Source organism: Streptomyces sp. NPDC001492, from assembly GCF_053597275.1.
The window spans coordinates 167,356-210,045 of record NZ_JBSFHW010000012.1 but is presented as its reverse complement, the minus strand read 5'-3'; the positions used below and the strand labels follow the sequence as shown (position 1 = coordinate 210,045).

Below are 42,690 nucleotides of genomic sequence, written 5' to 3'. Positions count from 1 at the left end.
TTCCGGGAGCGGGACGGCGCGCTGGAGTGGAGCGGCCGTCAGGAGACGCTCCGTATCGAACCGTGGGGTCCGGACGCGGTCAGGGTGCGGGCCAGCTGAACATGCTCAGCGTGCCGCTTCCTTCGACACCAACGCCACCGCCTCGTCCACGTCGTCCGTGACGTGGAACAGCAGCAGGTCCTTCTCCGACGCCTTGCCCTGGGCGATCAGGGTGTTCTTGAGCCAGTCGACCAGGCCGCCCCAGTACTCGCTCCCGAACAGCACGATCGGGAAGCGGGTCACCTTCTGGGTCTGCACCAGGGTCAGGGCCTCGAAGAGCTCGTCCAGGGTGCCCAGGCCGCCGGGCAGGACCACGAAGCCCTGCGCGTACTTCACGAACATCATCTTGCGGACGAAGAAGTAGCGGAAGTTCAGGCCGATGTCGACGTAGGGGTTGAGGCCCTGTTCGAAGGGCAGCTCGATGCCGAGGCCGACCGAGATGCCCTTCGCCTCGCAGGCGCCCTTGTTGGCCGCCTCCATGGCGCCCGGGCCGCCGCCGGTGATCACCGCCCAGCCCGCCTCCACCAGGCCGCGTCCGAGCCGGACGCCCGCCTCGTACTCCGGGGAGTCGACGGGTGTGCGCGCCGAGCCGAACACGCTGATCGCGGGCGGGAGTTCGGCGAGGGTGCCGAAGCCCTCGATGAACTCCGACTGGATGCGCAGCACCCGCCAGGGGTCCGTGTGGACCCAGTCGGTGGGAGCGCGCTCGTCCAGCAGCCGCTGGTCGGTCGTGCTCTCCGTCACCTGGCCGCGCCTTCGGAGGACCGGTCCGAGACGCTGCTCATCCGGCGGCACCTTCTTGCCCTCGGGGTTCCCGGTAGCCATGTGCGCTCCCTCCGCTTGCAGGTGTTTCCACCTCAGGGTAGATCTACGCGGGTTACGGACGGGGGACGCGGGCATGTCCGCCGTGGAGCGGTGTACGGGCTACGCCGTCAGCCAGGCCCGCAGCCGCTGCTCCCCCGCCAGGATCTTCGCTGTTTCGACCCGTTCGTCCCGCTTGTGCGCCAAGTGCGGGTTGCCGGGGCCGTAGTTGACCGCGGGAATGCCGAGGGAGGAAAAACGCGAGACGTCCGTCCAGCCGTACTTCGGCTGCGGGGTCCCGCCGACCGCCTCGATGAAGGCCGCCGCGGCGGGGTGCGAGAGTCCGGGAAGGGCCGCGCCGCTGTGGTCGTCCACCACGAACTCCTGCACTCCGCAGTCCGCGAAGACCTCCCTGACGTGGGCGATCGCCTCCTCCTCGGTGCGGTCGGGCGCATAGCGGAAGTTGACGGTGACCACGCATTCGTCGGGGATGACATTGCCGGCCACCCCGCCCGAGATGCCCACCGCGTTCAGTCCCTCCCGGTACTCCAGGCCGTCGATCACCGGGTAGCGGGGTTCGTAGGAGGCCAGGCGGGCCAGGATCGGCGCGGCCGCGTGGATGGCGTTGGAGCCCATCCAGCTGCGCGCCGAGTGCGCCCGCTCACCGGTCGTCTTCAGCAGGACCCTGAGGGTGCCCTGGCAGCCGCCCTCGACCTCGCCGTCCGACGGCTCGAGGAGCACCGCGAAGTCGCCCTCCAGCCACTCGGGGTGCGCCTCGGCCACGTGCTTGAGTCCGTTGAGGTCCGCCGCCACCTCTTCGTTGTCGTAGAAGACGAAGGTCAGGTCGCGGTTGGGGGCCGGGACCGTGGCCGCGATGCGCAGCTGCACGGCCACGCCCGACTTCATGTCGCAGGTGCCGCAGCCCCACAGGACGCCGTCCGCGTCCAGCCGGGAGGGGACGTTGCCCGCGATCGGCACGGTGTCGATGTGGCCGGCCAGGATCACGCGCTCCGCCCGGCCCAGGTTCGTCCGCGCGACGACGTTGTTGCCGTACCGCTCGACCGTCAGGTGCGGCAGGGCACGCAGGGCGGACTCGATCGCGTCCGCGAGGGGCTTCTCGGTGCCGCTCTCGGACGGGAAGTCGACGAGCTGCGCGGTGAGCTCGGCGGCGTCCAGGGTGAGGTCAAGTGGGGTGTCGGCCATGCCGTCGACCCTAACCCGCCACCGCCCAGGCCCACCCGTCACATCCGGCACGTGGGCCACAGAGCCCTCCGCTACCTTGTACGACGTGCCAGAGCCGTCATCCGCCCTCAAACGCCGTGGCCGCCTCTTCCGTGTCGCGGCGGCCTTCGTGGTCCTGCTCGCCGTCGCGGGCTATCTCGCGGTGCAGTACATCACCGGCAGAGGCGGATCGGGCTGCAGGGTGGTCTCGGGCGCGGCCGACGGAGCGGCGTACGAGTTCACGCCGGAGCAGGCGGTGAACGCGGCCACGATCGCCGCGGTGGGCACCGGGCGCGGCATGCCCGAGCGGGCGGTGACCATCGCGATCGCGACCGCGCTCCAGGAGTCGCAGCTGCGCAACATCGAGCACGGCGACCGGGACTCGCTCGGATTGTTCCAGCAGCGGCCCTCGCAGGGCTGGGGCACGGAGAAGCAGATCCTGGATCCGACGTACGCGGCCGGCGAGTTCTACCGGCACCTGGCCAAGGTGCACGACTACGCGAAGCTCCCCCTCACGGTCGCCGCGCAGCGTGTGCAGCGCAGCGGATATCCCGAGGCGTACGCCAAGCACGAGCCGGACGCCGCCCTCCTCTCCGCCGCCCTCACCGGGAACTCGGCGGCCACCCTGACCTGCGCCGGCCTCCCCGCCACCACGCAGGCGGCGGGTCCGGACGCCGTGCGGGCCGCTCTCGTACGGGACTTCGGGCGCGACGCGCTGCAGCCGGCCGCCGTGGAAGTGAACGCGGTGTCGACACCGGCACCTTCGCCGACCGGGGGCACGGGGGCGAGCGCCCGCACCGTCACGCTCCCCGTCGCGGCCGGCAAGAGCCCCGCCAAGGGCCGCAGCGTCCGCCAGCGCGGCTGGCAGCTCGCCCACTGGGCGGTGGCCAACTCCTCCGCCCTGCACATCGAGCGAGTCTCCTACGGCGGGCGGGAGTGGACCGCCGGAAATGCCGACAACCCCTGGCACGCGGTCGCCGCGGAAGGCGCCGGCGGAACGGAAAAGGCCGCCGGCGCGGTCCGAATCGTCACTGCGCAGTAGTACGGTCCGTCACCCGCACGGGTTATGCCGGGCATGCTTGATCCACGGTGTGGGCAGGTTTTCGCACCGTCACCCCTGCATCCGTCAAAGCCCTTGACAACAAAGGGATGTAAGGATTCGGCAGGCTTTCCGGCCGGACGCTTTTTGCCCGTTTTTATCCGCAGCCGATAATGCGACGCATTGCCAACTCTTTACGTTGGAACGCCGCAACCTTCGGGGCCTTCGAGCGGTAGTCACGTCGTCCGAGCCCGGACGATCAACATCCATCGAAGGAGCATCATGTCCCTCCCCCTGACCCGTCGGATCGCCCGTGCCGCGCTGCTCGTCGCAGCGGGAGCGGCTGCCGGGGTCGGTGCGGCCGGCTCCGCCAGCGCGGCCCCCGAACTGCCCGCCGCCCCGACCACCGCAGGTCTGACCTCGCTGGACGGGGCGAGCGTCGGCAACACCGTCGACGGTGCGGCGCAGAACGTGACCGGGCTCGCGGGCGAAGCCGGCAGCAACGCGGTCAAGAAGGCCGTGCCGACCGCGGGCAAGACCGGCGGCAGCGTGGCGAAGAAGGCGGCCCCGGCCGCGCAGCGTGCGGCGGGCGCCGCGGCGGGCTCCGTCGGGGAGATCGTCGGCGTCACCACGCAGACCGCGAGCCAGAACGGCGGCGCCCTGCCGGCCGGCTCGCTGGCCAAGGGCGGCCTGCCGAACACCGGCAACCTGCCGGTGAAGGGCCTGCCGATCGGCGGCTGAGCCACCTGAAACGCGGAGGGGGCCCGGGACAGCGTCCCGGGCCCCCTCGTCACGTCCACGACGGCTACAGCCGCTCCACGGCCGCCCGCACCCGCTCGTCCGTCGCCGTCAGCGCCACACGCACGAACGTCTCGCCCGCCGTGCCGTAGAAGTCGCCCGGCGCGACCAGGATGCCGAGCTCGGCCAGGTGGGCCACCGTGTCCCAGCAGGACTCGTCCCGCGTCGCCCACAGGTAGAGGCTGGCCTCGCTGTGCTCGATGCGGAAGCCGTGGCCGAGGAGCGCAGCGCGCAGGGCCTGGCGCCTGGCCGCGTACCGCTCGCGCTGCTCCCGGACATGGGCGTCGTCGCCGAGGGCCGCCACCACGGCCGCCTGGGTGGGCGCCGGCGTCATCATGCCGCCGTGCTTGCGGATCTCCAGGAGCGGGCCGAGCACGGCCGGGTCGCCGGCCAGGAAGGCCGCGCGGTAGCCCGCCAGGTTGGAGCGCTTGGAGAGGGAGTGGACGGACACGATGCCCTCGTACGAGCCGCCGTTCACATCGGGGTGCAGGACCGAGACCGGGTCCGCCTCCCAGCCCAGCTCCAGGTAGCACTCGTCGGAGAAGAGCAGGATCCCGTGCTCGCGCGCCCAGGCGACGATCCGGGTCAGCTCCTCCTTGCCCAGCACCCTGCCGGTCGGGTTCGACGGCGAGTTGAGCCAGAGCAGCTTCAGGTTCGCCGGGTCGAGGTCGGTCGGATCGTCGTAGACCTCGTACTCCGCACGGGCGAGACGGGCACCCACCTCGTACGTCGGGTAGGCCAGGCGGGGGTACGCCACCCTGTCGCCCGGGCCGAGGCCCAGCTGCGTCGGGAGCCAGGCGACGAGTTCCTTGGAGCCGACGATCGGCAGGACGTGCCGGTGCGTGACCTCACGGGCGCCGAGGCGGCGCTCGACCCAGCCGGTGATCGCGTCGCGCAGGGCCGGGGTGCCCCAGACCGTCGGATAGCCCGGGGAGTCCGCCGCGTCGATGAGGGCCTTCTGAACCAGCTCCGGGACCGGGTCGACCGGGGTGCCGACGGAGAGGTCGACGATGCCGTCCGGATGCGAGGCGGCCGTCTTCTTGTACGGCTCCAGCTTGTCCCAGGGGAAGGTGGGCAGGCGGTCGGAGACTGCGGACACGGGATCTGGCTCACTTTCTGGTACGGCAGACGGCTCAAAGGCCCTGGTACGGCAAACGCCTCGGTCCCGTACGGCGATCACCAGGGCGATCCGGCCGTACGGGACCGAGGCGGCACGGTGTGCGGGCCGCTCAGCTGATTACTCGGCCTGGGGCGGCAGCGCGGCGATGAAGGGGTGGTCCCGCTCGATCAGGCCCAGCTTGCTGGCGCCGCCCGGGGAGCCGAGCTCGTCGAAGAACTCGACGTTCGCCTTGTAGTAGTCCTTCCACTCCTCCGGAGTGTCGTCCTCGTAGAAGATCGCCTCGACCGGGCATACCGGCTCACAGGCACCACAGTCGACGCATTCGTCCGGGTGGATGTACAAGGACCGCTGGCCCTCGTAGATGCAGTCGACCGGGCACTCCTCGATGCACGCCTTGTCCTTGACGTCGACACAAGGCTGCGCGATGACGTAGGTCACGCTGTCGTTCCTCCTCGATAGGGCGCTGGCGGGCCTCCGTAGGCTCCGCCGCCTGGCGCGCGGGAGCGCGGCGTCGTCGATGCCCGCCCCTAGTATCTCCGTTCTTGGGCATGATCCGAACAGGAGGGGTGAACTGACCTGTGGAAATCTCGGCCGGCGGACGTCTTAAGGTTCGTATCACCGCTGCTGACGTGGGGAAACGGGTCTCGGTACGACGCTTGATCGAACCTGCTCGCCCGGAGGAGAAGTTCACCGACACGGTGGGTGTTCTCACATCATGGGACGACGGTGTGCTGCTGATCACACGCAAGGACGGCGAGAGCGTCCGGATTCCGGAATCCGCCCTGGTCGCGGGAAAGGTCGTGCCCACCGCACCGGCCCGTCGGCGGGGTCCCGCCGCCTCCTACGAGGAGCTCGCGCACGTCGCCTCGCGCGCATGGCGGCCGGTGGAGAGCGAGCGGCTCGGCGGGTGGGAGCTGCGGGCCGCGGCCGGGTTCACCCGGCGGGCGAATTCGGTGCTGCCGCTCGGCGACCCGGGTGTGCCGCTCGACGAGGCCCTCGACGTCGTACGACGGTGGTACGGCGAGCGTGGGCTGCCCGCGTACATCCAGACCGCGACCGGTGCCGAAGGCACGCAGGAGCTGCTGTGCGCGGAGCTGGAGCGGCGCGGGTGGGTGCGTGAGGTGACCGCCGAGCTGTGGATTGGGGCGCTGGCGCCGGTCGCCGACCGGGCGGAGGCGGCCGGGGTCGTGCTGTCCCGGGAGGCGGACGAGGCGTGGCTTGCGCGGTACCAGCGCAAGGGGGTGAGCGAGGTGGCGCTCAAGGTGCTCCGGAGCGGGCCCTCGGTGTGGTTCGCGACGGTTGCCGGCTCGTCGGAGGGTGCGGCGCCCGCGGCGATCGGGCGGTGTGTCGTGGACGGGCGGTGGGCGTCCTTCGCGGCCGTCGAGGTGGATCCTGAGCAGCGGCGGCGCGGGCTGGCCACCACCGTCATGGCCGCGCTGGCCCGGCGGGCGCTGGACGAGGGCGCCTCGGCCGCCTGGCTGCAGGTCGAGGAGGACAACGCGGGGGCGCGGGCGCTGTACGCCGGGATGGGTTTCGCCGCGCACCACGCGTACCACCACTACCGGGAGCCGGCGGCTCCCGGCAGCGGCCAGTAGTACCGATCGCCGCGAGAGGGCACGAGGCTGCTATGCGTCCCCCATACCCCCCACCGCCCGAGCGGTCCGCCGAACTGCGGCGGCGGTTCGCCGAGGAGGCGCGCTCCGAGCGGCCCGATCTGTCGACCTTGTGCCTGCTGGTGGGCGCGGAGGCGGACGGGGCGCTGGACGAGGCGGGCCTGGACGCCGCCCAGATGGAGCTGGACCGGCTGGCGGGGCGGGTGCCGTTCCGGCCGGGCGGTCCGATGGCGTGGGCGACGGCGCTGCACCACCTGCTCGGGGTGCAGGACGGCTTCCGCGGCTCCCCCGCCGACTACCAGCGCCTGGAGTCCTCACTGCTGCACGAGGTGCTGCGGCGGCGGCGCGGGCTGCCGATCCTGCTGTCGGTGGTGTGGATGGAGGTCGCACGGCGGGCGGGGGCGCCGGTGTACGGGGTCGCGCTGCCGGGGCACTTCGTGGTCGGGTTCGGGCCTCGGGAGGAGCAGGTGCTGGTGGATCCGTTCGACGGGGGGCGTGTGCTGGGGGTCGGCGACGCCGAGCTCTTGGTGGCCGGGGCCACGGGGGCCGCACTCGATCCCTCGATGCTGACGGCGGCGGATCCGCTGGATGTGGTTCTGCGGATCCTCAACAACATCCGGGCGTGGGCGGCCGCTCGGCCGGAGCGGTCGGACGTGTCCTTGTGGGCGGTGGAGCTGTCGTTGTTGTTGCCTTCGCGTCCTGCGCGGTTGCGGTATGAGCGGGCGCAGGTGCTCGTCCAGCGGGGTGACTTCGTCGAGGGGGCGGTGGAGTTGGAGGAGTACGCGGAGTTGATCAGTGCGGTGGATGAGGTTGCCGCGGAGCGAGTGCGGGGGCAGGCCCGGGCGGCTCGGGCACTTCTCAACTGAGTTCGCCTATTCGCCATAGGGGAACCTGTGATTTCGCGAGTGCAGGTTCGTCGCGGCTTGTCGCGCCCACGCGGCGGAGCCGCATATCAGCACAGCCCCGCGCCCCTAGGAGGGCTACAGCCAGCCCTTTTCTCTAGCGATCCGTACCGCCTCCGCCCTGTTTCTTACCGCCAGTTTCTGGATTGCCGTCGAGAGGTAATTGCGGACCGTGCCCTGGGACAAATGCAGGGTCTTCGCCAGTTCCGCGTTCGTCGAACCGTCCGCCGCCGCGCGCAGGACCTCTCGCTCTCGGTCCGTCAGGGGGTTGGCGCCTTCGGCGAGGGCCGCTGCCGCCAGGGTGGGGTCGATGACCCGCTCCCCCGCCAGCACCTTGCGTACCGCTTCTGCCAGTTGGGCTGCCGGGGCGTCCTTGACCAGGAAGGCGTCGGCGCCCGCTTCCATGGCGCTGCGGAGGTAGCCGGGGCGGCCGAAGGTGGTGAGAACGACCAGTTTCACGCCGGGCAGGGCCTTGTGGACCTGGGCCGCCGCCTCGATGCCGGTGCAGCCCGGCATCTCGATGTCGAGGAGGGCCACGTCCACGGCGTGCTCGCGGGCGGCCGCCAACACCTCGTCGCCGCGGGCCACTTGGGCCACGACCTCGATGTCGTCCTCCAGGCCGAGGAGGGCGGCCAGCGCCTCGCGGACCATGGACTGGTCCTCGGCGAGGAGCACCTTGATCGTAGAGCTCATGCCCCGGATCCTACGGCCGACGGGGTGTCGGCGGGGACGCGGGCGACGAGGCGGAAGCCGTGCTTGATACGGCCGGCTTCCAGGGTGCCGCCGGCCTTCTCCAGGCGTTCCGTCAAGCCCGTCAGACCGTTGCCCGGGCCCTTGCCGGGGCCGCCGGAGCCGTTGTCCTCGACGGCTAGTTCGAGGACCGGGCCGTCCAGGGTCTGGCGGTGCAGCACCTCCACCGTGCAGCGGGTGGCGCCGCTGTGCCGTACGACGTTGGTGACCGCCTCACGCAGCGCCCAGGCGAGGGCGGACTCGCTCTCCGAGGAGACGCCGGTGAGGTCCGGCTGGTCGCGGACCTCGGCGGTGACGCCCGCCGCCGTCAAGGCGACCTGGGTGCCCGCGAGTTCCTCGGACAGGCGCGGGCGGCGATAGCCGCTGACCGCCTCGCGGACGTCCACCAGGGCCCGACGGCTGACCTGTTCGATGTCGGCGACCTGCTGGGCCGCCTTCTCGGGGTGGTCGGGGAGCATACGGCCGGCCAGTTCGCTCTTGAGGGTGATGAGCGAGAGGGAGTGGCCGAGGAGGTCGTGCAGGTCGCGGGCGAGGCGCAGACGCTCCTCGTTGGCGGCCAGTTGGGCGACCGTGGCGCGGGCCTTGCGCAACTCGACGGTCGTGCGCACCAGTTGCTTCACGCCCATCATCGCGAAGCCCAGGAGCAGCACCACCAGGACGAGGCTCCAGTCGTCCGCACGGAAGTGCAGGAGGACCAGGAGCATCGTGAGGGTGTTCAGACCGATCGCCCAGTACGCGATCCGCTGCGGCAGCGTGGCGCCGCAGGTGACGGAGACGTACACGAAGAGGCCGATCCACGCGCTGCCGAGGGTGAGGCACAGGACCAGGGCGAGCGTGCCGAGCACGGCGACGAGGGCACCGACGGCCCGTCCGGAGTACGGGCGGCCCATGTTCCGGAAGACCAGCGCCAGATAGACGCCGGTGAAGGAGGTCAGGGCCACCCAGCCCGCCGCGGTCGCGGCAGGCGTGTGGTGGCCGGAGGTCAGGTCCTGCACCGGCGACCCGAGGAAGATCAGCCAGGGCAGGATCCAGACCAGCTTGCGCGTGGCCTCGCCCCGGTTGCGGGGCGGCTGGCCGACCCGGATCGCGTTCTCGGCCCGCAGTTCCGCGGGCAGCCCGTCGTCCGTCATCGTGCTCACGCCTTCAGCGTGTCCTTCCGGTACAGCCACGCCGCGCCGCCCGCGAACAGGACGAAGTAGACGACGAGGAGGGCGAGGTCCTTGGTCTCGGGGGACCGGCTCTGTTCGATGGCCCGTCCGAGGGCAGCGTACGCGTGCGTGGGCAGCCACTTGGCGATGTCCTGCAGCCACTGCGGGAAGGTCGTGGACGGCATCCACAGACCGCCGAGGATCGACAGGCCGAAGTACGTGATCATCGTGATCGGACGGACCGCGTCCCCGGTGGCCAGGTAGCCGATGGCGACGCCGAGCGCCGCGAAGACCAGACTGCCGGCCCAGATCGCCCCGGTGAGCGCGAACCACTGCCAGGCGTCCAGCCGTACGCCCCGCACGGCCGCGGCGACCAGGAAGACGACCACGATGGACGGCAGGCTGACGACCGCGGCGCCGGCGGTCTTGGCGAGGACATAGCCGCGCCCGGGCAGCGTGGTCAGCCGCAGCTGCCGCACCCAGCCGCCCTCCCGCTCCTTGGCGATGCGCTCGCTGTTGCCCATGAGCACCGCGGTCAGGGCGCCGAAGGAGGCCATGGAGACCATGACGTACGAGGCGACGCTCAGGCCGCTGCCGGCGACCTTCCCCGTCTGGTTGGAGACGAGCAGGAAGATGACCGACGGGTAGATCACCGAGAAGAACAGGAACTTGCGGTTGCGCAGGGCGCGGGTGAGCTCCAGCTTGATCAGACTGTTCACGACTGCTTCGCCTCCTCGGCGGCGGTGATGGCGACGAAGGCCTGCTCCAGACCGAGCCCGGCGACTTCGAGGTTGCGGGGGTAGACGCCGAGGCCGTACAGGGCGTGCACGGTCGCGTCGGCGTCGGAGGACTGGATGCGGACGGTCTGGCCCGATACGTCGATCGAGGTCAGGAAGGGGAGGCCACGCAGGGGCGCCTCGTCGATCGGACCCTCCAGATCGAAGGCCACCCGCCTGGCCCCCGCCTTCGCCTTGATCTCGGCCGCCGTGCCGTCCGCCAGCAGCCGGCCCCGGTGCAGGACCAGCACCCGGTCGGCGATGGCGTCCGCCTCCTCCAGGTAGTGCGTGGCGAACAGGACCGTACGGCCCTGGTCGGCCTGCTCGCGCATGGTGGCCCAGAAGGCCTGGCGGGCCGAGACGTCCATGCCGGTGGTCGGCTCGTCGAGGACGATCAGGTCGCTGTCGCCGGCCGTGGCGAGGGCGAAGCGGACGCGCTGGGCCTGGCCGCCGGAGAGCTTGTTGACCTTGCGGTCGGCGATCTGCGAGATACCGGCGCGGGCGAGCACGTCCTTCGCCCGGTAGGGCTTCGGGTGCAGGTCGCAGGCCAGCTTCACCAGCTCGGCGACCGTGACCTCGTCCATCAGCCCGCCGCTCTGCAGCATGGCGCCCACGCGCCCGGCGACGATGGCCTCGCGCGGGCTGGTGCCGAAGACGCGGACCGTGCCGCTGTCGGGGTTCTTGAGGCCGAGCAGCAGATCGAGCGTGGTCGACTTGCCGGCTCCGTTCGGCCCCAGCAGGGCCACGGTCTCCCCCGGGTGCAGGGCCAGGGTCAGCCCGTCGACGGCCCGTACGGTCCCGTACGTCTTGCTCACCTGGTCGAAGCCGACCACCGGGGTGGTGGTCGCTTTCGCTGTCGTCGTCATGGGACCCATGGTGGCCGCGCAGGCCCAGGTCGCGGCAGTGTCGGCGGTCCTGACCGCCGGATGACAGATGTCATACGGCGGACCGTGACATACGGCGAAGGGGGCACCCGGCGCCTGCCGGGTGCCCCCTTTCCGGGCTGACGTCAGCTCGGGTTGGTCTTGATGATCCCGACCCGGTTGGTCTTGCTCAGCAGCGCCTGACGCAGGGCGACGTAGACGTCCTGCGGGGTGACGGCCGTCTTCTTGCCGGTGCCCCGGGTGATCAGGACGTTGTCGAACTGGCCGCCGTAGAGCTGCTTGAGCGCGGCGAGGTCCGGCTTGTCGACCAGCTTGCCGCCCACGGCCGCGACCCTGAGGAACTTCCACAGGGAGTTCTGCGGGCTGAGCGGCAGCGAGACGCCGGTGTCCGTCTTGACCGTGACGAGCCCCGACATCGCCGGCTCGGCGAAGGCCTTCATCTCCCGGTCGACCTCGGCGTTCGTGACCGTCGGCTGCTGGGTCGTGGTCACGACCGTGACCGGGTCGGTGGCGTTGGTCTCCACCTGGCTGCGGTACGCCTCCTCGACCGCCCGGGCGGACCCGGCGGCGTCGATGCCCTTGCCCGCCTTGCCGTAGACGGCGACGGCCTTGCCGGACTTGAACTCGATCGTGCCCTCGGTCATCGAGCCGGAGCCGCCCGCCGTGGCCTTCAGGGCGGCGGTCAGCTTCTCCTCGTCGACGGGCATGACCGGGTCGACGACCCGGTGGTTGCCGAAGAGGGAGCCGATGACGGAGATCGGGTTGTAGTCGGCCTGCGCGGCCGCCGCGACCGTGGCCTGCTCGTCGAACTGGAGGCCCGCCTGGTCCGGCTTGAGCTCGACCGTCTTGCCGCCGACGGAGAGCTTCAGCGGCTTGTTCACCCGGTCGCCGAAGGCCGCGTCGAGCTTCTTGACGGCCTCGTCGCGGGTGCCGCCGCCGATGTCGACGCCGAGCACGGTGGTGCCCTTGGGCACGTCGGAGTGGTTCATCAGCAGCCCGGCGCCGTAGGCGAGACCGCCGACGATGACCACGCCGGTGCCGAGCAGCACCAGCTTGTTGCGCCCCTTCTTCTGTTTCTTGGGGGCGGAAGCGGCCGGCTTGTTCTGTCCGGCCGGCTCGGGCAGCTTCGGGGGCGTGTGCGGCAGCGGTCCGTCGGTGTGGGAGCCGGGGCCGAACGGCGAGCTCGCGCCGGGCGACCCGACCGGGACGCCACTGGTGACGGTGTGTCCGGAGATGTTGTCGGGCGCCGGGAAGCCCTGCTGGCCCGGCTCGGCGGCCGGCTTCTGCGGGGTGAGGATCGCGGTGTCGTCGCTGAGGCCGCCACCGGGGCCGAGGCCCGCGCCGTGCGTGCCGCCCATGGTTCCGGGGCCACCTGGGCCGCCGATGCCCGCGGGGCCGCCGAGGCCGACGGGTGCGCCGGGGCCGCCGGGTCCCTGGGGGCCGGGTCCCGTACCGAAGGGCGAGGTCACGGGGCCGTCACCGGTGACCGGACCGACGGTCGGGCCCGCGGGGCCCTGGGCTCCGCCGACCTGGCCGCCGCGGCCGTTCGGCGCGTTGAAGCCGCTCGCGCCTGCCGGGCCGCCGTAACCGCCCTGGCCGTTCTGCCGGTTCTGCCCGTTCTGGGTGTCGCGCTCGCCGTCCGAGAAGTACGGGAGCTCGTCACGGCTCGGCTCGCTGCCCCGGCCGCCCGGGCGCGCGCCGTTGCCGAGCGGTCCCGCGGCCAGCGCCTCGGTGACGTCGAAGGAACCGGTGCCGCCGCCGTGCCCGGGGGCCACGGGTCCGCCGGTCGCTCCGGGGAGCCCGGCGCCGTTCGTCCCGCCCGGGCGGCCGCCGCCCGCGCCGCCGGGCCGGGAGCCGCCCGGCACGCTCATGGAGCCGACCACACCGCCGGGACGACCGGCGCCCGGACGCGCGCCGCCGGAAGGGGCACCCGCGCCGAAGGGACCGGCACCCGGGGCGGGCGGCGCACCCGCGCCCGAACCGCCCGGCAGACCGGCGCCGTTGGTGGAGCCGCCGCCCTGACCGCCCTTGGCGGGCGCCGACTTGCGGGGCGCGAACCACCCGCTCGTCCTGTCCTCGGCGGGCTGGGCGGGCTCGGCCGGGGGCTCGACGGTGCCCATGGCCTGGGTGGCACCGGTCGCCGGAGCCTCGGTCTCCCCGGTGTCGTCGGAGCCTTCGGTGCCCGCGACGGGCGTACGCACGACGACCGGCGGAATGGGCCGCGACCCGGGGATGTTGATCCGGATCCGGGTCGTCAGCGTGGTCTCGGTCTTGCGGTCCTCCGGCTGCGTGGCCGAACGGCCCGCATCCGTACCGGCGTCGGAAGCCGTGGGGGTCCCGTACGGCGGCGTGCCCGACGGGTATGCGGCTTGGCCGCGCCCGTTGGGCCCGGAGGACGGAGTGTCAGTTTCACGACTCAAGGCAGGTTCTCCCGGTTGGCTCCGCCGCCCGACACAACCTCACGGGCGGCTCGGCGGCGCGCACCACCATACTGGCCACTTCTGGCGCGTATCCCATGACCGCCGGGGAAACCCACACGGGACTCCCACGCTCGGTTAATGGCGAAGTGGTACGTCACTTGCCAAGTCGGACGTCACGGGCACGTGGTTGCCGCCCCTGTCCAAGGGTGGCGCAGATCACAGCGATGGCCATCCCTCCGAGAAGGAAGAGATAGGAACCACCTCCCGCGCCGAAGAGGAAGTCCCCTTCGGGTCTGCTGGCGGTGAGCAGGATGACGGAGATCATCCATCCGGCGGCAGGTGCGATCGCCCCGCCGCGGCTGCCGGTGGCCCGTCCGCCGCCGAGACAGAGCCCGGCCTCGCCGGCGAGGGCGAGCAGCAGCCCGCCGGGGAACCAGCCGGCCTGCACCAGCGCACCGGCCGCGCCGACGACCGCGCCGAGCACGAAGAGGCCCACGTACAGGAGCGTCCGTCCGGGGGAGGGCCGCCGCAGCGGCTGGGCGAGCAGGGAACCGCGCTCCGTCATGACGCCTCCTCGGCACCGGCGGACTCGGTCCCGGCGAAGAGATCGGTCTCTCTCGGCTCCGCCGCCGCCCCGCGCGCCAGTTCGTAGTACTCGGTGGTGAAGAGGGGCTGCGCCTGTTCGTTGGAGAGCGCGAAGTACGGTTCCGCGACCTCGATCTGGGTGGCGTGGGCCCGCATCGCGGCGGCCTTGGCGGCGGCGTGCGCGGTGCCGTCGATCTCGGCGGTGATCCGGTCGTCGGGCACGACACCCGGTACGTCGTCGATGACGGCGGCCTTGGAGAAGGGAAGACCGGGCAGATCCTCCGCAAGCCGGGCAAAGGCGGCCTCGGCGACGGGCCGCGGCACGCGGTTCCAGTACACCTTGGGGATCTCCCACCCTGCCCGCGCGGCCAGTTCGGTGGCGCGCATGGCCACGCGGTGGGCCTGGATGTGGTCCGGGTGGCCGTATCCGCCGTTGTCGTCATAGGTGACGAGGACCTGGGGGCGTACCTCCAGGATCACCTCGACAAGGTGGGCGGCCGCCTCGTCCACGTCCGCCTGCCAGAAGCAGGCCGGGTCGTCGTTGTCGGGCAGGCCCATCATCCCGGAGTCGCGGTAGCGGCCCGGGCCGCCGAGCTGACGGAAGTCCTCGACGCCGAGCGCGCGCATGGCGGCCGTGAGCTCCCGCAGCCGGTACTCGCCCAGGGCGGCGCCGGTGAGGTGCCCGAGCTCCGGCGGAATGACCTCGCCGAGCTCACCGAGGGTGCAGGTGACCAGGGTCACGCGGGCACCCCCGGCCGCGTAGGCGGCCATGGTCGCGCCGTTGTTGATCGACTCGTCGTCCGGGTGCGCATGCACCAGCAGCAGACGCCGGGAGGGCTGTTCCGTCATGGAGCCAGCCTACGAGGCGGCACCGACAGCGCGGTGCAGCCCGGGCGTCAGAACTTGATGCTGCCGATCATCCCCGCGATGTTCGTCGTCAGCTCGCTGATCGTGGGAGCAACGGTCGAGGAGGCGAGATAGAACCCGAGCAGCATGCAGACGATCGCATGCCCCGCCTTCAGACCTGACTTCTTGATCAGAAGGAAGACGATGATCGCCAGCAGCACCACCGCCGAAATCGAGAGTGCCACGGCGGCTCACCTCCAAAGGTCCCAAGAGCGCGGGGGTCGGACTTAGGGGCCGGACAAAACCACACAACAACCAGCAGGTTGATACCCACTATGCGCTAGTGATCATAACTATCCGACCGCGCGCATCGATCGGCGCACGGCCGCACAAGGGGGCGCATGGCCAATATGGTCAGGGCATGACGACGACGTCCGACTCCTTCCCCCGCAGGCACGCCCGCACCCAGCGGTTCACCCTGGGCGCGCCGCGCGCCTTCACCGTGGCGCCCGACGGCACCCGTGTCGTGTTCCTGCGCTCCACCTCCGGTACGGACAGGGCGAGTTCCCTGTGGGTGCTCGATGTGGGGGACGGCGGGGAGCGCGTGGCGGCCGACCCGCGCGCCCTGCTCGGCGGCGCCTCCGAGGACCTGCCGCCCGAGGAGCGGGCGCGCCGCGAGCGCAGCCGCGAGGGCGGCGCCGGCATCGTCGGCTACGCCACCGACGCGGCCGTGGAGTTGGCGTCCTTTGCCTTGTCAGGGCGGCTTTTCACGGCGGAGCTGCGGGCCGGTACGGCACGTGAACTCCCCACCCCCGGACCGGTGATCGACCCGCGACCCTCCCCCGACGGCCGGCACGTCGCGTACGTCGCGCAGGGTGCGCTGCGGGTGGTGGGCGCCGAGGGCAAGGACGAACGGGCCCTTGCGGAGCCCGAGTCGGCGAACGTCACCTACGGGCTGGCGGAGTTCATCGCGGCCGAGGAGATGCAGCGCCTGCGTGGCTTCTGGTGGTCCCCGGACTCGGACCGGCTGCTGGTCGCGCGCGTGGACGACACGCCGGTACGGCGCTGGTGGATCTCCGACCCGGCCCACCCGGAACGTGAGCCACAGCACGTCGCCTACCCGGCGGCCGGCACCGACAACGCGGACGTACGGCTGTTCGTGATCGGTCTGGACGGGGTGCGCACGGAGGTCGCCTGGGACCGGGCGCGCTATCCGTACCTGGCGCATGTGCACTGGTCAGAAGCGGGCACACCCCTGCTGCTCGTACAAGCGCGCGACCAGCGCAGCCAGTTGTTCCTGGCCGTGACCCCTCAGACCGGCGCGACCCGGCTGGTGCACGCGGACGAAGATCAGATTTGGCTTGATCTTTTCCCCGGGGTGCCCTGCTGGAGCCCGTCCGGACAGCTCGTGCGCATCGTGGACGAGGGCGGTGCGCGGGTCCTGGCGGTGGGTGAACGCCCGCTGACCGGGCCGCAGTTGCACGTCCGCGCGGTGCTGGACGTCTCGGACGACAACGTGCTGATCGCCGCGTCCGCCGGCGAGGAGGCCGAGGCGCCCGAGACCGGCGAGGTGCATGTCTACCGTGTCAACGAACTCGGCCTGGAGCGGGTCTCGCAGGAGCCCGGCGTGCACTCGGCGGTGCGCGCCGGGGGCGTGACCGTACTGGTGTCCGCCGCACCGGACCGGCCGGGCGCCCGCGTGCGCGTGCTTCGCGACGGCGACCGAAGGGAGACGGGGGTCCCCCCGGCCGGAGGCTGGGGGGAGACGGCGACCATCGCCTCGTACGCGGAGGATCCCGGTATGACCCCGCGGGTGACCCTCACCGAGGGGGGCGCACGGCGCATCCCGTGCGCCGTGCTGCTTCCCCGCGATCACGACGGCGAGACCCCGCTCCCGGTCCTCATGGATCCCTACGGCGGTCCGCACGGCCAGCGGGTGGTGGCCGCGCACAATCCGCATCTGACCTCGCAGTGGTTCGCCGACCAGGGGTTCGCGGTCGTGGTCGCGGACGGCCGCGGCACCCCCGGCCGCTCCCCGGCCTGGGAGAAGGCGGTCCGCGACGACCTCGCGGGAGTCACCGTCGAGGACCAGGTGGACGCGCTCCGGGCGCTCGCCGACCGCTTCCCGCTGGACCTGACGCGGGTCGGCATCCGCGGCTGGTCCTTCGGCGGCTATCTGGCGGCGCTCGCGGTGCTGCGCCGCCCGGACGTCTTCCACGCGGCGGTGGTGGGCGCCCCGGTCACCGATCTGCGGCTGTACGACACCCACTACCAGGAGCGCTACCTCGGCCACCCGGACGAGCAGCCGGAGGTCTACCGCCGCAACTCGCTCATCGACGACGCGGGCCTGGTGGACGCGGCCGAGCCGCACCGGCCGATGATGATCATCCATGGTTTCGCCGACGACAACGTGGTGGTCGCCCACTCCCTGCGGCTGTCCTCCGCGCTGCTGGCCGCCGGCCGACCGCACGAGGTGCTGCCGCTGTCCGGCGTCACGCACATGACCCCGCAGGAGTCGGTCGCCGAGAACCTGCTGCGGCTCCAACTCGACTTCCTGAAGCGGTCGCTGGGGCCGGCCTAGGCACGGCAACGGGCCGGGGCTACATGGCGAGCCCCGGCCCGTTTACGGCACCCGCACGGCCGTACGCTCTAGAGACTGACGCGTCCGTATATCGGAACCGGGTCGGCCAAGTTGCCTGCGTGTTACTCCTCGGTCGGCACGACGGCCTTCTCTTCTGCGAAGTGGCAGGCCGAGTCATGGGCGGCCGGACCGCTCACGCCGCGCAACCCGGCAGGCACCGCCAGCAGCGGCACCTCCAGCGCGCACCGCTCCTGCGCCTTCCAGCACCGTGTGCGGAAGCGGCACCCCGAGGGGATGTTCGTCGGTGACGGCACGTCTCCCGAGAGGATGATCCGCTCCCGGCGCTCCCGCGCTGCCGGGTCGGGCACGGGGACGGCGGACAGCAGCGCCTGGGTGTAGGGGTGTGTCGGATGGTCGTAGATCTCGGCGTCCTTGCCTGTCTCCACGATCCGCCCGAGATACATCACCCCGACCCGGTCCGAGATGTGCCGGACGATCGACAGGTCGTGCGCGATGAAGACGTAACTCAGCTCGAACTCGCTCTGCAGCCGGTCCATCAGGTTGATGACCTGGGCCTGCACGGAGACGTCCAGCGCGGAGACCGGCTCGTCGGCGACGATGACCTCGGGACGCAGCGCCAGCCCGCGCGCGATGCCGATGCGTTGGCGCTGGCCGCCGGAGAACTGGTGCGGATAGCGGTTGATGTACTCGGGGTTGAGCCCGACCACGTCCAGCAGCTCCTGGACCTTCGCCCGCCGGTCGCCCTTGGGCGCCACCTCGGGGTGGATCTCGTACGGCTCCCCGATGATGTCGCCCACGGTCATCCGGGGGTTGAGGGAGGTGTACGGGTCCTGGAAGACCATCTGGATGTTGCGCCGGACGGCGCGCAGGGCCTTGCCGGACAGCTTGCCGATGTCCTCGCCCTTGTAGCGGATCTCCCCCGCCGTCGGCTTCTCCAGGTTGACCAGCATCTTGGCGACCGTCGACTTGCCGCAGCCGGACTCCCCGACGATGCCGAGGGTTTCACCGCGGGCGAGTTCGAAGTCCACGCCGTCGACGGCCTTCACCGCGCCGACCTGCTTCTTGAAGAGAATCCCCTGAGTGAGCGGATAGTGCTTGAAAAGCCCTCTGACCTGCAGAATCGGCTCAGCCATTCATGCACTCCCTCCAGAAGTGGCAGGCGCTGCGCCGGGCCGGCTCCTCACCGTTCACCTCGTACAGGGGCGGCTCGTCGGTCCGGCAGACGTCCTGGGCCATCGGGCAGCGGGGGTGGAAGGCGCAGCCCGGCGGGATGTGCATGAGGTTGGGCGGCAGCCCCTTGATGGCGTAGAGCTCCCGGCCCTTCTGGTCGAGCCGCGGGATCGATTCCAGCAGGCCCTTGGTGTACGGGTGCGCGGGCACCTTGTAGATGTCGTGCACCGGGGCCGACTCGACGATCCGGCCCGCGTACATCACGGCGATCCGGTCGGCGACGTCGGCGACCACGCCCAGGTCGTGGGTGATCAGGATGAGCCCCATGTTGTACTCGCGCTGCAACTCGGCGAGCAGGTCCATCACCTGGGCCTGGACGGTGACGTCCAGTGCCGTCGTCGGTTCGTCGGCGATGATCAGCGCGGGCTCCAGTGCCAGCGCCATCGCGATCATGATGCGCTGGCGCATACCGCCGGAGAACTGGTGCGGGTAGTCCTTGACCCGCTCCCTGGCGGCCGGGATGCGCACCCGCTCCATCAGCTCGACGGCCTTCGCCCGCGCGTCCTTCCTCGACATCCCCCGGTGCACGACGAACATCTCGCCGAGCTGGTCGCCCACGGAGAGCACGGGGTTGAGTGAGGACAGCGCGTCCTGGAAGATCATGGCCATCTCGGCGCCGCGGACCTTCCTGCGCTCGTCCTCCTTCAGCTTCAGCAGGTCCGTGCCCTGGAAGAGGATCTCCCCGCCCGTGATCCTGCCGGGCGGCATGTCGAGGATGCCCATGACCGCCTGCGCGGTGACGGACTTCCCCGACCCGGACTCCCCGAGCACGGCGAGGGTCTCCCCCTCGTCCACGGCGTAGTCGACCCCGTTGACGGCCTTGGCGACCCCGTCCCGGGTCCGGAACTCCACGTGCAGGTCCCGCACTTCGAGCAGCATGACGTCGGCTCACCTCAGCTTCGGGTCGAGGGCGTCGCGGACCGCGTCGCCGAGCATGATGAACGCCAGCACGGTGACCGCCAGCGCGCCGGCCGGCCACAGGAGCATGTGGGGGGCGTTGCGGATGTACGGGGAGGCCGCCGAGATGTCGATGCCCCAGCTGACCGTGGGCGGCTTCAGACCGACGCCGAGGTACGACAGGGTCGCCTCCAGCGCGATGTACGTGCCGAGCGCGATGGTCGACACGACGATCACCGGGGCGACCGCGTTCGGCGTGATGTGCCGCAGCAGGATGCGGGAGTCGGAGGCGCCGAGTGCGCGGGCGGCCTGCACGTAGTCGTTCTGCTTGGCGGTGATGACCGAGCCGCGGGCGATGCGGTAGACCTGCGTCCAGCCGAGCAGCACGATGAACCCGATGACCGGCCAGATGGTGTTGCTGGTGACCACGGAGAGCAGGACGAGACCGCCGAGCACGACCGGGATCGCGAAGAAGATGTCGGTGATCCGGGACATCAGCGAGTCCCAGCCCCCGCCGAAGTACCCCGCGAGCCCGCCGAGGACCGAGCCGAGGAGCGCGACGCCGAGCGTGGCCAGGACGCCGACGCTGATGGAGATGCGGGTCCCGTACACCGTGCGCGTGTAGACGTCGCAGCCCTGGCCGTCGTAGCCGAAGGGGTGCCCGGGCTGGGAGCCCTCCTGGGCCTTGGCGAGGTCGCACTTGAGGGGGTTGCCGGAGGCGATCAGCGACGGCCACAGGGAGATCACGACCAGGAACAGGATCACCAGCGCCGAACCGATGAAGACGGGGTTGCGGCGCAGGTCGCGCCAGGCGTCCGACCACAGGGAGCGCGGCCTGCCCGCCGGGCCGGCGCCGCCCGGGCCGCGGGGGGTCCCCTCCAGCGTCTCCCCCTCGCTCACGGCCAGGTCCATCGCGCCGCCCGTGCCCGTGGAGGAGATGGCGCCCTCGGACTCGTACTGCTCAGGCATAGCGGATCCTCGGGTCGAGTACGGCGTACAGGAGATCGACCAGCAGGTTGGCCACCAGGAAGACGAGGACGAGTACGGTCACGAAGCCGACGACGGTCTGCGTGTTCTGGCGCAGGATGCCCTGGTAGAGCTGGTAGCCGACGCCATGGATGTTGAAGATCCGCTCGGTGACGATCGCGCCGCCCATCAGGGCCCCGATGTCCGTGCCGATGAAGGTGACCACGGGGATCAGCGAGTTGCGCAGCAGGTGGCGGATGATCACCCGCTGCCTCGGCAGGCCCTTGGCGACGGCCGTGCGGACGTAGTCGGAGCGCCGGTTCTCCGCGATGGAGGTACGGGTCAGCCGGGTGACGTAGGCCAGGGAGACGGACGCGAGGACCAGGCCCGGCACGATCAGCTCGCTGAAGGTGGCGTCGGTGGAGACCGACGGTTTGATCCAGCCCCACTCGACGCCGAGGAGCAGCTGGAGCAGCAGGCCGGTCACGAAGGTGGGGACGGAGATGACCACGAGGGTGGCCAGCAGGACCGAGGTGTCGACCGGCCGGCCGCGCCGCAGACCGGTGATCACCCCCAGGGTGATGCCGATGACGATCTCGATGAGGATCGCGACGATGGTGAGCCGGATGGTGACCGGGAACGCCGTCGACATCAGCTCGGTGACCTTCTGGCCGTTGAACGCCGTACCGAAGTCGCCGGTGAAGACGTTCCCCATGTAGGTCAGGTATTGCTGCCACACCGGCTTGTCGAGACCGAACTCCTTCTTCAGCTGCGCTGCCGTGGCCGGGTCGCACTGCCGCTCGCCGCACAGTCCCGCGATGGGGTCGCCCATCACGTTCACCATCAGGAAGATCAGCAGCGTGGCCCCGATGAACACCGGGATCATCTGGAGCAGACGCCGGACCACGTACCGTCCCATGCGCGGTCAGCCGACCTTGATCTCGTTGTAGACGGGGACGCTGAACGGGTTCAGGGCGACGTTCGACAGCCGGTCGGACCAGCCCGCGCTGCCGTTCTGGTACCAGAGCGGGATGGCCGCCATGTTGTCGCGGACGACCTTCTCGGCGTCCTGGAAGAGCCCGATCGCCTTGGTCGTGTCGGTCTCGGCGTTCGCCTGGTTCACCAGCTTGTCGAAGTCCTTGTTGGACCAGTGGCCGTCGTTGGAGGAGGCATTGGTGTAGTAGAGGGGCTGGAGGAAGTCCTGGATGAGCGGGTAGTCCATCTGCCAGCCGGCCCGGAACGGCCCGGACATCTTCTTCTGCGTGATCCGGTTGCGGAAGTCGGCAAAGGTGCCGACCGGGTTGCCGACGCAGGCCTTGTCGTTGCCGAGCGCGTTGTTGATGGAGTTGCAGACGGCGTCCACCCACTCCTTGTGGGAGCCCGTGTCGGCGTTGTACGAGATCTTGACCTGGCCGCCGGGCAGCCCGCCGCCCTCCTGGATCAGCTTCTTGGCCTCGCTGGGGTTGTAGGTGCAGCCGTCCCCGCACAGCCCGTCCTGGAAGCCGCCCTTCGTGCCGAGGACCGGGGAGGTCCAGTCGGTGGCCGGAGTGCGGGTCTTCTGGAAGATCGTGTCGGTGATCTGCTTGCGGTTGATCGCCATGGACAGGCCCTTGCGGACCTTCTCCGAGCCGCTCTTGTTCCAGTCCGGGTCGTAGAACGGGAAGGCGAGCGTCTGGATGATTCCGGCGGGGGTGTTGAGGTACCGGTCGCCGAGGTCGGCCTTGACGTTCTTGAGCTGGGCGGCCGGGACGTCGTCGACCAGGTCGAGGTTGCCGGCCATCAGGTCGGTGTAGGCGGTGTTGTTGTCGGTGTAGACCTTGAGGTCCACGCCGCCGTTCTGCGCCTTGTCGGTCCCGGGATACGCGTCCCACTTCCTCAGGGACATCTTCGAGCCCTTGGTGTACGACTCCACCGTGTACGGCCCGTTGCCGACCGGCTTCTTGATCCACGCTGCGTGGTCCGTGAAGAAGGCCTGGGGCAGCGGGTCGAAGGCCGAGTAGCCGAGGGTGTCCGGGAAGGTCGAGAACTTCTGGCTGAGTTTGACGGTGAAGGTCAGGTTGCCGGTGACCTTGAGGCCGGAGAGCGTGTCGGCGGTCTGTGCGCCGGTTTCCGGGTGGACCTTGTCGTAGCCGTCGATGTACCCGAAGAAGATCGCGTTCTTCTGGTGGTTCTTCAGACTGGCGCCGTAGTTCCAGGCGTCCACGAAGGATGTGGCGGTGACGGCTTCGCCGTTGCTGAACTTCCAGCCGCTCTTTACGGTGACGGTGAAGTTCTGCGAGTCCGTGGTGTCGATCTTCTCGGCGAGCATGTTCTTGGCGGCGCCGGTCTTCGGGTCGTATTTCTTCAGTCCCCGGAAGATCATGTCGAGGACCTTGCCGCCCTGCACCTCGTTGGTGTTGGCCGGCTCCAGCGGGTTCTGCGGGTCTCCCCAGGAGGAACTGAGCACCGCACTGCTGTCACCGCCGCCACCGCTGCCGCTGCTACTGCCGCAGGCGGTCGCGGCGAGTGCGAGCGCCGCCGCGCCTGCGGCCCATGTGGCGTGCGTGGCTCCACGCATGGAGTGCCTCCTCGGAATGCCCAACCGTTACCGGTCAATATCCGAGCAAGTGGAACGCACTGCACATTCGGTGCACCCATCTGCGGGACGGGTCGCCCGAAGGAGGGAGCGAAGACGACAGCACTGCGGTTCGCGGGGCTCCTGGGGGAGATACCCGCTCGGGGGGTGTGCCGTCCTGGCGTGGTTGTGGGTGCGGGCGAGCCTTTGTCGCCCCGGCCGCCCCTACCCGTCCCGTACCGGGGGGACGGATCGTCCGTTCGCAAGAGTCACGACATCATCACGGTGGCCGGTTCCCTCCGTTCACGGCGTCAGCGCTCTACCAGGACCCCTTCACAGGTCTTGACCAATAGCGGTCCGAGCGAACATCAACTCGCCGTTTTCGCAGGCCACCATGGTTTCACGCGCCGTTGACGTGCGCAGACTGCCGCTGGTAGACACACTCATCACCCAGTCGGCCCGTCACCAGGCCAAACCCGCTCCTGAAGTCCGAACCAGCCGTCCCCGTGCGAGCGATGACGTGAGGTCACGATCCATGAGCACACAAGACCAGCACGGCACCAGGCGTTCACATCCGAGAAGACCGCGATCGCACACGGTCCGGCTCATGGCGGCCGCCGGCGCCGCCGCCCTGACCTTCTCGGCGGGCCTCGCGACTCCGCTCAACCCGGCGCCCCAGCGCGCGGAGGCCGCCCAGGGCAAGAAGACCCTCACCGTCGCCGTGGCGCAGAGCGTCGACTCGCTGAGCCCCTTCCTGGCGGTGCGTCTGGTCAGCACGAGCGTTCTGCGGCTGACGTACGAGTACCTGACCGACTACGACCCCGGGGACGCGCACCCGGTCCCGGGCCTGGCCACCAGTTGGCAGCCGTCCGCCGACAAGCTCACCTGGACGTACACGATCCGCTCCGACGCGAAGTGGTCGGACGGGCAGAAGGTGACCGCCGAGGACGCCGCCTGGACGTTCAACAAGCTGATGACCGACCAGGCCGCCGCCACCGCGAACGGCAGCTTCGTCACCAACTTCCGGAAGGTGACGGCACCGAGCCCCACCAAGCTGGTCGTCGAGCTGAAGAAGCCCCAGGCCACCATGACGGCGCTCGATGTGCCGATCGTGCCGGAGCACCTCTGGAAGGACGTCAAGGACTTCTCGAAGTTCAACAACGACAAGTCCTTCCCCGTCGTCGGTGACGGGCCGTTCGTCCTCACCGACTACAAGGCGGACAGCTATGTCCGGCTCAAGGCCAACAAGAGCTTCTGGCGCGGGGCGCCCAAGTTCGACGAGCTGGTCTTCAAGTACTACAAGGACCAGGACGCGGCCGTGGCCGCCCTGCGCAAGGGGGAGGTCTCCTTCGTCGCGGGGGCGCCCGCCCTGACACCGGCCCAGGCGGCCTCCCTGAAGGGCCGGCAGGACATCCGCGTCAACGACGCCCCCGGCCGGCGCTTCTACGCTCTCGCCACCAACCCCGGCGCGCAGGCGAGGAACGGCAAGAAGTTCGGCGACGGCGACCCGTCACTGCTCGACCAGCGGGTACGGCACGCCCTGTTCCTGGCCGTCGACCGCAAGACCATCATCGACAAGGTGTTCCAGGGCCACGCGGTCGAGGGCCAGGGCTACATCCCGCCGCGCTTCTCGACGTACTTCTGGAAACCGTCGGCGAGCCAGACGCTCTCCTACGACCCCACGAAGGCCGCCCAGCTCCTCGACCAGGCCGGCTACAAGAAGAACGCCGACGGCAAGCGGGTCGGCAAGGACGGCAAACCGCTGAACTACCGGGTCCTGTGCCACGCCACCGACCCCAACGACAAGGCGGTCGGCCAGTACCTCAAGGAATGGTGGGCCAAGCTGGGCATCGGCATGACCCTCGACTGCCTGGACAACGTCACCGACCCCTGGCTCGCGGGCAAGTACGACCTCGCCTTCGACGGCTGGTCCGTCAACCCCGACCCGGACTACGTGCTGTCCATCCACACCTGCGCCGCCCTGCCGGCGACCCCGAAGGACACCGGCGCGACCGACAACTTCATCTGCGACAAGACCTACGACGGCCTGTACGCCAAGCAGCTCGCCGAGTACGACTCCGCCAAACGGGCCGACGTCGTCAAGCAGATGGAGTCGCGGCTGTACGACCTGGGGTACATGAACGTCATGGCGTATCCGAACGCCGTCGAGGCCTACCGCACCGACCAGATCAAGTCGATCGAGACGATGCCGAAGGCCGCCGGCAACATCTACGGCCAGGACGGCTACTGGAGCTGGTGGTCGGCCGTCCCGGCGGATTCCGGGTCCTCCTCCGGGGGCTCCTCGACCGGGGTGATCGTCGGTGTCGCCGCGGGTGTCGTGGTCCTCGCCGGCGCCGGACTGCTCCTCGCGCGGCGCCGTCGCGCCACCGCGGACGACCGCGAGTAGCCCATGCAGCCGACCGCCCCTGACGCGGCGTCCGCCGCGGTCGACAAGGCCGCCGTACCGGTCCCGGCCGGTCCGGCGACCCGCGGACCACGGGCCCGCACCGCCTCCGCGTACCTGCGGTACGGGGCGGGCAAGGCGGGCGGCGCCGCCGTGTCGCTGCTCGCCGTGCTGGTCACCGGGTTCTTCCTGTTCCGGCTGATCCCCGGTGACCCGGTCAAGACGATGACCGGAGGCCGCCCCGTCTCGGCGGAACAACTGGCCGCCTACCGCAGGGAGTTCGGGCTCGACCTGCCCGTGTGGCGGCAGTTCACGGACTACTGCGGCAAGGCGCTCACCGGCGACCTGGGCACTTCGTACCAGTTCCGCACCCCGGTCGTCGACAAGATCGGCGAGGCGCTGCCGAACACACTGCTGCTGACCGGCACGGCCTTCGTGCTCTACACCGCGCTCGGCATGTTCCTCGGCACCCGCTCGGCCTGGCGGCACGGCAGGCTCGGCGACCGGCTCAACACCGGCCTGGCGCTGACCCTGTACTCCGTACCGTCGTTCTGGCTGGGCCTGCTGGTCATCATCGTGTTCGGCGTGGGTCTCGGCCCCGTCCCCGGGCTGTTCCCGACCGGCGGCATGGAGTCGGGCGGCAAGGAGGGGTTCGCCTACGTCCTCGACGTAGCCCATCACCTGGTCCTTCCCGTCCTCACCCTGGTCGCCGTCGAGTACGGCCAGACGCTGCTGGTCACCCGCTCGGCGCTGCTCGACGAGATGGGCAGCGACTATCTGACGACCGCACGCGCCAAGGGCCTCCGCGACGATCTCGTGCGGCGCCGGCACGCCGTGCCGAACGCGCTGCTGCCCACGGTCACCCTGGTCTTCGTCAACCTCGGTCGCACGGTCGCGGGCGTCATCCTGGTCGAGACGGTCTTCTCCTGGCCGGGCCTGGGCGGGCTGTTCTACCAGGCCCTGAGCGTCCCCGATCTGCCGCTCGTCCAGGGCCTGTTCCTCTTCTTCGCCTCGGCGGTGATCGTCATGAACACGCTGGCCGACCTGCTCTATCCGCTGCTCGACCCACGGGTGGGCCGATGACGACCGCACCGGTGCAGGAGACCCCTCGCCGGCTGGCGTGGCAGCGCCGCCGCCGCTCCGCCGTGCGGTTCTGGCAGCAGTACCGCACGCACCGCGCCGGACTGGTCGGACTGGGAGCGCTCGCCCTGTTCGCGCTGGCCGCGCTGACGGCACCGCTGACGGTCGGCTCGGGGGTGGCGGGCGTGACCGACGCGCCGGGCAGTCCTCTCCAGCCGCCGAGCGGTGAATTCCCACTGGGCACCGACCGGTTCGGGCGCGATCTGCTGGGCCTGGTCGTGTGGGGCTCCCGGGTCTCGCTGCTGGTCGGGCTGCTCGCGGCGGTGCTGTCGGTGGTGATCGGCACGGTCGTCGGCATCACCGCAGGGCACTTCCGGGGGCCGTACGCGACCGTACTGATGCGGATCACCGACTGGTTCCTCGTGATGCCGGCGCTGGTGCTCGCCATCGCGCTGGCCACCGTGATGTCCCGCTCCCTGGGCACGGTGATCCTCGCGATCGGCGTCACGTCCTGGCCGACGACGGCCCGGCTGGTGCGCGCCCAGACGCTGGCGGTGGAGTCCCGGCCGTACATCGAACGGGCGAAGGCGCTCGGCGGCGGGCACTGGCACGTCATGACCCGCCATGTCCTGCCCAACGTGATGCCGCTGGTCCTCGCCCAGACCACCCTGATGATCTCCTCCTCCGTCCTCGCCGAGGCGACACTGGCCTTCCTGGGCCTCGGTGATCCCACGGTCATCTCCTGGGGCGGCCTGCTTCAGGACGCACGCGAGGCCGGTGCGGTCAGCTCCGGCGACTGGTGGTACCTGGTGCCACCGGGCATCGCGATCGCGGTCGTCGCGCTGACGTTCACGCTGTGCGGGCGTGCGGTGGAGTCCGTCCTCAATCCCAGGCTGGGGGTGGCCCGTTGACACTGCTGGAGGTACGGGACCTCGAGGTGACGTACGCCGGTGGAGCGGCCGCGGTGCGGGGCGTGGATCTGTCGCTGGCGGCGGGGCAGAAGCTCGGCATCGCGGGCGAGTCGGGGTGCGGCAAGTCCACGCTGGCGCTCGCCCTGCTCAGGCTGCTGCCGGCCGGGACCCGGGTGTCCGGGGAGATCCTGCTGAACGGCGAGGACGTCCTGACCATGCGGTGGGGGCAGGTGCGGGCGGTGCGCTGGGCAGGCGCCTCGATCGTCTTCCAGGGGGCGATGCACTCGCTCAACCCGGTGCACCGCGTCGGCGACCAGATCGCCGAGCCGATCCTGCTGCACCACGGGGTGACGGCGGCCGCGGCGCGCAGGCGCACCGGTGAGCTGCTGGAGCAGGTGGGTCTGCCCGCGGCACGCGCGTCGGCGTATCCCCACGAGCTGTCCGGCGGCCAGCGCCAACGCGTCATGATCGCCATGGCGCTGGCCTGCGGCCCGCGGCTGGTCATCGCCGACGAACCGACCACCGCGCTCGACGTGATGATCCAGGCACAGATCCTGCGGCTGATCGAACAGCTCGTCGCCGAGCAGGACGTCGGCCTGATCATGATCAGTCACGACCTCGCGGTGCTGGCCGACACCTGCGACCGCCTCGCGGTGATGTACGCCGGCCGGGTCGTCGAGGAGGGGCCCGCCCGGCAGGTCTACGAGGACGCCCGGCACCCGTACGCCAAGGCCCTCTCGGCGGCCTTCCCGCGCATCGGCGACCGGGCCTCCCGTTTCGCCCCGAGCGGCCTGCCCGGCGACCCGCCCGATCCCACCGCGCTGCCCTCCGGATGCACCTTCCACCCGCGCTGCCCGGTCGCCCTGGACGAGTGCACCGCCGAGGACCAGCGGCTGCGGGACGCGGGGCAGGGCAGGTGGGCGGCCTGTGTGCACGTCGGGGCAGCAGTCCCACCCCCGGCCGGCCCGCCCGAGGACGCGAGGAGCACCACATGACGACAACCCCCTCCTCGCCACCCCTGCTCAGCGCCCAAGGCCCGCACGCAACCTCTCCCCGGCCGCGAGACACAGGACCCGAACGGCAAGCAGCCTCCGCGCACATCGGGCCGGCGACCCCACCCCCGGCCGGCCCACCCCAGAACGCGAGGAGCACCACATGACGACCACCCCCTCCTCGCCACCCCTGCTCAGCGCCCAAGGCCCGCACGCAGCCTCTCCCCGGCCGCGAGACACAGGACCCGAACGGCAAGCAGCCTCCGCGCACATCGGGCCGGCGACCCCACCCCCGGCCGGCCCGCCCCAGGACGCGAGGAGCACCACATGACGACAACCCCCTCCTCGCCACCCCTGCTCAGCGCCCAGGGCCTGCACGTGACCTTTCCCGGGCGGCACGGTGCCCCCGCGGCGCGGGCCGTCGACGGTGTCGAACTGGACATCCGGGCCGGGGAGATCGTGGCGCTGGTCGGCGAGTCGGGCTGTGGCAAGACGACGCTGGCGCGTTCGCTGCTCGGCCTGGTGACCCCGGCCGCGGGGCGGATCACGTTCGCCGGGAAGCCCCTGGAGTACTCCTCCCGGGCGCTGAAGGCATACCGCCGACGCGTTCAGCTCGTACTGCAGGATCCGACCGGCTCCCTCAACCCCCGGCACACGGTGTACGACGCCGTCGCCGAGGGCCTGCGGATCCACGGCCGTACGGGGAACGAGCGGGCGGCCGTGGCCGAGGCCCTCGCCCACGCGGGTCTGCGCCCCCCGGAGCGGTTCTTCCTGCGCTACCCGCACGAGCTGTCCGGCGGCCAGCGCCAGCGGGTCGTGATCGCGGGCGCACTGGTCCTGGAACCCGAACTCATCGTCGCCGACGAGCCGGTCGCCTCCCTCGACGCCTCCGTACGCGGCGAGATCCTCGCCCTCCTGCTGAGGCTGCGCACCGAACTGGGCCTGTCCGCCCTGGTGGTCACCCATGATCTGGGCCTGGCCTGGAACATCGCCGACCGGGTCGCGGTGATGTACCTGGGCCGGATCGTGGAGACGGGCGAGGTGGAGCAGGTCCTGACGGCTCCTCGCCATCCGTACACCCAGGCGCTGTTGTCGGTGTTGCCGGAGGCCGGAGGCGATCCGGTGGTACTGACGGGCGAGCCGCCGGATCCGTCGCGCATTCCCGCCGGGTGCCGGTTCCATGCCCGCTGCCAGGTGCTGGCGAGCGGGGAGGCGGAGCGGGCGGGGGTGGCGGACGCGTGCCGGAACCAGGACCTGGAGGTGCTGGGCGGGGGTGGCGGGGAGCAGGTGGCCTGTCATTGGGCGCGGGCGCGGACCACGGCCTGAGGCAGACCGGCGGCACGCGGCCGCCGAGCAGCCGGTCCCCCGGAAAACGCCGATTCCCGGCACCTTTGCGGGGTGCCGGGAATCGTACGGGTGCTGCCGGGGCGTCAGGCCGCGCCCACGACGTCCTTCTCCTCCGCGAAGTGGCACGCGGACTCGTGCGCCGCCGGGGAGTCCGAGCCCTTGAAGCGCTCGGGGATCGCAAGCAGCGGCACCTCCTCGGCGCACTTGTCCTCGGCCTTCCAGCAGCGGGTGCGGAAGCGGCAGCCGGACGGCGGGTTCGCCGGGGACGGCACGTCGCCGGTCAGGATGATCCGCTCGCGGTGCTCACGGGCCTCCGGGTCCGGCACCGGAACAGCCGACAGCAGCGCCTGGGTGTAGGGGTGCGTCGGGTGCTCGTAGATCTGCTCGTCGCTGCCGATCTCGGCCATCTTGCCGAGGTACATCACACCGACCCGGTCCGAGATGTGCCGGACGATCGACAGGTCGTGCGCGATGAAGATGTAGGAGAGGTTGAACTCGTCCTGCAGTCGCTCCATCAGGTTGATGACCTGAGCCTGGACGGAGACGTCCAGGGCCGAGACCGGCTCGTCGCAGATGATGATCTCGGGGTTCAGGGCCAGGCCGCGGGCGATGCCGATGCGCTGGCGCTGACCGCCGGAGAACTGGTGCGGGTACCGGTTGATGTACTCCGGGTTGAGGCCTACGACGTCCAGGAGTTCCTGCACCTTGCGGCGGCGGTCGCCCCTGGGTGCCACCTCGGGGTGGATGTCGAAGGGCTCGCCGATGATGTCGCCCACCGTCATACGGGGGTTGAGCGAGGTGTACGGGTCCTGGAACACCATCTGGATGTTGCGGCGGACGGCCTTCAGCGCGCGCCCGGACAGCTTGGTGATGTCCTGGCCCTTGTAGAAGATCTCGCCGGCCGTCGCCCGCTCCAGGTTCATCAGGAGCTTGGCCACCGTCGACTTGCCGCAGCCGGACTCGCCCACGATGCCCAGGGTCTCGCCCTGGTGCAGGTCGAAGGAGACACCGTCGACGGCCTTGACCGCGCCGACCTGCTTCTTGAACAGGATGCCCAGGGTCAGCGGGAAGTGCTTGACCAGGTTGCGCACCTGGAGAATGGGCTCACCCCGCTCCACCGGCGCCTCGATGGCGGCGACGGCTTCCTCCTCGGAGTGGGCGTCGACCACGTCCACCTCGGAGACGTTCGGCGTGGCGTCCTGCGGCTCGTCGTTCTTGTTGAGCTCAGCCATGGAGCGTCTCCTTCCAGAAGTGGCAGGCCGAGGCGCGGCCCGGAAGCTCGCCGCCGTCCTGCTCGGTCACCGGCAGCAGCGCCGGGACGTCCGTACGGCAGACGTCCTGGGCCTTGGGGCAGCGCGGGTTGAAGGCGCAACCGGTGGGGATACGCAGCAGGTTGGGCGGCAGGCCCTTGATCGCGTACAGCTCCTGGCCCTTCTGGTCCAGGCGCGGGATCGAGTCCAGCAGACCGCGCGTGTAGGGGTGCGCGGGCCGCTTGTACAGCTCGTGGACCGGTGCGGTCTCGACGATACGGCCCGCGTACATCACGGCGATCTTGTCCGCGACGTCGGCGACGACGCCGAGGTCGTGGGTGATCAGGATCAGGCCCATGTTGTACTCGCGCTGCAACTCCGCGAGCAGGTCCATCACCTGGGCCTGGACCGTCACGTCGAGGGCCGTGGTCGGCTCGTCGGCGATGATCAGCTCCGGCTCCAGGGCCAGCGCCATCGCGATCATGATGCGCTGGCGCATACCGCCCGAGAACTGGTGCGGGTAGTCGTCCACCCGGGCCGCTGCGGCCGGGATCTTCACCCGGTCCATCAGCTCGATCGCCTTGGCCTTGGCCTCCTTCTTGGAGAGGCCGAGGTGGACACGGAACATCTCGCCGAGCTGGTAGCCCACGCTGAGCACCGGGTTCAGGGAGCTGAGCGCGTCCTGGAAGATCATGGCGATGCGCCTGCCGCGGATCTTGCGGCGGTCCTCGGCGGACATCTTGAGCATGTCCTGGCCCAGGAAGCGGATCTCACCCTGGGGGATCTTCGCCGGGGGCATGTCGAGGATGCCCATGATGGCCTGCGCGGTCACGGACTTGCCGGAACCGGACTCGCCGAGGACGGCGAGCGTCTCGCCCGCGCTGACGCTGTAGTTGACGCCGTTGACCGCCTTGACGACACCCTCGCGGGTGTGGAACTCGACGTGCAGGTCCTGCACTTCGAGCAGGGGCCCGTCATGGGCCTCCCTGGGGGCGGGCGCGAATGGGGCGTCTTCGATGATCGTCACGTACGCCTCCCTCAGCGCATCTTCGGGTCGAGGGCGTCGCGTACCGCGTCGCCGAGCATGATGAACGCGAGCACGGTGAGGCTCAGCATCGCACTGGGGAAGAACAGCACGTGCGGAGCGGTACGGATGACCGTCTGCGCCGACGAGATGTCATTGCCCCAGGAGACCGCGCTGTCCGGAAGGCCAATGCCCAGGAACGACAGGGTCGCCTCGAGCGAGATGTAGCCACCGAGAGCGATGGTGGAGACGACGATCACCGGGGCGACCGCGTTCGGAAGGATGTGCCGCAGCAGGATCCGCCCGGTACCGGCACCGAGCGCCCGCGCCGCCTGCACGAAGTCCTGCTGCTTGACGGTGATCACCGAACCGCGCATGACGCGGGTGATCTGGGTCCAGCCGAGGAAGACCATCGCGGCCACCACCGTCCACACCGAGCGGTGGGTGAAGGCGTTGAGGGCGACGATCGCACCGAGCAGCAGCGGAATGCCGAAGAACACGTCGGTGAGCCGGGACAACAGCGAGTCGATCCAGCCGCCGTAGTAGCCGGCGATCATCCCCATGGCGCTTCCGAGGACCGCGACACCGAGGGTGGTGAAGATACCGACGGTGATCGACGCGCGAGCGCCGTAGACCGTGCGGGCGTAGACGCTGCGGCCCTGGCCGTCGTACCCGAACCAGTCGGCCTGGCCGATGTGGCTCCAGTTCGGCCCGGTCAGGTAGTGGTGGGCCAGGTCCGCGTGCCTGGGATCGGTTGAAGTGAAGATCCCGGGCACTGCGGCGACCAGCACCAGCAGAATGATCAGCACGCCGGAGATGACGAAGAAGGGATTGCGACGCAGGTCATGCCAGGCGTCGGACCAAAGGCTGCGCGGCTTGTCCTGGGAGGGGCTGGGAGTCGCCGTGCCGGCGATCGCTTCTTCCAGGGCCGTTTCGGTCGTGAGTGCCTCAGGCATAACGGATCCTCGGGTCCAGGACGGCGTAGAGCAGGTCGACGACGAGGCTGGAGATCAGGTAGACGATCACCAGAACGGTCACGATGCCGACGACCGTCGTGTTGTCGGACTGGTTGATCGACCTGTACAGCGTGTTGCCGATGCCGTGAACGTTGAAGATGCCCTCGGTGACGATGGCTCCACCCATCAGCGCGCCCAGGTCGGTACCGAGGAACGTGACCACGGGGATCAGTGAGTTGCGCAGCAGGTGGACACCGATGACGCGGCGACGCGGCAGGCCCTTGGCCACAGCCGTGCGCACGTAGTCGGCACGGAGGTTCTCGGCGATGGATGTCCGGCTGAGCCGGGCGACATACGCGAAGGACAGCGAGCCGAGGATGATACCGGGCAGGATCAACTGACCGATGTTGTTGGAATCCTGCACTGTCGGGGTCACCCAGCCGAGCTGGTTGCCGAAGACCGTCTGGGCCACGAAACCGAGCACGAAGATCGGGATCGAGACCAGCAGCAGCGTGACGACCAGCACCAGCTTGTCGTAGAACTTGCCGTGGTTGAGGCCGGACAGGAGTCCCAGGCCGAGACCGACGACGATCTCGATGGTGAACGCGACCAGGGCCAGCCGGATCGTCACCGGGAAGACCTCGGACATGACGTCCACGACCTTGCGCCCGGTCACGAAGCTGGTGCCGAAGTCCCCCTTGACCACGTTGCTGATGTAGTGCCAGTACTGCTCGAACACCGGCCGGTCGAGCCAGTACTCGTGCTTCAGGCGCGCCATCGCCTGGGGGTCGGCAGGTCTGTCGCCCCACAGTGCCCGGACGGGGTCACCGGGCAGGGAATACACCATCAGAAAGATGAGCAGAGTGGTCCCGAGGAACACCGGGATCATCTGGAGCAGTCGCCGCGCGACGTAGCGCCCCATCGAGCCTCCATTGTGAGCCGCTCCGGCGGCCGCCCCGCCGCGTTCGCCTTTTTGAGGGGTGCGGGGCGGCCACCGATTACGAACGGTGGGGCGCCCGCGGCCTGCGCGGGCGCCTCTGTGAATCGACCGTTGCGGCCTCTTACTTCTTGTAGACCTCGACGTCGCCGAAGACAACCTTGCCGAAGGTGTCGTAGCTGACGCCCGTGACGTTCTGCGAGTAGCCCGCGTTCGTCTTGTAGTACCACAGCGGGATGGCCGGCATGTCCTTGTACAGGGCCGCCTCGGCGTCCTGGTACAGCTTCACCGACTCCTCGAGCGTGGCGGCCTTGTCCGCCTTCGCCGCGAGCTGGTCGAAGTTCTTGTTGGAGTAGCCGCCCTCGTTGCCCGCGGCGGTGCTGCCGTACAGGTCCTTGAGGAAGTTGGCGTTCAGCGGGTAGTCCTGCACCCAGCCGGAGCGGTAGAGGCTCTGGACCTTCTTCTTGGTGCGGACGTCCAGGGCCGTCTTGAAGTCGGCCTTCGAGTCGCCCTCGCACTTGACGCCGGTGTTCTGGGTGATGTTGGCGCACACGGCCGTCACCCATTCCTTGTGACCGCCGTCGGCGTTGTACAGGATCGAGATGGTGGCGTTGGCGCCGCCCGACTCCTGGACCAGCTGCTTGGCCTTCTTCGGGTTGTACGTGCAGGCCTCGCCACAGGCGTTGGCCTTGTAGCCCTCGACGGCCGGCGGGACGAAGCCGGTGGCGGGCTCACGCGAACCGGCCAGCACCGTCTTGGTGATGGTGTTCCGGTCGATGGCCATGGACAGGCCCTCGATGAACTTCGCGCGGTCCTTGAGGTTCTTGATCGTCGGCGCGTACTCGGCGACGGCGACGGTCTGGATCGCGTTCTGCGGAGCGTCCACCGCGCGCTTGCCCAGGTCCTGGTGGTACTTGGCCATGTCGGTCGGCGCGACCTGGTCCAGAACGTCCAGGTTGTTGGAGACCGCGTCCTGATATGCGGCCTCGGAGGTCGTGTAGAACTTGAAGTCGATGCCGCCGTTCTTGGGCTTCGGGCCCGCGTAGTTGGCGTACGTCTTCACCAGGAAGTCCTGGTTGTGGTTCCACTTGGCGAACTTGTACGCGCCGTTGCCGATGGGCTCCTGGCCGTACTTCTTCGGGTTCGTGTAGAAGACCTTGGGCAGCGGGTAGAACGCGCTGTAGCCCAGCTTGTAGGTCCAGTACGGCACCGGGTTGGCGAGCGCCACCTTGATGGTGTAGTCGTCCGGCGTGGTCAGGCCCGACATCTTGTCGGTCTTCGGGGCGCCCTTGTCCGGGTGGACGTCGGTGTAGCCCTTGATGTCCGCGAACCACGAGGCGTTCTGCTGGGCGTTCTTCGAGTCGGCGCCCCAGTTCCAGGCGTCCACGAACGAGTGCGAGGTGACCTTCTCACCGTTGTGGAAGGTCCAGCCCTGCTTCAGCTTGATCGTGTAGTGGCTGGCGTCGTCCTGCTTCACGGACTCGGCGACGAGGTTCTCCAGCTTGCCCGACTTGGGGTTGTAGTCGACCAGGCCACTGAAGAGGGCGTCGGTGATACGGCCACCACCCGTCTCCATGACGTTGGCCGGCTGGATCGGGTGCTGAGGCTCGTTGCTCTGGTAGCTGAAGACGCCAGCCGGGTCGACCTTCTTCGAGCCACCGCTGCCCGAGTCGCTGCTTCCACCGCCACAGGCCGTCGCACCCAGCGCCACAACCGCGGCTATCGCAACCCACTTGGCGCTCTTGGCACCACGCATGGGGCTCCTCCTCATGAGTCCATTGGTTCACCACATGGGGGGGCACAGGACTCATCACCGTCACCGGTGCCTGAAATGGTCAAGTGCCCCGCGCTCGTGAGTCGACGCCGCCTTCAGCGTGTGACCCGTTTACCCGAGCTCTACGCGCCTAACTATCTGCCATGTGCCATGGCCGAACCACACCCGCAAGGTCTCGATTCGATCACACCTGGCGCGCACATCTTCCAAAATCCGGACAAAGTGTTTGCTGAAAGATCCCTGCGAAACGGACTTGTTACACATCTATCGGGCTCGAATGTCCGTATACCGAACGCGAACGGCATGAAAATTCAGTTGCGGAATCGTGGCGCCTGTGCAGGGGTGCACGGCCCACCACTTTCAGCCAACGAGCCCGCACGACAGGGCCGCTCGCCGGGCCCTCACAGATGACGGACAGGCCCACGCTGGCAGAAGAGTAATGCCGTCGGATCCGCCTTGACGGATCCGAGACGAGAACGAGGGTTTTCCCTACCCCTGCGGTGCTGGACCCGGGGCGCCCAAAGGGTCAGGCCCCGGGTCATCGGCCCTCAGACGATGTCGAATTCGTTGCCTTCGGGGTCCTGCATGGCGGCGGCGTAGAGCCCCATGTCCGGCTCGTCCTTGATCCCCAGCACGGTGGCACCCTTCTTGACCAGCCGTTCCACCACGGTGTTGACCCGCTGAGCGCGGACGTCCAGTGGGACGTCACGACCCCCGCCGACCTTCAGGTCGAAGTGCCACCGGTTCTTGGCGACCTTCGGCTCCGGAACCTGCTGGAACCACACCCTCGGTCCACGCCCCTCGGGATCGATGATCGACTCCGGGATGTCCCCGGCACCGGCCGGCAGCTCTTCCTCCGGCACCCCCATCGCCGCCCAGTACGCACGCCACGAGGCGTGCCCGCCCGGCGGAGGCTCGGGCACATAGCCCAGGGCCTCGGCCCAGAAGCTCACCATTCTCTGCGGATCGGAGCAGTCGATCGTCAGCTGCACTGTCATCTCCATGCTCGGAGCATCGCAGGCGGGTCTGACAGTCAGTCCGCTTCCGCCTGAGCCGACCAACGAGCTACGGGACGGCCAGGTCACACCAGATGAATTTGCCCCGATCGCCGAACCTGGCCGACGGCTGCCACCCCCAGTTGTCCGCGCACGCCATGACCAGCCCGAGCCCCCGCCCCTCCTCCACCTCCCCGACCTGCTCCAACGGCCTCGGCGGCTTGGGCGGTTCGGGGTCGGCGTCCCACGCCCCGATCCACACGGCGCCCTCCGGGGACCTGCGCACCCGGAGGGCGGCGGGTCCCTTCGTGTGGCGTACGGCGTTGGAGACCAGCTCCGCCGCGAGGAGCTCGGCCGTGTCCGACAGCCCGATCAGACCGTGGATGGTCAGGATCAGGCGCAGCGTGCGGCGGCAGACGGTGACGGCTCTGAGGTCGTTCGGGATGTAGAGGGTGTAGTCCCAGGTTTCGGGCATGCGTCATCAACTCCGGTGGGTGAGTGGTCTGGGCCCCGAACGAGCGACATCTGCAAGGCAGTTGGGCAGGAGGAACAGTTGCCGCCGAAAAGGCAGCTCACGGTCCGCAGGGTGCGGCTGGGCACCGAACTGCGCAGACTGCGCGAGGCGACAGGCATGAAGGCCCGCGCAGCAGCGGAGTTGCTCGGCATCGACTCCGTGCAGATCAGCCAGATCGAGTCCGCTGTCGCCGGCGTCAGCGCCGAACGCGTGCGCCGTCTGGCGACCCACTACTCCTGCACTGACGCGGCGCTGATCGACGCTCTCGTGTCCATGGCCACCGACCGGACCCGTGGCTGGTGGGAGGAGTACCGAGATCAGCTGCCCGCGCCGTTCATGGATCTGCCCGAGCTGGAACATCACGCCCGCTTCCGGTGGGACGTGGAGTTCCTGCATGTCCCGGGTCTTCTCCAGACCGCGGATTACGCTCGGTGCCTCTTCTCGTACGTGAACCCGCAGTTCCCGCCGAGCGATGTCGAGCGGCGGGTCGAACACCGCATGAAGCGCAGGATCATCATCGAGCGCACGGAGCCGGTCCCGTACGAGGCCGTGATTCATGAGGCGGCACTGCGCATCAGGGTGGGCGACCGCTCCACAGCACGGGCTCAGCTCGCCCGTGTCCTGGAGATCTCCGAAGCCGATCACGTCACCGTACGCGTCATCCCTTTCGACCTGGACGGCTTCGGCGGGGCCGGAAGTGCGATGGTCTACGCCGGCGGCCCCGTCCCCCAGCTGGACACCGTCGTCCGTGACGGCACCGGCGGGCCGGTTTACATCGATACCGAGGCCCAGCTCAACCGATATCGAACGCGATTCCGTAGAGTGGAGAGCGTGTCACTGGACCCGGACCATTCGCGGGACTTCATCCACCGGCTGGCGAAGGAGCTGTGAGTGTGCTGACCCCCCGCTCCTGGCAGAAGTCCTCGTTCTCCGGTGGTGACGACGGCGACGCCTGCGTCGAAGTCGCAGACCTGGACACCCACATAGCCATCCGCGATTCAAAGGCTCCGGCCAGAGCGTCCCTCGCCTTCCCCGCCGAAGCCTTCACCTCGTTCATCGAAGCCCTGAAGCGCGCAGCCCCCGCAGCAAACTGAAAAGCCCGGGCGCCCCCAAGCTGGGGGCACCCGGGCTTCAAGTGGCCGGTTGTCAGCCGTGCTTGGCGCGGCTCGCCGCGCGGGCGCGCTCGCGGGCGTCCAGGTTCACCTTGCGGATGCGGACCGCCTCCGGGGTGACCTCCACGCACTCGTCGTCGCGGCAGAACTCCAGGGACTGCTCCAGGGAGAGCTTGCGCGGCGGGACGATCGCCTCGAACGTGTCGGCCGAGGACGACCGCATGTTGGTGAGCTTCTTCTCCTTGGTGATGTTCACGTCCATGTCGTCCGAGCGCGAGTTCTCGCCGACGATCATGCCCTCGTACACCTCGGTGCCCGGCTCGACGAAGAGCACGCCGCGCTCCTGGAGGTTGGTCATCGCGAAGGCGGTGACGGCACCGGCGCGGTCGGCGACGAGGGAGCCGTTGTTGCGGGTCGTCAGCGTGCCGAACCACGGCTCGTGGCCCTCGTGGATGGAGTGGCCGATGCCCGTGCCACGGGTCTGGGTCAGGAACTCGGTACGGAAGCCGATGAGACCGCGGGACGGGACCACGAACTCCATGCGGACCCAGCCCGAGCCGTGGTTGGACATGTTGTCCATGCGGCCCTTGCGGACGCCCATCAGCTGCGTGACCGCGCCCATGTGCTCCTCGGGCACGTCGATCGTCATGCGCTCGACCGGCTCGTAGACCTTGCCGTCGACGTCCTTGGTGACGACCTGCGGCTTGCCGATGGTCAGCTCGAAGCCCTCGCGGCGCATCTGCTCGACCAGGATGGCGAGCGCCAGCTCACCACGGCCCTGGACCTCCCAGGCGTCGGGACGCTCGGTGTCGAGCACACGGAGGGAGACGTTACCGATCAGCTCACGGTCGAGGCGGTCCTTGACCTGACGGGCGGTGACCTTGCGGTCCTTGACCGCGGCCTTGTTGTCGGCGCCCTTGCCGGTACCGCCACGGCCGACCAGCGGCGAGGTGTTCGTACCGATGGTCATCGAGATCGCCGGCTCGTCGACCGTGATCAGCGGCAGCGGGATCGGGTTCTCGGGGTCGGCGAGGGTCTCGCCGATCATGATGTCCGAGATACCGGCGACGGCACAGATGTCGCCCGGGCCGGCCACCTCGGCGGGCTTGCGGGTGAGCGCCTCGGTCATCAGCAGCTCGGTGATGCGCACGTTGGACATCGTGCCGTCACGCTTGATCCAGGTGACGGTCTGGCCCTTGCGCAGCTCGCCCTGCTCGACGCGGAGCAGCGCGATGCGGCCGAGGAAGTTGTCGGCGTCCAGGTTGGTGACGTGCGCCTGGAGCGGGGCCGTCTCGTCGTACTCCGGAGCCGGGACGTGCGACAGGATCGTGGAGAAGAACGGCTCCAGGTTGGTGCTGTCGGCCGGGACGGTGCCGTCCTCCGGCTTGGTCAGCGAGGCGACACCGTCACGCGCACACGCGTAGACGATGGGGAACTCGATCTGGTCCTCGTCCGCGTCCAGGTCGAGGAAGAGGTCGTAGGTCTCGTTGACGACCTCGTCGATCCGGGAGTCCGGGCGGTCCGTCTTGTTGATGCACAGGATGACGGGCAGGCGCTGCTGGAGCGCCTTGCGCAGCACGAAGCGGGTCTGCGGCAGCGGGCCCTCGGACGCGTCGACGAGCAGGACCACCGCGTCCACCATCGACAGACCACGCTCGACCTCGCCGCCGAAGTCGGCGTGGCCGGGGGTGTCGATGATGTTGATGGTGATGACGTCGCCGCCATCCTTCGGGTGGTACTTCACGGCCGTGTTCTTGGCCAGGATCGTGATGCCCTTCTCACGTTCCAGGTCGTTCGAGTCCATCATGCGGTCGTCGAGCGATTCGGCGGCGTGCGCGGCGAAGGCACCGGCCTGCTTCAGCATGGCGTCGACGAGGGTCGTCTTGCCGTGGTCGACGTGGGCGACGATGGCGACGTTGCGGATGTCGTGGCGCGTGGCCATGAAGGCGTACTCCTGGAGTGTGAGGAAGGCCGACGCGTACGTCTGTGTTACGCGGACCCTGCCGGGCTGAACACGCCACGGCCTTACACCATGGTACGGGGCGGCTGCGGCGGCGGCTCGCCGGGCGGTCGGGGTCAGGGGTTCCGGGTGGCCGGCGAGCCGGGTTCGCAGGAGTGCCGGGCGGCCTCACGCGCGATGCCCGAGTGGCCGACACTCTCCTGGCAGTCGAGGACGCCGGTGATGTCCTCCTGCCAGCTCCGTGCATGCCCCTTGGTCGTCGTACCGCGCGGGCACGTGTAGGTGAAGTCACCCGTGACCTCGCGCACCCCCTTGTACTTCACGGTCTCCCCGGCCCCCTCGACCGTGGTGCTGTCCCCGTCGAGGGACGGGGCCTTGGCGTGCACGTCGGTGAAGCCCGATGCGTCGCCGCCCTCCTCCGCCAGGGTGGGGGCGTCCGACTCGATCACACCGGCCTTCTTGCCCAGCGAGAAGAGGACCTCCGCCGAGGAGACGGCCGGCCCTGAGACCTTCACAGACACCCGCGGGGTGTACACCCGCGTGAGCGGACCCGACAGCGTGCCGCCGCCCTTGCCCAACTTCTGGACCCCGGAGAAACCGGTCAGCTTCTCCGTCTTCTTGACGCCGGACCAGGTGAAGGTGCCGCCCGCGCAGGCCTTCGCCACGGCCGGGGCACTGCTCTTGGCGGCCGCCTTGCCGCCGCCGTCTCCGCCCCCACTGCACCCCGTGAGCCCCGCCACCAGCGCCACCCCGGCCAGTCCCGCCGCCCAGGTCCCCCGCGTGCCGCCGCGCATCCGCCGTCCCCGTTCCCGCACGCGCGGACGCCCGGCGCCCGCCGCATGATCAATGGTCGGTTCATGCTGCGGTCGCCGGGCGGACCCGGACAAGAGATTTGAGCGATCCCAGAGCTACGGCACCGGTCAGCCGTCCGATGCAGGACTCCCCGACGGCTTCGCCCCCTTCTTCAGGAAGCCCATGTCCTCGTAGACCGGGGTCTGGAAACCGAAGGACCCGGCGTTCACCAGGTTCCTGGTCACCGCCGTCAGCTGGGGGCGCTGGTACAGCGGGATGGAGCCGGCGGCGGCCCAGATGCGGGAGTCGGCCTTGCGGATCAGGGAGAGGTTCTCGTCGGTGTCGAGGGTGGCGGCCGCCTGGTCGAAGAGGCGGTCGACCTGGTCGGTGCCGACGCGTGTGTAGTTCTGCTCGACGTCGAGGGAACCGTCGGCGGCCGGGACCGGCTTGGCGTAGACGGGCCGGGCGTCGGTGGCCGGGAAGGCGGAGGCGGGCCAGGAGTACAGCGCGAGGTCGAACTCACCGGACGCGATGTGGTCCTTGAAGTAGCTCTCGTCGGAGACCTTCGTCATCCGGGTGCCGATGCCGACCCGCTGCAGCATGGCGCTGATCCGGTCGGCCACGGTCCGCAGGACCTGCGAGCCGGGCCCCGACGGCAGCACGAAACGCAGGGTGAGCGGCTTGCCGTCCTTGGCCAGCAGCCCGGCGGCGGCCCCGGCCGGGGCCGCGGTGCCCTTGGGCGCGTAGGCGCCGGGTGCGCCGCCGTGCGGCGGCTGCGCTCCGGCGTACTTGCCGTCCGCGAGGTGCGTGCCGGCGTACCCGCCGCCCTTGGCCTTCTCGTCCTTCTTGGTGTGGTCCTTGGGATCCTTGTGGTGACCGCTCTTGCTGTCGCCGTTGTCGTCCTCGCCGACGATGTACGTCCCGTCGTCGTCGCCCTCGGACTCGTCGGCCTTCCGGCCCTGGGCCCCGGCGGCCTTCTCGCCCTTCTGCTGCTTCTTCTTCTCCTCCTTGACCGGACCGCCGCGCACCCACCCGGCGTCCGCGAGCAGCGCCTCGGCCTCGGTGGTGTCCTGGCCGCCGAGCGCGCCGCTGTTGTCGGCGTAGGCGGCCTGCCCGGACAGCGCGAGATGGCTGCCGACGGGCACGGCGGGCAGCCCGAGCGGTTTGAGGACGGTCTCGGCGAGCGCCTTGCGGTCGAGGGCGCGGGCCACCGCGCGGCGGACGCGCTCGTCCGCGAGGGGGCCCTCGGCGCCGTTGAGGGCGAGCTGGGTGTAGACCGGTTCCAGCGACTTGCGGACCTCGAAGCCGCTCAGGCTCTCGGCGTCGGCGGGCAGGGCCCGGGCGGCGGCGCGCCTGGCTTCCGGGCCGGGCAGCGCGGCGGAGCCCTTGGCCCCGGCGGCCGGCTCGATGCGCTGGGCGCCGGACGGGTCGATCTCGGCCAGGTCGATCTC

Annotated in this window: 39 protein-coding genes (1 of these 39 only partly in view); 12 read left to right on the top strand and 27 right to left on the bottom strand. The window is 69.9% G+C overall.

Annotation, left to right across the window (positions count from 1 at the left end; translation table 11 throughout):
• Positions 1-105 precede the first annotated feature (105 nt).
• Both ACWC1K_RS18165 and dapE read right to left on the bottom strand, forming a co-directional pair.
• Positions 106-864 (bottom strand): LOG family protein, encoded by a 759-nt coding sequence (locus ACWC1K_RS18165; RefSeq protein WP_232647819.1) that lies wholly within the window; start codon positions 862-864, stop codon positions 106-108.
• Between the two features lie 99 nt (positions 865-963).
• Entirely contained in the window at positions 964-2,043 is a 1,080-nt protein-coding gene (dapE, locus tag ACWC1K_RS18160) for a succinyl-diaminopimelate desuccinylase (RefSeq protein ID WP_450832441.1), read from the bottom strand.
• A gap of 85 nt (positions 2,044-2,128) precedes the next feature.
• On the opposite strand from dapE, the gene ACWC1K_RS18155 reads away from it, so the two are divergent.
• Both ACWC1K_RS18155 and ACWC1K_RS18150 read left to right on the top strand, forming a co-directional pair.
• Positions 2,129-3,103, top strand: a complete 975-nt coding sequence (locus ACWC1K_RS18155; RefSeq protein WP_450832439.1) for a heavy metal transporter — start codon at positions 2,129-2,131, stop codon at positions 3,101-3,103.
• Positions 3,104-3,382: 279 nt separating this feature from the next.
• Positions 3,383-3,841, top strand: a complete 459-nt coding sequence (locus tag ACWC1K_RS18150; RefSeq protein ID WP_450832437.1) for an ATP-binding protein — start codon at positions 3,383-3,385, stop codon at positions 3,839-3,841.
• Between the two features lie 64 nt (positions 3,842-3,905).
• Here the strand turns inward: ACWC1K_RS18150 and ACWC1K_RS18145 are convergent, their stop codons facing one another.
• Positions 3,906-4,997 carry a bifunctional succinyldiaminopimelate transaminase/glutamate-prephenate aminotransferase gene (locus tag ACWC1K_RS18145; RefSeq protein ID WP_450832435.1) on the bottom strand — a complete coding sequence of 364 codons (1,092 nt, stop codon included), beginning with the start codon at positions 4,995-4,997 and terminating at the stop codon, positions 3,906-3,908.
• Between the two features lie 138 nt (positions 4,998-5,135).
• Complete coding sequence (gene fdxA, locus ACWC1K_RS18140; RefSeq protein WP_030929316.1) at positions 5,136-5,456, bottom strand: ferredoxin; 321 nt, start codon at positions 5,454-5,456, stop codon at positions 5,136-5,138.
• A gap of 140 nt (positions 5,457-5,596) precedes the next feature.
• On the opposite strand from fdxA, the gene ACWC1K_RS18135 reads away from it, so the two are divergent.
• Together ACWC1K_RS18135 and ACWC1K_RS18130 are read left to right on the top strand one after the other, a co-directional pair.
• A complete protein-coding gene (locus ACWC1K_RS18135) occupies positions 5,597-6,613 on the top strand; it encodes a GNAT family N-acetyltransferase (RefSeq protein WP_450832433.1) in 1,017 nt (338 codons plus the stop codon).
• 32 nt (positions 6,614-6,645) lie between these two features.
• Entirely contained in the window at positions 6,646-7,497 is an 852-nt protein-coding gene (locus ACWC1K_RS18130; RefSeq protein WP_450832431.1) for a transglutaminase family protein, read from the top strand.
• Positions 7,498-7,611: 114 nt separating this feature from the next.
• Here the strand turns inward: ACWC1K_RS18130 and ACWC1K_RS18125 are convergent, their stop codons facing one another.
• The 8 genes from ACWC1K_RS18125 to ACWC1K_RS18090 all read right to left on the bottom strand — a co-directional run bounded on the left by ACWC1K_RS18125 (position 7,612) and on the right by ACWC1K_RS18090 (position 15,187).
• Positions 7,612-8,226, bottom strand: a complete 615-nt coding sequence (locus ACWC1K_RS18125; protein WP_450832430.1) for a response regulator — start codon at positions 8,224-8,226, stop codon at positions 7,612-7,614.
• The gene (locus tag ACWC1K_RS18120) at positions 8,223-9,413 is read right to left on the bottom strand and encodes a sensor histidine kinase (protein ID WP_450832457.1); all 1,191 of its coding nucleotides are present in this window, start codon (positions 9,411-9,413) and stop codon (positions 8,223-8,225) included. The genes ACWC1K_RS18125 and ACWC1K_RS18120 overlap by 4 nt, the downstream gene beginning before the upstream one ends.
• Positions 9,414-9,418: 5 nt before the next feature.
• A complete protein-coding gene (locus ACWC1K_RS18115; RefSeq protein WP_450832428.1) occupies positions 9,419-10,150 on the bottom strand; it encodes an ABC transporter permease in 732 nt (243 codons plus the stop codon).
• Positions 10,147-11,073, bottom strand: a complete 927-nt coding sequence (locus ACWC1K_RS18110) for an ABC transporter ATP-binding protein (RefSeq protein ID WP_450832426.1) — start codon at positions 11,071-11,073, stop codon at positions 10,147-10,149. The genes ACWC1K_RS18115 and ACWC1K_RS18110 overlap by 4 nt, the downstream gene beginning before the upstream one ends.
• Before the next feature lie 143 nt (positions 11,074-11,216).
• Positions 11,217-13,511 (bottom strand): hypothetical protein, encoded by a 2,295-nt coding sequence (locus tag ACWC1K_RS18105; RefSeq protein ID WP_450832424.1) that lies wholly within the window; start codon positions 13,509-13,511, stop codon positions 11,217-11,219.
• Between the two features lie 154 nt (positions 13,512-13,665).
• Complete coding sequence (locus tag ACWC1K_RS18100) at positions 13,666-14,076, bottom strand: DUF6113 family protein (RefSeq protein WP_450832422.1); 411 nt, start codon at positions 14,074-14,076, stop codon at positions 13,666-13,668.
• Positions 14,073-14,945 (bottom strand): N-acetyl-1-D-myo-inositol-2-amino-2-deoxy-alpha-D-glucopyranoside deacetylase, encoded by an 873-nt coding sequence (gene mshB / locus ACWC1K_RS18095; protein ID WP_450832420.1) that lies wholly within the window; start codon positions 14,943-14,945, stop codon positions 14,073-14,075. The genes ACWC1K_RS18100 and mshB overlap by 4 nt, the downstream gene beginning before the upstream one ends.
• Before the next feature lie 47 nt (positions 14,946-14,992).
• Positions 14,993-15,187 (bottom strand): hypothetical protein, encoded by a 195-nt coding sequence (locus ACWC1K_RS18090; protein WP_003992731.1) that lies wholly within the window; start codon positions 15,185-15,187, stop codon positions 14,993-14,995.
• A 176-nt stretch (positions 15,188-15,363) separates the two neighbouring features.
• On the opposite strand from ACWC1K_RS18090, the gene ACWC1K_RS18085 reads away from it, so the two are divergent.
• On the top strand, positions 15,364-17,523 hold the full coding sequence (locus ACWC1K_RS18085) for a prolyl oligopeptidase family serine peptidase (protein ID WP_450832419.1): 2,160 nt from the start codon (positions 15,364-15,366) through the stop codon (positions 17,521-17,523).
• Between the two features lie 122 nt (positions 17,524-17,645).
• Here the strand turns inward: ACWC1K_RS18085 and ACWC1K_RS18080 are convergent, their stop codons facing one another.
• From ACWC1K_RS18080 to ACWC1K_RS18060, 5 genes are read right to left on the bottom strand one after another with little or no spacing between them, the layout of a single operon-like run.
• Complete coding sequence (locus tag ACWC1K_RS18080) at positions 17,646-18,677, bottom strand: ABC transporter ATP-binding protein (RefSeq protein WP_450832418.1); 1,032 nt, start codon at positions 18,675-18,677, stop codon at positions 17,646-17,648.
• On the bottom strand, positions 18,670-19,653 hold the full coding sequence (locus ACWC1K_RS18075) for an ABC transporter ATP-binding protein (protein ID WP_450832416.1): 984 nt from the start codon (positions 19,651-19,653) through the stop codon (positions 18,670-18,672). Before ACWC1K_RS18075 ends, ACWC1K_RS18080 begins: the two co-directional genes overlap by 8 nt.
• A 9-nt stretch (positions 19,654-19,662) precedes the next feature.
• On the bottom strand, positions 19,663-20,640 hold the full coding sequence (locus ACWC1K_RS18070) for an ABC transporter permease (protein ID WP_450832414.1): 978 nt from the start codon (positions 20,638-20,640) through the stop codon (positions 19,663-19,665).
• Positions 20,633-21,556, bottom strand: coding sequence for an ABC transporter permease (locus ACWC1K_RS18065; protein ID WP_450698395.1), 924 nt, complete (start codon positions 21,554-21,556; stop codon positions 20,633-20,635). The genes ACWC1K_RS18070 and ACWC1K_RS18065 overlap by 8 nt, the downstream gene beginning before the upstream one ends.
• A 6-nt stretch (positions 21,557-21,562) precedes the next feature.
• Positions 21,563-23,194 (bottom strand): peptide ABC transporter substrate-binding protein, encoded by a 1,632-nt coding sequence (locus ACWC1K_RS18060; protein ID WP_450832413.1) that lies wholly within the window; start codon positions 23,192-23,194, stop codon positions 21,563-21,565.
• 532 nt (positions 23,195-23,726) lie between these two features.
• Here ACWC1K_RS18060 and ACWC1K_RS18055 point away from each other — a divergent pair.
• The 5 genes from ACWC1K_RS18055 to ACWC1K_RS18035 all read left to right on the top strand — a co-directional run bounded on the left by ACWC1K_RS18055 (position 23,727) and on the right by ACWC1K_RS18035 (position 29,904).
• Positions 23,727-25,598 carry an ABC transporter substrate-binding protein gene (locus ACWC1K_RS18055; protein WP_450832411.1) on the top strand — a complete coding sequence of 624 codons (1,872 nt, stop codon included), beginning with the start codon at positions 23,727-23,729 and terminating at the stop codon, positions 25,596-25,598.
• A gap of 3 nt (positions 25,599-25,601) precedes the next feature.
• Positions 25,602-26,678, top strand: a complete 1,077-nt coding sequence (locus ACWC1K_RS18050) for an ABC transporter permease (protein WP_450832409.1) — start codon at positions 25,602-25,604, stop codon at positions 26,676-26,678.
• Complete coding sequence (locus ACWC1K_RS18045) at positions 26,675-27,586, top strand: ABC transporter permease (protein ID WP_450832408.1); 912 nt, start codon at positions 26,675-26,677, stop codon at positions 27,584-27,586. The genes ACWC1K_RS18050 and ACWC1K_RS18045 overlap by 4 nt, the downstream gene beginning before the upstream one ends.
• Positions 27,583-28,581 (top strand): ABC transporter ATP-binding protein, encoded by a 999-nt coding sequence (locus tag ACWC1K_RS18040; RefSeq protein WP_450832406.1) that lies wholly within the window; start codon positions 27,583-27,585, stop codon positions 28,579-28,581. The genes ACWC1K_RS18045 and ACWC1K_RS18040 overlap by 4 nt, the downstream gene beginning before the upstream one ends.
• A 324-nt stretch (positions 28,582-28,905) precedes the next feature.
• Positions 28,906-29,904 (top strand): ABC transporter ATP-binding protein, encoded by a 999-nt coding sequence (locus ACWC1K_RS18035; protein ID WP_450832404.1) that lies wholly within the window; start codon positions 28,906-28,908, stop codon positions 29,902-29,904.
• A 104-nt stretch (positions 29,905-30,008) separates the two neighbouring features.
• On the opposite strand, the gene ACWC1K_RS18030 is transcribed toward ACWC1K_RS18035, so the two are convergent.
• The 7 genes from ACWC1K_RS18030 to ACWC1K_RS18000 all read right to left on the bottom strand — a co-directional run bounded on the left by ACWC1K_RS18030 (position 30,009) and on the right by ACWC1K_RS18000 (position 37,336).
• Positions 30,009-31,157: an ABC transporter ATP-binding protein gene (locus ACWC1K_RS18030; protein ID WP_450832402.1), complete on the bottom strand. Its 1,149-nt coding sequence runs from the start codon at positions 31,155-31,157 to the stop codon at positions 30,009-30,011.
• Positions 31,150-32,202, bottom strand: coding sequence for an ABC transporter ATP-binding protein (locus ACWC1K_RS18025; protein ID WP_450832400.1), 1,053 nt, complete (start codon positions 32,200-32,202; stop codon positions 31,150-31,152). Before ACWC1K_RS18025 ends, ACWC1K_RS18030 begins: the two co-directional genes overlap by 8 nt.
• A gap of 11 nt (positions 32,203-32,213) precedes the next feature.
• Positions 32,214-33,155 (bottom strand): ABC transporter permease, encoded by a 942-nt coding sequence (locus tag ACWC1K_RS18020; protein WP_450832398.1) that lies wholly within the window; start codon positions 33,153-33,155, stop codon positions 32,214-32,216.
• A complete protein-coding gene (locus ACWC1K_RS18015) occupies positions 33,148-34,077 on the bottom strand; it encodes an ABC transporter permease (protein WP_450832396.1) in 930 nt (309 codons plus the stop codon). The genes ACWC1K_RS18020 and ACWC1K_RS18015 overlap by 8 nt, the downstream gene beginning before the upstream one ends.
• A gap of 139 nt (positions 34,078-34,216) precedes the next feature.
• Positions 34,217-35,848, bottom strand: a complete 1,632-nt coding sequence (locus tag ACWC1K_RS18010) for a peptide ABC transporter substrate-binding protein (RefSeq protein ID WP_450832394.1) — start codon at positions 35,846-35,848, stop codon at positions 34,217-34,219.
• Positions 35,849-36,414: 566 nt separating this feature from the next.
• A complete protein-coding gene (locus tag ACWC1K_RS18005) occupies positions 36,415-36,870 on the bottom strand; it encodes a VOC family protein (protein ID WP_450832393.1) in 456 nt (151 codons plus the stop codon).
• 61 nt (positions 36,871-36,931) lie between these two features.
• The gene (locus ACWC1K_RS18000) at positions 36,932-37,336 is read right to left on the bottom strand and encodes an ATP-binding protein (protein ID WP_450832392.1); all 405 of its coding nucleotides are present in this window, start codon (positions 37,334-37,336) and stop codon (positions 36,932-36,934) included.
• A gap of 78 nt (positions 37,337-37,414) precedes the next feature.
• Between ACWC1K_RS18000 and ACWC1K_RS17995 the strand changes: the two genes are divergently transcribed.
• Together ACWC1K_RS17995 and ACWC1K_RS17990 are read left to right on the top strand one after the other, a co-directional pair.
• Complete coding sequence (locus ACWC1K_RS17995) at positions 37,415-38,266, top strand: helix-turn-helix domain-containing protein (protein WP_450832391.1); 852 nt, start codon at positions 37,415-37,417, stop codon at positions 38,264-38,266.
• A gap of 2 nt (positions 38,267-38,268) precedes the next feature.
• Entirely contained in the window at positions 38,269-38,469 is a 201-nt protein-coding gene (locus ACWC1K_RS17990; RefSeq protein ID WP_450832455.1) for a DUF397 domain-containing protein, read from the top strand.
• Positions 38,470-38,521: 52 nt separating this feature from the next.
• Here the strand turns inward: ACWC1K_RS17990 and typA are convergent, their stop codons facing one another.
• The 3 genes from typA to ACWC1K_RS17975 form a co-directional block, all read right to left on the bottom strand.
• A complete protein-coding gene (gene typA, locus ACWC1K_RS17985; protein WP_450698411.1) occupies positions 38,522-40,429 on the bottom strand; it encodes a translational GTPase TypA in 1,908 nt (635 codons plus the stop codon).
• 134 nt (positions 40,430-40,563) lie between these two features.
• Positions 40,564-41,241 (bottom strand): hypothetical protein, encoded by a 678-nt coding sequence (locus ACWC1K_RS17980; protein ID WP_450832390.1) that lies wholly within the window; start codon positions 41,239-41,241, stop codon positions 40,564-40,566.
• A 126-nt stretch (positions 41,242-41,367) separates the two neighbouring features.
• A protein-coding gene (locus ACWC1K_RS17975; RefSeq protein ID WP_450832389.1) for an ABC transporter family substrate-binding protein crosses the window boundary here: on the bottom strand, positions 41,368-42,690 show its 3' portion. The gene runs 828 nt beyond the window's last position; 1,323 of the gene's 2,151 nt are visible here — the last part of the coding sequence; the start codon falls outside the window, past its right edge; it ends in the stop codon at positions 41,368-41,370.

Coding starts and splice junctions, on each gene's coding strand:
- ACWC1K_RS18165 (WP_232647819.1), bottom strand. CDS start 864: ATGGCTACCGGGAACCCCGAGGGCAAGAAGGTGCCGCCGGATGAGCAG.
- dapE (WP_450832441.1), bottom strand. CDS start 2,043: ATGGCCGACACCCCACTTGACCTCACCCTGGACGCCGCCGAGCTCACC.
- ACWC1K_RS18150 (WP_450832437.1), top strand. CDS start 3,383: ATGTCCCTCCCCCTGACCCGTCGGATCGCCCGTGCCGCGCTGCTCGTC.
- ACWC1K_RS18130 (WP_450832431.1), top strand. CDS start 6,646: ATGCGTCCCCCATACCCCCCACCGCCCGAGCGGTCCGCCGAACTGCGG.
- ACWC1K_RS18125 (WP_450832430.1), bottom strand. CDS start 8,226: ATGAGCTCTACGATCAAGGTGCTCCTCGCCGAGGACCAGTCCATGGTC.
- ACWC1K_RS18120 (WP_450832457.1), bottom strand. CDS start 9,413: ATGACGGACGACGGGCTGCCCGCGGAACTGCGGGCCGAGAACGCGATC.
- ACWC1K_RS18110 (WP_450832426.1), bottom strand. CDS start 11,073: ATGACGACGACAGCGAAAGCGACCACCACCCCGGTGGTCGGCTTCGAC.
- ACWC1K_RS18100 (WP_450832422.1), bottom strand. CDS start 14,076: ATGACGGAGCGCGGTTCCCTGCTCGCCCAGCCGCTGCGGCGGCCCTCC.
- mshB (WP_450832420.1), bottom strand. CDS start 14,945: ATGACGGAACAGCCCTCCCGGCGTCTGCTGCTGGTGCATGCGCACCCG.
- ACWC1K_RS18085 (WP_450832419.1), top strand. CDS start 15,364: ATGACGACGACGTCCGACTCCTTCCCCCGCAGGCACGCCCGCACCCAG.
- ACWC1K_RS18080 (WP_450832418.1), bottom strand. CDS start 18,677: ATGGCTGAGCCGATTCTGCAGGTCAGAGGGCTTTTCAAGCACTATCCG.
- ACWC1K_RS18075 (WP_450832416.1), bottom strand. CDS start 19,653: ATGCTGCTCGAAGTGCGGGACCTGCACGTGGAGTTCCGGACCCGGGAC.
- ACWC1K_RS18070 (WP_450832414.1), bottom strand. CDS start 20,640: ATGCCTGAGCAGTACGAGTCCGAGGGCGCCATCTCCTCCACGGGCACG.
- ACWC1K_RS18065 (WP_450698395.1), bottom strand. CDS start 21,556: ATGGGACGGTACGTGGTCCGGCGTCTGCTCCAGATGATCCCGGTGTTC.
- ACWC1K_RS18060 (WP_450832413.1), bottom strand. CDS start 23,194: ATGCGTGGAGCCACGCACGCCACATGGGCCGCAGGCGCGGCGGCGCTC.
- ACWC1K_RS18055 (WP_450832411.1), top strand. CDS start 23,727: ATGAGCACACAAGACCAGCACGGCACCAGGCGTTCACATCCGAGAAGA.
- ACWC1K_RS18050 (WP_450832409.1), top strand. CDS start 25,602: ATGCAGCCGACCGCCCCTGACGCGGCGTCCGCCGCGGTCGACAAGGCC.
- ACWC1K_RS18045 (WP_450832408.1), top strand. CDS start 26,675: ATGACGACCGCACCGGTGCAGGAGACCCCTCGCCGGCTGGCGTGGCAG.
- ACWC1K_RS18035 (WP_450832404.1), top strand. CDS start 28,906: ATGACGACAACCCCCTCCTCGCCACCCCTGCTCAGCGCCCAGGGCCTG.
- ACWC1K_RS18030 (WP_450832402.1), bottom strand. CDS start 31,157: ATGGCTGAGCTCAACAAGAACGACGAGCCGCAGGACGCCACGCCGAAC.
- ACWC1K_RS18020 (WP_450832398.1), bottom strand. CDS start 33,155: ATGCCTGAGGCACTCACGACCGAAACGGCCCTGGAAGAAGCGATCGCC.
- ACWC1K_RS18015 (WP_450832396.1), bottom strand. CDS start 34,077: ATGGGGCGCTACGTCGCGCGGCGACTGCTCCAGATGATCCCGGTGTTC.
- ACWC1K_RS18010 (WP_450832394.1), bottom strand. CDS start 35,848: ATGCGTGGTGCCAAGAGCGCCAAGTGGGTTGCGATAGCCGCGGTTGTG.
- ACWC1K_RS18005 (WP_450832393.1), bottom strand. CDS start 36,870: ATGGAGATGACAGTGCAGCTGACGATCGACTGCTCCGATCCGCAGAGA.
- ACWC1K_RS18000 (WP_450832392.1), bottom strand. CDS start 37,336: ATGCCCGAAACCTGGGACTACACCCTCTACATCCCGAACGACCTCAGA.
- typA (WP_450698411.1), bottom strand. CDS start 40,429: ATGGCCACGCGCCACGACATCCGCAACGTCGCCATCGTCGCCCACGTC.
- ACWC1K_RS17980 (WP_450832390.1), bottom strand. CDS start 41,241: ATGCGCGGCGGCACGCGGGGGACCTGGGCGGCGGGACTGGCCGGGGTG.